Consider the following 57,671-nt stretch of genomic DNA (forward strand, 5'->3'; position numbering starts at 1 on the left):
CGCGCACGTTTCAAGTCATCATCGGGCTTTCGTTGCTCTCTTACGCCGTCAATCTCTTCATCGTGGCCATGGGACGGGTGCGGACGGGAGCGCCGGTGCTGATCGCAAAAGAGATCGGGGATGCAACGAAACATGCTGATCCGCTACCACAGGCGCTCGTACTGACTGCAATCGTCATCAGTTTTGCAACGACGGCGCTGTTCCTTGTCGTTCTCCTCGCGTCGCGCGGCCTGGCTCGGACCGATCACGTCGACGGTCAGGAGCCTGAAGCGTGAGCGGAATCGCAAATCTGGTCGTTGCGCCCATCGTCCTGCCCCTGCTTGCCGGTGCAGGCATGCTGCTCTTGAATGGAGAGCGGCACCGCAACATCGTGGCTGCGGTTAACGTCGCCACGACGGTTGCACTCGTTTGTGTCGCGGTGATCTTGCTCGGAATGTCTGATTCGGGTCACCCCGAAATCAGGGAAGTCTATCGCCTGGGCGATTGGCCTGCGCCGTTCGGAATTGTCCTCGTTCTCGATCGGCTCTCCGGGCTCATGCTGCTCCTGACCAGCATCCTGGCGCTGGCGTCGCTCGTGTTCTCTCTCGCCCGTTGGCACCGGACAGGCGCGCATTTCCATCCGCTCTTTCAGTTTCTGTTGATGGGCCTCAATGGTGCCTTCCTGACCGGCGATCTCTTCAACCTGTTTGTCTTCTTCGAGTTGTTGCTGGCCGCTTCGTACGGACTTCTGCTGCATGGTTCCGGTCTCGCACGGGTGAAGGCTGGGTTGCACTACATCGTCATGAATCTGGTCGCGTCGCTATTGTTCCTGATCGGGGTCAGCCTGATCTATGGCGTCACCGGGACGCTCAATATGGCGGACCTCTCGGCGCGGATACCTGCAATCGCTGCGGAGAGCCGCGGTTTGCTCGAAGCAGGCGCCGGCATGCTGGCGGTGGCCTTCCTGCTCAAGGCCGGCATGTGGCCCCTGTGTTTCTGGCTGCCGACGGCCTACGCAGCCGCGAGTCCACCGGTGGCGTCGATCTTTGCGATCATGACCAAGGTCGGCGTGTATATCATCCTGCGTCTATCGCTGTTGCTTTTTGGTGAGGGCAGTGGCGCGTCAGCGGGCTTCGGCAGTGACTGGTTGTTATGGGGTGGGTTGGCGACGATCGCCTTCGGAGCGATCGGCACATTGGCATCCCAGGACACCGCCCGTCTCGGCGGCTTTTCGGTGCTCGTATCCTCCGGAACCGTGCTGGCAGCCGCGGGGACCGGGCAAGTCAGTGTCACCGGTGGAGCACTGTTTTACCTGGTCAGCTCGACCCTCGGCATCAGCGCGTTCTTCCTTCTGGCCGAACTCATCGAGCGCGGCCGCGAACCCGGAGCTGACGTGATCGCCGTCACGCGAGAAGCTTACGGAGATGACGATGCGGACCATACCGAAGAGGAAGTCGGCACGGCCATTGTGGCCACAATGGGATTGCTTGGCGTCGCCTTTATCGGGTGCGCACTGGTCATCGCCGGGCTGCCGCCGTTGTCGGGGTTCATAGCCAAATTCGCGCTGCTGACGGCGGTGCTTCGCCCCTCAGACATGCATCCGGGCGGTGCCGTTCCTGGCAGTGGATGGGCGCTCCTGTTGGCGCTCCTCGTATCCAGTTTTGCGGCGTTGGTCGCGCTGACCAGAGCAGGTATCCGCTCCTTCTGGGCCTCGCCAGATCGTACCGTGCCGCGTGTGCGCTTGATCGAGATGGCGCCCATCATGTTCCTGTTGATCATTTGCGCGGCCCAGACAGTGCTCGCCGGTCCGGTGATGCGTTTCATGCAGGCAACGGCGCAATCGCTGCACGCGCCGGCGGGCTACATCAGCGACGTCCTGGAGATCAGCGCCCAAGGCAGCCGAAAGGCGGGCGGCAAATGACGCGATTCCTGCCCTTTCCGCGGATGAGCTTCTGTCTGCTCGCATTGTGGCTACTGCTCAATCAGGCAGTCACGATCGGACATGTCCTTCTCGGTTGTGTGATTGCGCTCGTCGGCGGGCGGTTTCTCACCGTGCTGGAGTTACCAAGCACGCGCGTCAGGCGACCCGGCGTCCTTCTACGCCTGTTGGGATTGGTGGCGATCGATATCATCCGCTCCAACTTGGCGGTTGGCCGGATCATTCTCGGTTTTGGGCGCCGACAGCGAAAATCCGGGTTCGTGAACATTCCGCTCGATATGCGCAATCCCTACGGACTGGCGTTGCTGGCTTGCATCATTACCTCGAGCCCTGGAACGCTGTGGGTGAATTTCGATGCACAGAAGGGCTTGTTGATGATCCATGTTCTCGACCTGGTCGATGAAGCCGAGTGGATCCGCACGATCAAGCAGCGCTACGAACGCCATCTGCTGGAGATATTCGAATGAGCCAGCTCTTGCTGATCTACGCGCTTGTCGCCGCGCAGGTACTTCTGGTGTTGGCTATCGGCTGTGGCGCGGTTCGCATCTTTCGGGGGCCGCGAGCACAGGATCGCGTTCTGGGCTTCGACACGCTGTCCGTGAACGCGATGTTGTTGCTTCTGACGTTCGGGATTCGATCCGGCGAAACGCTCTATTTCGAGGCGGCTCTCGCCATGGCCCTCTTCGGTTTTGTCGGTACGGTTGCGCTGGCGAAGTTTCTGCTGCGCGGCGAGGTGATCGAATGAACGGCATCGAACACCTGCCGCCCTGGGCTGCGGCTCTCACGGCACTTCTCCTTCTTGCCGGCGCCGCCGTCACACTGGTCGGTTCGCTGGGCCTTTTGCGGTTCGGCACGTTCTACGAGCGGGTCCACGCGCCGACGCTCGGGACAACGCTGGGCACCGTATTCATTGCAGCTGCTTCAATCGTTTGCTTTTCGGTACTTCAGAGCAGGCCCGTGCTGCACGAAATCCTGATCATCGGGCTTGGCGTGGTAACCACGCCTATTGCCCTGACCGTATTGGTGGGCGCAGCGCGATTTCGCGATACCGCCGAAAAGAGTGCGCAGGTTCGCGGACCAGAGGGCAATTAGCGCGAGACGCGCGATTTCCTGCAGCAGGTTCCTTGACCTGCGAGTCGGTCAATCCAGGCTAAATGTCGCATTTGATTTCCTACATCGCATGCCCACCTCTAAGTGCATGATGCATGATGCTGAGTAGTAAACGGGTTCGCCGAAGTCTTTGCAGATTGGCCGCCTGATCGGAGGCAATCAGACCCGAACTCAGTCCACGTCGCGGCCGCGAGGCTCTAGCTCGCTGCCCCGCAGAGCGATGCACATGCCGCTCGCAAGCGAGCCGCACCGCAAACAGAGGCAGTGATGACTAGAACGCGACGACGCCGGATTTATAGGACCCAGCTGCAGATCCGCCGGTAACCCGGACGATTCATCTCGTCCGGGACGGTACCTCAATAGTTCTGCAACCACAGCCGGGAGTTTCTCATGTCGGTGTTTTTCGCGCTGCTCGTCCTGACCTCATGGGTCATGTTCATCTGGATTTCAGATCCCGATGGCTTCCGCGAGGCATTCGCTCGCCGCCGAGCGCCAATTCCTCACAACCCTAAAAGGTGACGTTGGGAGGTTCGCCTCCGTCACCGCGTACAACAGTTGCTTATGAGCGAGAAATATATCGTGCTCCGCATGTTCGCGGGGCGCGATGCTTGGTTGCTTCTCGGCTCCACATCGTCGGTCCAACTTGGTGGACTAAACGAACGAAGCCGACCGGCGACAGCGTCATAGGCCCTCCGCAAGGCAACCGAATTGCCGCGCTGGTCGAGCTTGCCAAGCCATCAGCCTGGCGGCCGTTCGCAATTATAAGGATTCTGATATGAATATCGTCGCTGCGACAGATTTCTCGACCCGGTCCAATCGCGCTTTGCGGCAGGCCGGCCTGCTGGCGCGCTCCCCTGATGCAAAACTGCACCTTGTTCATGTCGTCGACGAGGATCAGCCAGCGGAGCTGATCCGCATCGAAGAGCGTGAGGCACAGCGGGTGCTGGTTGAGCAGATCGCATCCATGCCGGAGCTGCAAAACGTTCAGTGCTACCCGACTGTGGTCAGGGGCCATCCCTTTGACGGGATATTGCGAGCGGCTGCAGCAGCCGACGCGGATCTCGTTGTAATGGGAGCCCATCGTAAGCAGTTTCTGCGCGACATCTTCACAGGCACCACAATCGAGCGTGTAATTCGCGGAGGAAGGTATCCGGTTCTGATGGTGAACAACGAGGCGCAGCGGCGCTATGAACGCGCTCTGGTGCCGGTTGATATGTCGGATACATCCGCCGATGCAATCCGCGTGGGCCTGTCCACCAGACTTTTGACAGAGGGCGCAACAACGATCCTTCACGCCTTCTCGCCGATGACGAAAGCGCGATTGGTCCGCTCCGGTGCGAGCGCGGCCGTCATCAGCGGATATGTCGATAGCGAGCGTCTAAAGGCAACGGAGGAGCTGACGAAGTTTCTGGTGGCGAACAAGCTCGGCACGCAGCGATGGTCTCTCCAGGTCGCCGAGGGCGGGCCCATGCAGGTCATCACCCGTGCTGTTTCGGAGAGGCAGTCTGACATGCTGGTGATGGGGACGCACGGGCGATCTGGATTGGTTCGGGCGTTGATCGGGAGCGTAACGGAAGAAGTCCTGCGTTCGGTGAGTGTGGACGTTCTCGTTGTTCCTCCGGTCGGCTCTGAACGTACAATGCCAAGCCGGCCGATCATCGCCGAACCGCAGGCGTGACGCGTACCGCGGCTCATCGCTCGCCGGCGAACCCTTCTTTTTTCCGCGAGACCACGGCTCCCGCTCTGTCGGGATGATCGATAGACTAGCGCCGCCGTCGTTCGCTGTCGCGCGCAGCCGGCTTTGCTGCTTGTGGTTTAGTTGAGCCCCGCGTGATCTTCAGCGGATCGCTGGCCGGAAAGGTTTGCTGCAATTGCCGGTCCAATTCCTCGTCGAGTTCCCGCTTCTCCCGCTGCTTCGATGTTTCGTCATGCTTTGGCATTGCTCAATCTCCGCGTTTAGCACTTGGTGACCGGCCGTCCGTGACCGAGGACAGTTGGCGCCAAAGCGAGCGGAATTGAGGATTTGGAATCAGTAAGGATCTCGAAGGAACAGCCCGGTGCTCGGGACACCCGCGGCGCTTAGTCTCGCCTGCTGCGGGGGGAGTGAGGTGCTTCTCCGATCATGGCACCTGCGCTCCGCCAAGAGAAAACCCGCGCAGGAATGCTCCGCGCGGGTGAACTTTCGATGATGCCATTCTGCCAGTGTTTTGCCCGACGAGTCAAAGCCGAACAGCGCGACGGGCAGGGATGTATCGGTCCGGCAAACGCCTATTTGGCGCAACAAAAAAGGCTAATGATTTCAATGCCCTCGCTACTGTGCATGGGGTTGTTTTTCGATTTTTTGTTTTTGCGCCGCCGAGGCGGCACGCCTCAGCGCCGTCCGCGCGGCGCTTCGGCCTTGGCGGGCGGCTCGGTCTGCGGTCCGCAGCTCGCGGCCGCGAGTGAGCCTTGCGCTTGCGGCATCAGGCCGGGCTCGGGGGCGAGCGCCTTCATCACGATCAGGCCAGTGGTGCTGGGGGAATCGATGATCAGGCGATCGGCGGCGGTGATCTCTTCGTCCTCCGGCAGCTCGTTGTGCTGCGGCTCGGTCATCAGGTCGAGCTCGATTACCTTCTTGCCGGCCGAGCGGTCGTTGATGGCGTAATAGGCGATCTCGTTGCGGGTGTAGAACGACACCGAGGTGTAGGCCTGGCTGACGGGGACCGTCAGCTTGATCGGCCCGTTCGACAGATCGTAGCGGCAGATCGCGAGCGCAAAGGCCGGGTCCATGAACGGCATCGGCGAGGTGCTGGGATCGGCGAGCGGAAGCTGCGTGACCGCGTTGAGCTTCGTCATCGGCGTCAGCCGCGAATAGGCGTCCTGGGTCGCGATCCGCGGCAACGCCAGCACGCTGACGAGATGGACCACGAGGCCCAGCACCACGCCGGCAACGATGGTGAACAACAGCCGGATCATGAGCAGCCCGCCGTCGTGATCGTGGGCATCGGCGCGTCGCGCTGGGTGCGGGTGGCAACGCCGACCGGGGTGTCGTAGAGCCGCAGCATCAGCGCGTAACGCTCGATGCCGCCGGTCGGAAGCCAGTTGCCGGCGCGCGAGCGCGAGGCGATGCGGATCTCGAACGAGCCGTCGGACTGCCGCACGATCTCCTGGCTGGTGAAGCCGTAGCGCTGCAGCGAATTCGGGACGAGATGACCCTTGCGGTCGTAGAGCGTCAGCGTCCAGAATCGCGCCGGCGGCGTCACGCCGGAGACCACGACGTCGCAGCGGCCGTCGAGCACCTTCTTCTTGTCGTCGGCGGTTGCGGTGAAGGCGACGCCATCGCCGGTGCCGATCGGCAGTTCGCCGTTGCGCACGATGGTGGCGCGCGAATAGGGATCGACGTCGGCGGTGCCGGTGCGCGGACGCGCGGTCCACGGGCCGATGGTCAGCGCGCCGATCTCGGTGCCGCGCGTCGTCGTCATCCAGGTCGCGCCGACGCCCACCACGGTTGCGAGCAGAAGGGCCGTCAATGTGATCAGGATCAGCCGCACTTGTTTCGATCAGTTCTTGTTTCGATTAGTTCTTGCGCGGGGCGGATGCGTTCGCATTCTCTTCCGCATAATTCTGCGGGAAGGCGAGCGCGCTCGTGGACGATGCCGGCTTGGCTTGTTTGGGATCGGTGGCCGCTGATTTGGTCGCGGTCCGGGCCGCGTCATCCAGCAGCTTCTCGACCCGCACCAACACGTCGGCGCCGCGCTTGGTCAAGACGGGCGGCGGACCGGGCTTGGTCTCCAGCACCTTCGGCGCGGCATTGGCCTGCGCGTTGGCGATCCGCTCGGGCGGCAGCTTCTGGCCCATGCCGATGCCGGCGATTTCCCGCACCTCGACGCCCTGATGCGCCGCGAGCATGATGTCGTGCCAGGTCTGCGCCGGCAGCGAGCCGCCGGTCATGCGGTTGGTCGGCGAATAGTCGTCATTGCCGTACCAGACCGCGCAGGTGAAATTGCCGGTGTAGCCGACGAACCAGGCGTCACGGTAAGCATTGGTCGTGCCGGTCTTGCCCGCGGTGGGAATGCCGTCGAGGGCGGCGCGCCGCGCGGTGCCTTCGCTGACGACGTGGCTCATCATGCCGGCCATGTCGGCAGCCACCGAGGCGGGAATGGCCTGGCGCGGCTTCGGCCCGTCGCGATCCCAACGCCAGACCGGATCGCCGGCGCCGGTGCGCACTTCCAGCACGGAATGCGGCGTCACCGCCTTGCCGCGGTTGGGGAAGGTCGCATACGCCACCGCGTGCTCGAGCACGGTGACTTCGTCCGAGCCGATCGGCAGCGACGGCGTGTCGGGCAGCGGCGCCTTGAGGCCGAAGCGGCGCGCGACCTCGACGATCTTGGCGCGGCCGATCTTGGCCGGGTTCGGCGCCTTCGGCTGCTCCTTCTGGCCGATCGCGATCGACAGCTTGACCGGCACCACGTTGATCGAACGCGTGATCGCCTGCGTCAGCGTCACCGCGCCGGAATAGGAATGGCCATAGTTCTGCGGGCACCAATTGCCGATGCAGACCGGGCCGTCGACCACGATCGAATTCGGCGTGAAGCCGTTGAGGAGCGCGGTGGTGTAGACGTAAGGCTTGAACGACGAGCCCGGCTGGCGGTAGGCGTCGGTGGCGCGGTTGAACTGGCTGGCGCCGTAGTCGCGGCCGCCGACCATGGCGCGGATGCCGCCGTCGAGATCGGAGACGACCGTCGCGGCCTGCGTCGCGTGATAATCGCGGCCGAACTGGCGCAGCTGGTTCTCGACCGCGTCCTCCGCGGCCTTCTGCACATTGGTGTCGATCGCGAGCCGGACCACGAAGACGCGCTCGGTGTAGGATTTCGGGAAGGTGTCGACCAGCTTGCGCATCTCGTCGAAGGCGTAGTCGAGATAGTAATTCGGCGACGCCTCGTAGCGGCGGTCGACCGCGAAGGCGGGATTGCGGCGGGCGCCGAACACCTGGCCCTCGGTCATGAAGCCGGCGTCGACGAGATTGTCGAGCACGACGTTGGCGCGGGCGCGGGCGGCGGGCAGGTTGATGTGGGGCGCGTATTTGGTCGGCGCCTTGAACAGGCCGGCGAGCATCGCGGCTTCGGCGAGCGTCACGTCACGTGCCGATTTGTTGAAGTAGAAATGCGCGGCGCCGTCGACGCCGAAGGTGCCGCCGCCCATATAGGCGCGGTCGAGATACAGCTTGAGGATTTCGTTCTTGGTCAGGCGCCATTCCAGCCAGACCGCGAGGAAGGCTTCGTTGACCTTGCGCTCGATGGTGCGCTCGTTGCTCAGGAACAGGTTCTTGGCGAGCTGCTGGGTGATCGAGGAGCCGCCCTGGCGGACGCCGCCGGCCTGGGCGTTGGTGACGAGCGCGCGCGCGGTGCCGGCGATGTCGATGCCGAAATGCTCGTAGAAGCGGCGGTCCTCGGTCGCGAGCGTCGCCTTGATCAGCACGTCCGGAAAATCTTCCAGCGGGATCGAATCGTTGTGCTTGATGCCGCGGCTGCCGATCGGGTTGCCGTAGCGGTCGAGGAAGGTCACCGCGAGGTCGGACTTCTTCAGCCAGTCCTCGTCCGCGGTCTCGCGGAAGGCGGGGATGGCGAGGGTCAGCATCACAACCAGGCCACCGAGGCCGAGGGTCGCAGCCTCCGACAGCGGCTCGATGAACACCCAGCGCTTCCAACGCCCGACATAGAAGCGGTCCATGAAGGTCGAGTAGCGCTCGTAGAGCTCGCGGATGCCCTTGGCCGAGGAGAACAGCGAGGAGTCGATGCGCGCATCGAGATCCAGGAAGAAATTCCGGATCCGGGCCTTCCAATGCGGTGGTATGATCTGGCGCACCTAGAACCCTTGCGGCTTGGTTCGAAAGCGTTCAAGCACCCGGCCGGGGCGGCATCGAGACGTCTTGCGGGAGTGTTGCGGCAAACCCAAGGCGCCCGGCCAGCGACGGTGGGGACTTGCTGTTCCTTCTAGCCGAGCAGGGCCTATAAACCAATGGTCACGCTTGCGATTTTGAACAACAGGCCTAATTGACCCCGGTTCATTACGGGCCTCACGCGGGCGTTGCTTGCGGCCCCACGGCCGCACGCCCTAGATGGCACCAGCCGTAGCTCTTTCGAACTTTTGTTGAGGCGCATGACCGCAGCTCCCAAACGACCTTCAGGCCAGGAAGGATTCTTCTGGAAAACCAAGACGTTGGAAGAGATGTCGGGGCCCGAATGGGAGAGCCTGTGCGACGGCTGCGGCCGCTGCTGCCTGAACAAGCTCGAGGAAGAGGGCACCGGCGACATCTACTTCACCCATGTCGGCTGCAAGCTGCTCGATGGGGTGACCTGCGGCTGCAAGGACTATGCGAATCGTTCCGACAAGGTTCCGGACTGCGTCCGCCTGACCCCGGCCAATGTCCGCGCCCTGAACTGGCTGCCGCCAAGCTGCGGCTACAAGCTCGTTGCGGAAGGGCGCGACCTCTATTGGTGGCATCCGCTGGTGTCAGGCGATCCCGACACCGTGCATGAGGCCGGGGTCTCCGTACGCGGACGGGTCGAAGGCAGCGAGGTGGAGATTCCGGACGACGAGCTCGAGAACCACATCGTGAAGTGGCCGGCGCAGCTGCCGAAACGAGCCCGCCTGAAGCGACGTCCGAAGGACTGATCCGCCAAGGGGTTTGAAGAGGGGATTCGGATCACGTCTTCGGGAGGGCCGTGGGATGGGATGCACCCATGCGCCGCGGTGCCTGCCTGAGAAGAACTTTGCTGTCTACATTGGACTGCATAGAACGAATCCTTCGCGGCGTTGCGCCGCCTCATGGCTTCCGATCGAGATGAACAAGTTCGAGCGGCAGAGCAGTTCTGCCGACACCCAGACATTGCCCGACGACATCGCCGAGGAATTGTCGCGCCTTCCGAGCGAGGTCTTGAGCGTCGATGACGCTCCTTCGCTCGCGCCGCCGGCGCCATTGTCGCAGGACGAGGTCCGCACCATCGTCATCAGCCTGATGCTGACGATGTTCCTGGCCGCACTCGACCAGACCATCGTCGCGACCGCGCTGCCGACCATCGGACGCCAGTTCCACGATGTCTCCAATCTCTCCTGGGTCATCACAGCCTATTTGCTCGCCTCGACCGCGGTCGCGCCGGTGTTCGGCACGCTCAGCGACATCTACGGCCGGCGCGTGATGATCATTATTTCGCTCAGCCTGTTCGTCGCGGGCTCGGTGCTGTGCGCGATTGCGCCGAACCTGCCGATGCTGATTCTTGCACGCGGTCTCCAGGGGCTGGGTGGCGGCGGCATCATGCCGGTGGTGCAGACCGTGATCTCCGACGTCGTGAGCCCACGCGAGCGCGGCCAGTACCAAGCCTATTTCTCCAGCGTCTGGATGGTCGGCGGCATTCTCGGCCCGGTCATCGGCGGCGTGTTCGCCGAGCATCTGCACTGGTCGATGATCTTCTGGATCAATGTGCCGCTCGCGGCCGCAGCGATTGCGCTGCTGTTGCCGAGGATGAAGAAGATCCCGGTATTCCACCGCAAGCGCAAGGTCGACTGGCTCGGCGGCGTGCTGCTGATGGCCTCCGCCGTCGTCTTCATGCTGGTGCTGACGTGGGGCGGCACGCGCTTTCCGTGGCTCTCGCCGACCGTGCTTGCGATGGTGGGCGGCGCCGTCGCGCTCGCGGTCACCTTCGTGTGGCACGCACGCCGCGCCGACGAGCCGTTCCTGCCGCTGCCGTTGCTCGGAGGATCGGTTGTGCCGTTCGGGCTGACGGCCGGCGGCTGCGCGCTCGGTGCGATCACGGGCCTCACCGTGCAGCTGCCGCTCTATTACGAGGCGGTCTATCACCTCAGCGCCAGCGAAGCGGGTCTTGCGCTGATTCCGCTCGCGGCGGTCTCGACCGTCGGCGCGGCCGTCGCCGGCCGCACCATGGCGCGCGCCAAGCACTACAAGCGGGTCGCCATCGTCGGAACGTCCTGGGCCGCGCTGTGCGGCCTCGCCCTCACGTTGACGACGCTGCCGCTCTGGGCGCTGCTGACGCTGATGGCTGCGTTTGCGCTTGGCCTCGGCACCACCTTTCCGGTCTGCGTGGTCTCGGTGCAGAATTCGGTCGCCCGTCCGCAGGTCGGCACCATCACCGGCGCCTTGAACTTCTTCCGCTCGCTGATGTCCTCGTTCACGGTCGCGGCCTTCGCGGCCATCCTGCTCATTGCACTCGGCGCCGACGTTCCGCTCGCCGGCGAGCATCACGGCGCCGTCAATGCGATCCCAGCCGACGACATGCGGCATGCGTTCCGCTACGTCTTCGGCGCCGCGACGGCGCTGATGGCCGGCGCCGCGCTCTGCCTGATCATGATGGAGGAGCGGCCGCTGGCCGGTCCGTCCACGACGCAACCCGTCGAGATGGCGGAGTAGGGACCGCTAGCCGCGGCCTCCGTCCGGAAAGCTGCTGTTTCGCGGCAATCGAATCGTGAACTCGGTGAACGCGCCGGGCTCCGTCGCGACGTCGATGGTGCCGCCGTGCTGCTTCACCACGATGTCGTGGCTCATCGACAACCCAAGGCCAGTGCCTTCGCCGGCCGGCTTGGTGGTGAAGAACGGATCGAACATCTTTTCCTTCACCTCGTGCGGAATGCCGGTGCCATTGTCGCGGATGCGGATCTCGATGCTGTCGCCCCGGTCGCGTGTCGCGGCGATCACCTCCGGCTCGTAATCGGCGGCGCCGTCATCCGACTTGCGCTTGGCCACCGCGTGGAAGCCGTTCGAGATCAGGTTCAGCAGCACCCGGGTGATCTCCTGCGGAAACACTTCCGCCTGCCCGGCCGCCGGATCGAGCTCGCGCCTCAGCGTCACGTCGAACTGTGGCTTCTCGGCGCGGGCGCCGTGATAGGCCAGGTTGAGGCTCTCCTCGACCAGCGCGTTGATGTCGCTCAGCCGATGCTCGCCGCCGCCCTCGCGGGAATGCAGCAGCATGTTCTTGACGATGGAGTCGGCGCGCCTGCCATGCTGCACGATCTTCGCGAGATTGTCCTTCAGAAGCCCGGTCAGCTCGTCGACCTCGCTGCGGACCTCGTCCGCGAGCGGGACAGGCGCGAGCGCCTCGTTCAGCTCGTCCGTCAGCTCGGCGGAGAGCGATGCAAAATTGTTGACGAAGTTGAGCGGGTTCTTGATCTCGTGCGCGATGCCGGCCGTGAGCTGGCCGAGTGAGGCCAGCTTCTCGGTCTGGACTAGCCGGTCCTGGGCTGCGCGCAAATCGTCGAGCGATTTGGCGAGGTCCCTGGTGCGATCCTGCACCTCGTTGAACAGGCGCGTGTTCTCGATGGCGATCACGGCCTGGTCGGCAAAGGTCTTGAGCAGGGCGATCGCCTTGTCCGGGAAGGGACCGGCCTCCGGACGCGTCACGCCGATGGTGCCGATCGCGACGCCGTCGCGCAGCATCGGGATCACCAGGATGCTGCGATAACCTCTGGTCCGCGCCAGCTCTCTCATGGCGTCCGTGAGGTCGGGCTCGTTCTGCATGTCGCTGCGGAATGCGAACTCTCCGCTTCTTGCCACCCGGCTGTGAATGCCGGACGCCGACAGCGGCGCCGGGAACGAGCTGAGCAGCTCTTCGTTGCCGGCTTCGTTGTCGGTGCTGAAGGCGGCCAGGTGCAGCAGGCCGTCGATGACGCGCGTGACGGTGGAGGAATGTCCGCCGACCAGGGATTTGGCGCTGTCGGAGATCGCCTGGAACACCGGCGTCACATCCGCCGGCGAGGCCGCGATCACCTTGAGGATGTCGGCGGTCGCGGTCTGCCGTTCCAGCGCCTCCCTCGTGGTATTGAACAGGCTGACATTCTTGATCGCGATCACCGCCTGGTCGGCGAAGGTCTGCAACAGTCGCACATGATGCTCGCCGAACGCGCCGGTCGCGCGCCGCGTGGCGATGATGACGCCGATGGCGTCACCGTCGCTCATCAGGGGCGCGAACAACATGCTGCGGTAACCGCGGGCGCGCGCGATGTCGCGGGCTGCCGGTTCGACCTCGGTGTCGGGCAATTGCGCCGCCGCCCCATCGGCCACGAGCCGGTAGGGCGGGAACTGCGCGAATGGCACCGGGAACGAGGACTGCAGCACGCGATCGCCGGCCGGATCGGTCGGCGTGAACGCCGCAAGGTGCGCGGCGCCGCCGATGTAGCGCAGCACCGCCGTGGAGAAGCCGCCGATCAGCCGGTTGGCGTTGGCGGCGATGGCATCGAACACCGGCTGTACGTCGGACGGCGAAGCGGCCATCACTTTCAAAATGTCGGCGGTGGCGGTCTGACGCTCCAGCGTCTCGCGTGTCTCGTTGAACAGGCGCGCATTCTCGATCGCGATCACCGCCTGGTCGGCGAAGGTCTGGAGCAGCTGCACGAGGTCGGCTGCGAACGCGCCGGGCTCGGCGCGGGTGACGCTGATCATGCCGACTGGCGTCCCCCGGTTCATCAGTGGCATGAACAGCACGCTGCGGAAGCCGCGCAGCCGCGCGAGATTCCGGTTCAGCTCCGGGACCTCCGCGGCTTCGCTATCTGGAAACTGGATCGTCTCGCCGCCACGCACCAGCGCGAAGGTCGGAAAGTCGGCAATCTTGCGCGGGAACGACGCCTTGAGCCCTTCGTCCGCCTCGGGATTGGTTGGTGTGAACGCCACGAGGTGGAGCTCGTCCTCGATGAACTGAAGCACGGTGGCGGAGAAGCCGCCGAGCAAACGCCGGGAGCTTGACGCGATCGCCTCGAAGACCGGCCGGGCATCGGAGGGAGAGGCTGCGATGGTGCGCAGAATCCCGGCGCTGGCGCTCTGACGATCGCGCGCGATCGCGAACTCGCTGCGAAGCTGCGCGTTCTCGGCCGTGGCCGACTGCAACAGGCGCGCGAGTTCCTCGATGTCGTTGGAAGGGGTGGTCATTCGCATTCCGGCTTGATGCCGCGACATGCGCGGCGCCCAGGCGGATTATCACATCTCCTGCGGCCGGAGCCAGCGTCCGCGACAGCGAGTTTGCTGTCGGAATCCAGCCCGCTTCACGTGCCCGGCCGCGACACCTCGGTCTCCTTGCTGGTGATGAACTCCAGCAGCACGGGAACGTCCTCCTGCGTCTTCTGGATGCCGCGCTTGATTGCGGGGATGATGTCCTCAGGTTTCGTCACCCTCTCGCCATAGCCCCCGAAGGCGCGCGCCATCGCGGCGTAGTCGCCGGAAATGTCGGTCGAGCGATATTTCTCGGTCGAGACCGGCATCACCTTCAATTCGATCGCCATCGAAAAATTGTTCAGCAGGATCGACATGATCGGAATGCGCTCGCGCACCGCGGTCTCGAAATCCATGCCGGTGAAGCCGATCGCGGCGTCGCCCCAGACATTGATGCAGAGCTTGTCGGGCTTTGCGAGCTTTGCGCCCATGGCCAGCCCAAGGCCGTAGCCGAGCTGCGTTGTCTTGCCCCAGCCGAGATAGGTGAGGGGCTCGACCGACTTCCAAAACGGCGAGAGCTGGTCGCGGGGGCTGCCGGCATCGTGGGTGATGATCGTGTTGCCGATGTCGACGGTGTGCTGCAGGTCCCACAGCACGCGATAGGGGCTCAAGGGCGCATCATTGCTGGTGAGCTTCGGCATCCATTTCGCCAGCCACTCCTTGTGCGAGGCCGCGATCTCCGCCGCGACCGCCGATGCGTCGCGATCCGCGGTGACGGTCTTACCGATCTCCTCCAGCAGCGCGTCGAGCACGAGCCCGGCATCGCCGACGAGGCCGATCCTGGCTTCCACGTCCTTGTTGAGATGGTTCGGGTCGAGTGTGGAGTGGATGATGGTTTTGCCTTTCGGCATCGCAACGCCGAAGCTTGTTTCAGTGAAGGAGCAGCCGATGCCGAAAATGACATCGGCCTCGGCCAGGAACTTCGGCACCGCGCGCGGCACCGCAAGGCCGCCAGAGCCAAGCGAGAGCGGATGCGTCTCCGGGAAGGACGATTTGCCTCCAAGGCTGGTGGTGACGGGAATGGCGAGCCGTTCGGCCAGCCGTTTCAGTTGCGGCCAGGCCTGCGCGTAATGCACGCCCTGGCCGGCATAGATCACCGCGCGCTTGGCGTTGACGAGCAGGTGGGCGGCCTCCTTCACATGAACAGGGTCCGCCCCATAGCGGGTGCGCAGCACAGGCGTGTAGTTCAGCGGCTCCGGCACCTCCTCGTTCCACATGTCCGCGGGGATCTCGACGATGACAGGCCCGCCGCGGCCGTTCTTCAGCTTGGTGAAGGCGCGGCGAAAAATGTTGGCGACTTCCGCGGCGAGGATGATCGGTTCGGACGATTTCGAAAACGCCTTCATCGCCGCGCTGGAATTGAAGTTCGGCTCGATATGCGCAAGCCGGCGCTGATAGCCCATCGGCAGCACCAGCACGGGAACGGATTCGCCGTAGCATTGCGCGACACCGCCCATCGCATTCTCAGCACCGGGGCCATGCTGCATGCAGAACGCGCCGATCGAGCGTCCCGATGTCACCCGCGAGATCGCATCCGCCATGTGGATGCCGACGCGCTCCTGCCGCACCATCACCGGCCTGATATCGGCCTTGGCCGCATGCTCGATCAGATGGTTGACCGGATAGCCGCAGAGGATCTCGATCCCCTCGCGCTTCATGATTTCCGCAATCGCAGTGCCGAGCTTCATGGCGTCTCTCTCCCTGGCGAGGCCGGTTGATCCGGCTGATTAGGGGAGAGAGGATCAGGAAATTGGCGGAGGGTAAAGCACGGCGCGATGCCCGAGCAGGTAGGGTCAGCCATGCAGGACGGCCGTGCCGCCCCTTCTGTCAGGTCGATGCTTGACGCAGGTCAAGCCGGCCGCCGGTCGTCGCATGGCATGATGGCCGCGGTGGTGATGATGATGACACACCACATCTTTCCATGAATTCCCGGGGACCCGGATGAGCTTCCAATATCTGTTGTTTGATCGCTGGCGATGCAGGGGCTGACCGCGTCCGAAGCGTTGGCCCGGCTCAAGGCCGAAGGCTTCAATGAGTTGCCTCCGACGGGCGGGCGCACGATCGGGGGCCTCATCCTCGACGTTCTGCGTGAGCCCATGCTGCTGTTGCTGCTGGCCGGCGGGGTGATCTATTTTGTCCTGGGCGATCTCGGCGAGGCCTTGCTGCTCCTCGTCCTTGCGTCGATCTCGATTGTCATCACCATCGTGCAGGAAGCGCGCACCGAACGCGTGCTCGAATCGTTGCGGGATCTGACCAGTCCCCGCGCGCTTGTGATCCGCGCAGGCGAACGCATCCGTATTCCCGGCCGCGAGGTCGTTCGCGGCGACCTGATTGTGCTCTCCGAGGGGGACCGCGTGGCGGCCGACGCCAGCGTCGTTCAATGCGACGATCTGCTGCTGGATGAATCGCTGCTGACGGGGGAGTCCGTTCCGGTCCGAAAGCAGGCAAGTCCCGCTCTCGAACAGCCGCGCACGCCGCATGCCGGCGGTGACGACCAGCCGTTTGTGTTCTCCGGCACGCTGGTGGTGCGGGGCAGCGGCGTGGCCGAAGTCCTGTCGACCGGAATCCGGAGCGAGATCGGCAAGATCGGACAATCGCTCAGTGCCTTGGTGACGGAAACGCCACGCCTGCAGCAGCAGACCACGCGCCTGGTGACGATGTTTGCCATTGCCAGCGCCTTCGTCATCGCGTTGACCGTACTCCTCTACGGAATCTACCGCGGCGGCTGGCTGGAGGGCGTGCTGGCAGGCATCGCGCTTGGCATGTCGATGCTTCCCGAGGAGTTTCCCGTCGTGCTGACGGTGTTCCTCGCCATGGGCGCCTGGCGCATCTCACAGGCTCGCGTGTTGACGCGGCGCGCCTCGGCGATCGAATCGCTGGGCGCAGCAACCGTGCTCTGCACGGACAAAACGGGCACGTTGACGGAGAACCGCATGACGGTCGCGCGCCTGGTGCTGCCCGGCGGCACGCAATACACGCCTGGCGCCGCGGCGCGCCCTGAACCTGGGTTCGATCCGCTGATCGAAACCGGGGTTCTGGCCTGCGTTCCGGAGCCGTTCGATCCCATGGAAAAAGCGTTGCATTCGCTCGGACCCGGCACAGGGACCGGCCGACAGCTCGTGCAGAGCTACGGGTTGCGTCACGACCTCCTCGCGATGTCGAACGTATGGCGGGGAAGCGGTGACGAATGCGTTGTCGCAGCAAAGGGGGCACCGGAAGCGATCGGCTCGCTGTGCGCAATGAGCGCGGAAGAGCTGTCTGAATTGCGGGCACGTGTCGATGCTCTCGCTCGGGAAGGGCTTCGCGTGCTTGGCGTGGCGCGAGCGGCTTGCGCGGAGACGTCTCTTCCCGAGACACAACGCGGCTTTGCTTTCCGCTTCTGCGGCCTGACCGGTTTTGCGGATCCACTGCGGCCGCAAGTCGAGGGCGCCGTTGCCGAATGCCGCTCTGCAGGCATTCGTGTCGTCATGATCACTGGCGACTATCCGGCGACCGCATCTGCGATCGCGACGCGGGCGGGCCTCGATCCCCGGCGCGTCCTGACCGGAGCGGATGTCGAAAGCATGACCGATGCCGAACTCGCCCGGGCGGCGCGCGAACAAACCGTCTTTGCCCGAATTGCGCCGGCTCAGAAACTGCGCATCGTCAATGTGCTCAAGGGCGCCGGCGAAATCGTCGCCATGACGGGCGACGGCGTCAACGACGCGCCCTCGCTGAAGGCTGCCCATATCGGCATTGCCATGGGCGGGCGCGGCACCGACGTGGCGCGCGAAGCGTCTTCGATCGTTCTGCTCGACGACGATTTCGGCTCGATCGTGAAGGCGATTCGGCTCGGCCGCCGGATCTATGACAACCTTCGCAAGGCGATGAGCTTTATCCTCGCGGTGCATGTTCCGATTGCGGGGCTTGCGCTGTTGCCGCTGCTGACCGGGATGCCGCTGCTGTTCGGGCCGGTCCACATTGCGTTTCTCGAAATGATCATCGATCCCGTCTGCTCACTGGTTTTCGAGGCCGAGACCGAAGAGCGCGACGTGATGCGGCGGCCGCCACGCGCGCCGGACGAGCCGCTGCTGCCAAGGTCCCTGCTGGTCTGGTCGGCGCTGCAGGGCGGTCTTGCGCTGGCCCTGACCGGCGGCATGATGGTGATGGCGAATAGCTACGGCATGCCGGAGAAGGAGGTGCGGGCGCTGACGTTCTTCTCGCTGGTGCTGGTGATCGTGAGCCTGATCTTCGTCAACCGCTCGTTCTCGACATCGCTTGTCGAAGCCTTCACCAGGCCGAACCGGACACTGGCCGTCATTGTCGTGTTCGTGACCGCCGTGCTCGCCCTGAGCCTTGCTTGGCCGCCTGCTGCGGAGCTGTTTCGGTTCGGCCCGCTGCATGCCGACGATCTCGCCGTCACGGTGGCGGCGGCGGTGGCTTCCCTGGTGTTGCTGGAACTGTCGAAATACCCGTTGCGCCATCGCTGGCCTGCCAGAGCCCCTAGCCCGCACGAAAGTTTGCCCTGACAACGGCAGACAAACGTCTATTTGCAGTTCTTGCAGATCGTCAGCTTTCTCTTCAACAAGTCGTCTTCCTGATCGACCGATGACCGGCTGGCGCTATCCGGATTGGACCTGGAGCCCTTTGCTGCGCGTGACCTCACGGGCGGCATCTCCTGACTTGACGTATCGTTGTCGTCGCTGACGCCTGCGCTGAAGCCATCGTAATCGGCGGCCGGATCAGGCGCGGGCGAGGCATTGGGCGGAGCAATTGAAACCGGGGGCCTGATCGAAGTCTGTCCTGTCGCGCCGTCGTGCGGCCATGTGCCGGCAAACATGAGTCCGAGAGCCAAGAGCGCCGCGCTTCTCATTCGCATCCTTCAATCAGCTCTGGTTCATCGATTGGCAGGTTGGCTCATCGAGCCACGGTATGCCGAAGACTATCAGGACTCGCATTGCCGTCAAAGCGCCGTAGCGCATCCTCGTCATTGCTTCGTCGCAAGGACTCCCCGCAGTGACGCGATTGGGCAGGGGGCTTTGTCGCCAAACGTCATCGTGTCCGGCTATTCGTCCCAGCGTCCAGCTATCCATTCTCCTGCAGCGCCCGCCGCAGCCTTCGGATGATGACGCCGCGGGCGCGGTCGTCGGCGGCGGCTGCGACGCGGTCGTTGATGTCGAGCATGAGTTCCGACATCTCGTTGTGCCAGTCGAGACGGGTTACGGCTTCCGGCGTCAGCCTGCGTCGATGGTCGACATCGAGCACGCGCGGATCGGGGGTCGAGAGCTCATAGACGTCGTCCAGCATCGGCTGATAAATCTTCCCCGCCGGAAGGATACGTTCGGCGACGCGCTCGGCAAGACCCGCAATCGCGTTCTCTTCGCCATGGATCAGGAACAGGCCGCGCGCGATCGGACGGCGCGCAGCGATCCAGCGGGCGATGCCGGCGCCGTCGGCATGTCCGGAATATTCGTCGATCATCCGGATCCGCGCCGCGACCCGGATCTCCTCGCCCTGGATCCGCACCGCCTTGGTGCCGTTCTGGAGGAACCGGCCGAGCGTGCCGTTGGCCTGGAAGCCGGTGAGCAGCACGGTCGCATGCGCGTTCCACAGCCAGTGCTTCAGATGATGGCGGATACGGCCGGCATCGCACATGCCGCTGGCCGCGATGATGATGTGAAAGCCGGAGAGCCGCATGATCGCCTTGCTCTCGGCCACCGTCTCGGTGAACTTGAGATGCGGCGAGTTAAGCAGACGGTTGGCATCGACGGTCTGATCGAGGCTCGTCGCGTTCTGCCGGAACACCTCGGTTGCATGGATCGCGAGCGGAGAATCCAGGAAGATCGGCTCTGCCGGAATCTCGCCGCGCTCCATCAGATCGACAAGGTCGACGATCAGTTCCTGGGTGCGCTCGACTGCGAAGGCAGGGATGAGCAGGGCGCCCTTGGCGGCCGCGGCATCGCGGACCTCGGTCGCAAGATGCTGCCGGCGCTGCTCCGGCGTCGTGACGGCACGCACGCGGTCGCCATAGGTTGACTCGGACATGACGTAGTCGAGGTCCGACGGCGCCTGCGGATCGGGCTGGAGCAGCTTAGCCTCGGGGCCGACGTCGCCGGAGAGCAGCACGCGCAATGGGCGCGTTGCACCCGCATCGGCAAATTCGAGCTCGATCGAGGCGGACCCGAGCAGATGGCCCGCGTTCCAGTAGCGCGCGCGAACGCCGGATATCACGTCGATCCAGCGTTCATAGTCGACGGGACGGAACGATTGCAGCGTTGCGAGCGCGTCTGCTTGCGTGTAGATCGGCTCGACCTCCTTCCGGCCACGCGCCGCGTTGCGCCGGTTGAGTTGTGCAACTTCGGACTCCTGGATGTTGCCGGCGTCGGGTAGCATCCAGGAGCAGAGGTCGATCGTGCCCCGCGTCGCCAGGATCGGCCCGCCAAATCCCTCGCGGACGAGCTTTGGCAGCAATCCGCTGTGGTCGATATGGGCGTGCGTGAGAAGCACCGCATCGATATCGGCGGGCCGGAAGGGAAACCCGCTGTAGTTGAGCTCCTTGAGCGTCTTCTGCCCCTGGAACAGACCGCAATCGACCAGGAAGCGGCCAGAGGCGGTCTGGAAAAGATAGCTCGAGCCAGTCACGGTGCGGGCGGCGCCGCAAAATCGAACGGTGATGCTCATGTTGTCGTCTCCGGCAAAGGTGTCTGGCTCAGTTCGGACCGCAGGGCGGCCGCGAGAGTCTCGTCGAGCGCGATCGCGTTGGTCGGATGCGGCACGCTGTCGGTCGAGCGGATGGAGCGGATGCCGGCGTCGCTGAACGCCGCGACCATTTCGGGCGGAAAGAGGGCATGCGTCACGATTGCGTCTATGCCGGTCGCACCTGCGGCCTCGAGCGCCTTCGCCGCAACCATCAGTGTGGCTCCGGAAGAGATGATGTCGTCAACCAGCAGCGCCGGGCGACCGGAGAGCAGGCCGGGATCGGCAAACTCGATTTGCACGGAACGATCGCCGTGACGCATCTTCCGGGCAACGGTATGCTGCAATTGGAGCCGCCGGGCGAGATCGCTCACCCATGGCTCGGATTCGGAATCGGGGCCGATCACGACGGTGGCCGGATCGACTCCAGTCTTTGCGAGGGTGTCCGCAATCGCCGGCATAGCGGACAGATTTTCCGCCTCGATGCCTGGAAACACGAGCTCGATCTTGGCCGTGCGGTGCAAGTGCGCGTCGACCGTGACGACACGATCGACGATTCCTGCAAGGAGCCGGCCGACGGCGTGCTGGCTGATCGCTTCGCCGGGATGAAACGCCGCGTCCTGCCGCATGTAACACAGATACGGCGCCACCAGGACCAAGCGCTTTGCGCCCGCGCGTCGCAGTGCTTCACAGGCCAGCAGCAAGGCGATGAGCTTCTCGTTGGGCTGGTCCAGCGCGGCGTAGAGGATAACCGTGTCCGCGAGCGGGCCGATCGTGATACGCAGTTCGCCGTCTGGGAAATGGTGAAGATCAATGTCCTCGCAGGCAAGCCCGAGCTTCGTCGCCAGCCGCGCTGCCGCACCCGTGGCCGAGGGCAGGCTCTGGAACCCGATCGTGCTCACGGCGCGGTCCCGCCTTGGAGGGTATCCCGATCTTTGATGGCGTACCCGGCGTCGGCAGCGGTCGCAGTCGCCGCGAGATCGTACTCCGGCTGGTCGAAGGTGTAGACGCGGTAGAGCGGCTCGCCCTGCTCGACCCGGTCGCCGATCTTCTTGAACAGCCGAATGCCGGCGCCCTTGTCGAGCGGCGCGCCGGCGGTGCGTGCCAGGCGATTGAGTCGCAGGCAGTCGATCTCGGTGACGACGCCGTCGTGCGCGGCCTTGATGTCAAACGAGAGATGGCCGAGCTCGGTGCTGCAATTCGAGGGGCCCTGGGCGTCGATGATCCTCTGCATCTGCTTCAGCGCCGCTCCGTTATCGAGCAGCTCGCGGGCCCGCGCATAGCCTGCGCCGCCGCGCAGCTTCGGATCGTGTTCCAGAAGATGGGCAGCGAGGCGCAATGATTTCTCGCGCAGGTCGCGCGGGGCATCCGGGTCATTGCCGAGCACGGCCATCACGTCGTTGGCCTCGAGCACCGGCCCGATGCCGTTGCCGATCGGCTGGCGGCCGTCGGTTGTGATCACTTCGACCGTGCGACCGAAGCGGTCGCCGACGAATTCGAACATTTTTCGCAGGCGCATCGCTTCGACGGCGCTGGTGACCTTCGCCGTCGGTCCGACAGGAATGTCGATCAACAGGTGCGTCGAGCCAGCCGCGATCTTCTTGGACATGATGGATGCGACCATCTGCTCGCGGGTATCGAGACTGAGCGGGCGTTCGACCGAGATCAGGACGTCGTCGGCGGGCGATAAATTCACGTGTCCGCCCCAGATCAGGCATCCATTGCAGGTCGAGACGATCGCCTTCATCTCCTCGACCCCGACATTCACCCGCGCCAGCACCTCCATCGTGTCGGCGGTCCCAGCCGGCGAGGTGATGGCGCGCGAGGACGTCTTGGGGATCGGCAGGCCGTGCGCGGCGACGATGGGTACGACGACCATCGAGGTGCGATTGCCGGGAATGCCGCCGATGCAATGCTTGTCGACGACGATCGGGTCCGGCCACACCAGTTGCGTGCCGGCCTCGGCCATCGCAGCGGTAAGAGACAGGAGTTCATCACTCGTGATGAAGCTCGCCGAGCCGATCAGGAATGCGGCGATCTCCATGTCGGAGTAGCGGTAATGTGCGAGATCATCGATGATCGCGCCGATTTCGGCGCGACTCAGCGTTCGTCCGCGAATTTTGGCGCGCACCGCCTCCAGGCTCTCCGGAGGGGAGGCGGGCGTGACCATGACCAGCGTGCCGGCGGCTTGCGCGAAACGCCGGAACGCAGGCTCGGAGAGGCCGATCTCGTCGGGGGCGGCCAGTGCGTCGTCGTCAGTGATCAAGAGCGTCGCGAGCAGCACCTTGCCGTCGAGACGAAGCTCGACCCGACTGAACCCGCGAAAGATGTCCGCACGCAGCGCCTTCGACCGCCTGGAAATGACGACGACGTTCTCGCGGCCGGTATCGAGATTGACACGGCGGATCTTGAGTTGGGGACGTGAGAGGTCTGGATGCATGAAGGGGCCGGCAGGAAGGCGGGGGCTCCATGTTTACCGGCCGCTGTATTCATGCACTTGACGCAGATCATGTCCGACGCCCTGGCCGGGCATCGAGCTCGGGTCGCCTCGCGGTGACGAGCAGCAGGCGGGCTGCAGACTGCGATCTCGAACGCACGCCAGGAATATGGTTCATAAATGGTAATCGTCCGCCGCGCACTCCTCAGTCGCCGTGAACGTCAAAGAGGAATTTAACGCTTGGGCCCTAACTTGCGCTCGCCATGAGTGACCAGGCCGTCCACAGCGAGGTTCAACCGTTTTCGGCGCGTGCGGCGCTCCCCTGGCTGGTGAGCCTTGGCGTCTATGTCCTGCTGCTGATCCTTGGACCGCGGCTGCTCAATGATCCCGATAGCTATTCCCACATCGAGGTCGGGCGCTGGATCATCGCGCACGGCACGCTGCCGGCGAGCGACCCATTTTCTTTTTCGAGGCACGGCGCCCCCTGGATCACCTTCGAATGGCTCTCGGAGATCATCTACGCCGGAGCCTACGCGCTTGCCGGCTGGCAGGGCGTCCTGGTCCTCGCCGCCGCGGCGATAGCGCTCGCCTTTGGCCTGTTCACGTTCTTCCTGCTGCGCGAGCTTTCGCCGGCCCAGACGCTGCTCATGGTGATCGTGGCCGTGATCCTGTTGGCGCCGCATATGCTGGCGCGGCCACATGTGCTGGTGCTGCCGCTGATGGTGACCTGGGCGGCTGCCCTGGTACGCTCCATGGATCGTGGAGGGCCCCCGCCGTACTGGGCTCTTCCGCTGCTGGTCGTGTGGGCCAATCTGCACGGCAGTGTGGTGCTGGCGCTTGGACTGATCGGCCCTGCGGGGCTCGAGGCGCTGCTGCGCGAGAAGCGCAGCGAATGGCCACGCGTATTCCTGCGTTGGCTCCCATTCACCGCGCTCGCGGTCGCGGCGTCCTGCCTGACACCCCACGGGCCGGAACCGCTGCTGATGCCGCTGACCACGCTCGGCCTCGGCCCCGCGCTCGGTTGGATCGCGGAATGGCGGCCGCAGGATTTCAGCCACATAGGTATCTTCGAGTTGCTGCTGCTGGCCGGCATCTTCGCGCTCTCGCGTGGCGTGACGCTGCCGGTCGTGCGGGCCTTGGTCGTGATCGGCTTGCTGCATTTCGCCCTGGCCCAGATCCGCAATGCGGATCTGCTGGCCATGCTGGCGCCGCTCTATCTGGCGGCTCCGCTGGGGCGGACGTTCGGCGGACGGATTGCGGAGGATGCTGCGGGCTCGTCGCGCGGTCTGAACCTGGCCGCGCTCGGTGTATTGATCGTGGTGAGCGGGGCGACGCTGGCCCGTGATATACGGCCGGCTCCGGCCATTACCCCCCAGGCTGCCATCGCTGAAGCCACGCTCGCCACGGCGGGGCCTGTGCTCAACGATTATTCCTTCGGTGGCTATTTGATCTTTGCCGGCATTCCCACCTTTATCGACGGTCGCGGTGAACTGTACGGGGGAGCGTTCATCAACCGCTACAATCGCGCCCTGGCGCTGGTCGATCTCGGCGACTTTCTCAAGTTGCTCGACGAATACAACATCGCCGCGACGCTGCTCGCGCCGGGGACGCCGGCGATAGCGATGCTGGACCGGCTGCCCCAATGGCAGCGCGTCTACAGCGACGACGTGGCGGTCGTGCACAAGCGGCGAGATATGCCGCAAAGATAGATCAAGCGGTCCCGTAGGCGGCGTATTGGCCGCCGAGCGGCACGCCGCTCAGGGTCGCTTCGAAGCGCCGCGCCGGCTTGGTGTTCCAGGGCAGCAGCAGGAAATGGCGCGCACCGATCTCGCGCAAGCCGCCGGCAGCCATCAATTTTTGGGTTGTGCCGGCCCCGAGCAAGATGGCGTCCCGGTCGAACTCACAACGCGCGACGGCAAGGCGGGTCAGCGGGTTGTATGGATTGTGCTCGATGACGCAGACGAGTCCACCGGGGCGGGTCACGCGCCGCATCTCCGCGATGAATTGCGCCCATTCGGTCGGCACGACGTGGTGCAGCACGCAGACGGCCGTGACCAGATCGAAGCTGGCATCGTCGAATGGAAAGGTGCGGCCGTCAAACTCACGGTAGTCGACCCTGCCATTATCGGCGCGTGCCTGCGCTAGGCTGGCCGACGAAACGTCGATACCGCTCAAGCGGCCGACCATCCCGTGCAGCAGCGGATGAAGGCTGCCGACGCCGCAGCCGACGTCCAGCATGTCGGGCCTCTCCGTGTCGAGCCGCTGCGCGATCAGATTGCCCAGCAGATCGGCCTTGGCGCGCATGAAGAAATGATGCGGCAAACCGGAGAAGGCGATCGAGGATTGGACCACGTCACGGTAGTTGTCGTGATAACCGTCGAAGAGCTCGGTCATGCGCTGGGTCACTCGTTGACGGCGTGGATCGCGGGCGCGGCCGCCGCCTCGTTGCCGTCGAAGCCGGCGCGCGTCTGCACCACGTAGAGCGGGCGACGTTTCACCTCGGAATGGATGCGGCCGACGTAAAGCCCCACGATGCCCGTCATCAGCATGTTCATTCCACACAGCAGGGACACGACGACGATCGTCGAGGACCAGCCGGTCACAAGATGACTGTCGTTGCTGAGCCACAACAGGATCACCCAGCCGCCATAGAGCAGGGCCAGACCCGAGACCGTCAATCCGCACCAGATTGCGAGCCGCAAGGGCAAATCGGAAAAGCCAAGCGCGGCGTTCATCGCGAGCCGCACCATCTTGAACAGCGGATATTTGGTCTCGCCCGCTGCACGCTCGAGGCGGTGAAAGGTGACCTCGGCCTGCCGGAAGCCGAGCCAGGCGATCATGCCGCGTACGAAGCGGTCCTGCTCCGGCATCTGCCGAAGCGCGTCGAGCACCTTTCGATCGATCAGGCGGAAGTCGCCGACATCGGCGGGGATGCCGACCGAGGACATTCTGCCGAGAAGCCGGTAGAACAGATGCGCGGTTGCGCGCTTGAATCGGCTTTCGCCGTCGCGCGAGAGGCGGCGGGCATGGACGATGTCGTTGCCTTCCTGCCATTTTGCGATCAATTGCTCGATCACTTCGGGCGGATCCTGCAAGTCGGCATCCATGACGATGATCGCTTCACCCTGCGCGACGTCCATGCCGGCGGTGATGGCGATCTGATGCCCGAAATTTCGCGACAGGCCGATATAGCGAAAGCGCGGGTCTCGCGTGGCGAGCGCCTGTAGCACGATCGAGCTGGAATCACTGCTGCCGTCGTCTACGAAGATTGCTTCTGCCGGCCCGTCGAGCCGGGACAAGACCAGGTCGAGCCTGCGCAGCAGCACCGGCAACACGGCTTCCTCGTTGAACACGGGGATGACGAGGCTGTAGCGGATCGACTGGAAATTGGCCGCCATGCGAGAGAGTCCAACTCGTTGCAGGAGCGGAAGTCTATGCCGGCGGTGGTTAAGGTCGCCTTGCCACAACCATTAAGGATATGGGGCACCGGGGCTGGCTTCGAAAAGGCGGTGCGAATGGTGATGCCCGATTAACCACGCTGGGCAGCCGCGGCTTTGGCCCAGGACTTGCGACTTAGGACTTGCGGTGGATTTTGTAGAGAACAAATCGCTCCGAAGTATCCAGCGATTCCAGCAGATACGGCAGCGGGTTTGGGGCCTGCGGCCCGAGGACGTAGAGATAGTCGTAATCCTGGTGCCAGGTGCGAACGAACGGCGGAACGCCAGCCGGCGGCCGGCTTGCCGCAATCGCGGCAAGCACGCCGAGCGGCACCGGGCCCCCGTAGGGAATGGCAAGACGGCGTACGTCCTCGCGGGCTCGCACGGGCTGCTTGCCCGCTTCCGTGAAGAGATTGGGCACGAACGCGCTGGCATAGTGCACGGCGAGCGTCGGCGCATAGTACATCGGATATGAGGTGAGGTCGGCGAAGGGCGGGTCTCCATTGTCGTCCGTGCTGGCGACGAGGATGCGCGAGCCGCGATCGATCTTGTGGAACGACTGGATGATGGCCGCATAGTCGGTGCGGTAAGGCAACCACACTGCGAGCACGACGGCGAGATTGATCAGTATGACGCCACTGATCGCTGCGAGCGCTGCCATTCTCCATGCCCGGCTGGGCAGCGTCAGCGAGCAGAAAGCCGGCAGGATCAGAGCCGCAGCGGGGATCACGCGCAGGTCGACGAACGAGGTTCCGAACAGCTTCGAGGGAATGACGACGTAGAGCAGCGCGAAGCCGATCGCGAGCCAGATTCCGGCTGCTTCGAGCTTGAGGACGCCGCGTCTTGCGGCGAAGAACAGCGAGATCATCAGCGTAAGCCCGGTCGCCGCCGCGACCGTCAAATTGTAGCCGTTCATGATGCGCAACGGCCAGATCGGCTTGAATCCGAGAAACCAGCTCGTTCCTTCGCTTCCGATCGATCCCGCCGTCATGCGCATGATCCCAAACAGGGCAAGCGCCGGTATGGCCAACGCGGCGAGCCGCGCGGCGGCGACACCGTACGATATTCGCCCATGGCGGATGCGCGAGAGCTCGTAAAGGCCGAGCGTCGCGCCGTAGATGCCGAGGGAGAAGAAATGCGCCGCAAACAGCGCAGCGACGAAGGCCATGTTGACGACGAAACGCAGTGGCCATGGGCGTTCGGCGAGCATCAGGTAGACGGCGATCCCGCAGAGAGCGAGGCCCAGTCCGAACTCGAAATTCACGAAGCCCCAGCTGAACGGCAGACAGTAAAGGAACGCGAGCGCCGCAAAGCCGGCGAGATGGACCCGTCCCTTCCGGGCCCATTCGAGCAAGAGCGCGCCCCCGACGATCAGCAATTGACTCAGGAGCAGAAACAGCCGCGTGGCGTTCTCGACGCCGATCAGCCGCGCCATTTGCGGGACCAGCAGATCCATTCCAAGGTTGGGATAGAATGCCCAGACCACCTCGTAATGCGGATTGGCGTTGGGAGTGCCGTTCTGGCTCAGAATATACATCCGGGCGAGGTGATTGGGATAGTCGACCATCGCGGGGATAGGGGTCAGCAGCACCGGAAGAAACGACACGGTCGCCAGGACAGCAAGAACGGTGATCGCTAGCGATCGGTCCGAGCCAAGACGAGCCCGGATTGTCGAGGTCGGCTTCTCGGAAGGAATCATGTCATCGGGCCGCTGGAGTTCGAGCTTACGCTCTACGACGGCGCAGCCGCCGGACACAACGCCATAATGCGAACTTCGCGAAAATCAAGCTGGGGTCGCCGCCGCATCGGAAGGAGGAGCCCGTCATCCAGCGCGCTGCACGCGGACTCGTGCCGATGAGATTGCGGCGCGCCGGCTATGCCGGCTACTTCACCGCCGCGCTGATCGAGTTGAATTTGCCGCTCAGGAGTGCGCCGCCGGTGTTGTTCACAGCCGTGATGATCGCGAGCGCGATGCCGGTGGCGATCAGACAATACTCGATGGCGGTGGCACCATTTTCGTCGGCAAGAAATGACTTGAGCAAAGTCATCGTCAACTCCTGTTCATCCGTCCAACGTAGGCTGGTGCCGTTTTCGGAATGGTAAATTGATTCACTAATCTTTCGGGGCGCGTCAAAACGCAGGTAGATGGTCCTCACCTGCCGTTTGATATGGTGTCATCGATTGACTTAAGGTTTCGTCACCCAATTCGGACGCATTTGGCGATATCGTCATCCCGTCTCAGGACGAGATCTGGCGTTCCGGCGCGGCCTTGTCGGGGCGTTTCAGCACCGTTGCCAAGCGTCCGACGAGATAGCTCACCACCCACGGCTGCGCCCGCGCGGACCTGCCGGCGAGGCGTTCTTCCTCGGCCGTGTCGTTGACGATGCCGATGTAGTTCTTTCTGGCGTCCTGCTGCTGCACGAGCCTGCAAATCCCGGGTTCGATCGAGGCGCGACCATGCTGCGTGAAGCGGGAACCGTCGGTTAATTTTGTCTTCCGTACGATTACGTATCGTTTCGTCCCCGCGCGGCAGGCGGGTGCAGAAATCGATGGTCAGCTTAACGGATTGTTGAGCCTGTTAGGGTGCCGGGCTCACTCGCGCCGACCATCCGCATTCAGCGCCCGCAACACGGCGATGCGGGCGAACATCATCCAGCCGCCGCCGGTCTCGGCCGCGTTGATCAGGGTTTCGATCGCGGTCTGCCAGTGGCTCGCATGCTGCGTATCCTCGGGCAGCCGCATGATGTAATCGGCAGCTTCTTGCAGCGTCCGCAGCTTGCGCCCGCCACGTAACGAAATGGGGTCGTCGAACGCGGTCGACCAGGGCATGTCAGGTCGGCCGATCGACGAGGGGAGGCATCACGGCTTCGTCGCTGTGCGATGCTTCTAGCCGGCCTTCTTCGCCCGCGCCGGCGCGCGCACTGGCTTGTCGGCCTTCTTGGGAGCGGCTTTCGCAGCAGCGTCCTTGCCGCCCTTGCCGGCGATCGGCAGCAGCATCTCGCGCTGGCCTTCGACGCGCTTCTTCGGCTTCTTGCCCTTGACGGCGTCTTTGGTCACGTCCTTGGTCACCTTCGCCGCGGGGCTTGCGTCCTTCTCGTTCGCGATGCTCTTCTTCAGCGCGTCCATGAGATTGATGACGTTGCCGCCTGTCTTGGGCGCGGCCTTCGCGGCGATGGGCGCACCGCTGCGCTTCTTGTTGATGAGGTCGATCAGCGCGCTCTCGTAATGGTCCTCGAACAGCTCGGGCTCGAACGCGCCGGACTTCTTCTCGACGATGTGCTTTGCGAGGTCGAGCATGTCCTTGGTCAGCTTCACGTCCTGGATGTCGTCGAAATAGTCTTTCTCGCCGCGCACCTCATAGGGGTAGCGCAGCAGCGTCCCCATCAGGCCGCTCCCGAGCGACTCCAGCGCGATGATGTGCTCGCGGTTGGTCAGCACCACGCGGCCGATCGCGACCTTGTCCATGCTCCGGATCGTCTCGCGGATCACCGCAAAGGCGTCGTGGCCGACCTTGCCATCGGGCACGAGATAATAGGGGCGGATCAGATAGCGGCTGTCGATGTCGGTCTTCGGTACGAATTCGTCGATCTCGATCGTGTGGGTGGACTCCAGCGCGATGTCGTCGAGCTCGTCCTTGGTGACCTCGATATAGGTGTCGGTGTCGACCTTGTAGCCCTTGACGATGTCCTCCGAGGTCACCTCGTCACCGGTCTGGGCGTCGACCTTGAGGTACTTGATCCGGTGGCCGGTTTTGCGGTTGATCTGGTTGAACGAGACCTTCTCGGTATCCGAAGTGGCCGGATAGAGCGCGACCGGGCAGGTCACGAGCGACAAACGCAGAAAACCCTTCCAATTGGCGCGGGGGGCCATGGGCTACTCCAAACGCAACGGGGACAGAAGACGAAGATACCATCGGGGAACAACGAATCATAGCAAGGCGGATCGGTGAATCTTGCAACTGCGTTAACCGGCCACCCGGCGCGCGGTTGCAACCTGATCGGGCCGCAAAGGCCGGAACATCATATCCCATCATGCGTTGGCACGAGACATTCCGCCGCGAGGAGTCGCGGCCATCGACGACAGCCAGAATTGAGGTCACCATGGCAACCACGCGAGACCAACGTCAGATCGTGGAAACTCCGACCGAGGCGCGCCAGGGCGAGCCTGGGCCGTCGGTGGCGGCGCTGCTCGCCATATCCACCGGGCTCGCAATCCTGATCCTCGCGGTCATCTGGTTCGTGTTCTTCCGGACCTGATCGGGCAGATCGACCGGACGGTTCGCACCTTCCGACTCGCCGCGTAACGCGGCACATTGCGCCCGCCACGCCGCCGGTTCGTCCGGTGGCCTGGCGGGCGCAACGCGTTTAGCGCGAACAGGTCGGATATGACCAAAAAGTAACGCGGCCGGTTCCCCGTGTTCATATTCAGTTCACGCCGGAATTGCTCATCTGTGCGGGTGTTCATGCGGCCTAATTCTGGAGAGAAGCGTGCGCCTGCTCGTCGTTGAGGACGACCCCGATCTCAATCGCCAGCTCACCAAGGCGCTGACCGACGCCGGCTATGTCGTCGATCGCGCCTTCGACGGGGAGGAGGGGCATTATCTCGGTGACAACGAGCCCTACGACGCCGTGGTGCTCGACATCGGCCTGCCGAAGAAGGACGGCATCTCGGTGCTGGAAGCCTGGCGGCGCAACGGCCGCACCATGCCGGTCCTGATCCTCACCGCGCGCGACCGCTGGAGCGACAAGGTCCAGGGCTTCGATGCCGGCGCCGACGACTATGTCGCAAAGCCGTTCCACCTGGAGGAGGTGCTGGCGCGCATCCGCGCGCTGCTGCGCCGCTCCACCGGCCACGCCCAGAGCGAGCTGAGCTGCGGCCCCGTCACGCTCGATACCAGGACCGGCCGGGTCAGCGTATCAGGCAATCCCATCAAGATGACGTCGCACGAATATCGGCTTCTGGCCTACCTGATGCATCATTCGGGGCGCGTCGTGTCCCGCACCGAGCTGGTCGAGCATCTCTACGACCAGGACTTCGACCGCGACTCCAACACCATCGAGGTCTTCGTCGGCCGCATCCGCAAGAAGCTCGACGTCGACATCATCCAGACTGTCCGTGGCCTCGGCTATCTCCTGACGCCGCCGACCCCCGGCACTTGAAGCGTGGTGTCTCGAACGATCTTGTCTAGACGTATCTTGGCTTGACGGGCGGCTCGGCAGGGGCCTTGTTCGGGTCATGAGTTCCGATGCCATGCCACCCCGCGCCTCCGGGATCATTCCGATGCCCGCCAGCTCGCTCGCGAACCGCCTGTTCCTGTCGGCGACCGCGTGGCTCGTGGTGATCCTGGCCATCACCGGCGTGGTGCTGTCGTCGGTCTACAAGAACGCCACGGAGCGCGCCTTCGACCGCCGGCTCAATCTCTATCTCCGCACACTGATCGCCGAGGTCGCCACCCCCGACGAGCCGCCGGACCGCCAGTTCCAGTCGCTCGGCGAGCCTCTGTTCGAGCTGCCGCTGTCCGGCTGGTACTGGCAGATCACGCGGACCGACACCGAAAAGCCGGAGGTGCGCTCGTCGCGCTCGCTCTGGGACAAGAAGCTGCCGAAGCTGGAAGAGCAGGGCACCGAGCTTACCGCCGCCGGCATCCGGATCGCTTATGTCGACGGTCCCGAGGGACAGAACCTGCGCATGGTGGAGCGACCGGTCGATCTCGGCGCAGACGGCAAATTTCTTGTCAGTGTCGCCGGCGACGACACCGAGATTTTCGACGAGACGCGCAGTTTCGACTACTACCTTGGCGGCACCTTCACCGCGCTCGGCATCGTGTTGCTGCTGACGACCGTGTTCCAGGTCCGCTTCGGTCTCGCGCCGCTCAAGCGCATCTCCGAATCCATCGCCGACATCCGGTCCGGGCGGGCCGAGCGGCTCGAGGGCGAGTTCCCGGTCGAGATCGCGCCGCTAGCGCGCGAGACCAACGCGCTGATCGACGCCAATCGCGAGATCGTCGAGCGCGCCCGCACCCATGTCGGCAACCTCGCCCACGCCATCAAGACGCCGCTCTCGGTCATCGTGAACGAGGCCGGCGCGCATGCCGCCGATCCGTTCGCGGCCAAGGTGATGGAGCAGGCAGACGTGATGCGCGACCAGGTCGCCCATCATCTCGAGCGCGCGCGCATCGCCGCGCGGGTCTCGGTCGTCGCGACGGTGACGGAGGTTGCACCGGCCATCGAGGCATTGCGGCGGACCATGGAGAAGATCCACCGCGGCCGCGGCATCGTGGTCGAGGCCGAGGCCGATCCGTCGGCGAAATTTCGCGGCGAGCGGCAGGATTTGGAGGAGATGGTTGGCAATCTCGTCGACAACGCCTGCAAATGGGCGGCCTCGCGGGTCTTCATCGAAGTTCTGGTGGAGGTGGCGCATCAGGCGAGCGCCGGTCCGCGGCTGCATATCATCGTCGACGACGACGGCCGCGGCCTGTCGGAGGCCGAGCGTACTCAGGTCTCACGGCGCGGCCAACGGCTCGACGAGTCCAAGCCCGGATCGGGGCTGGGGCTGTCGATCGTGACCGAGCTCGCTGCGCTCTACGGCGGCAGCGTCTCACTCGGCCGTGCGCCGACCGGGGGCTTGCGGGCGGAGCTGGTCCTCCCCGGGGTATAATCCCTTGTTCCGACGCGACTATTGGACTTGCAGCAGCATACCCATCGGGACGAAACCAGGTATTCGGAGCGACTTCCTAAACGGCTTCTTAAGTGGGCTCACCTATGATCGAGCAGGACGGAACCCACGTCCGCCAATTTATCGTTCATTACCCGGGCGCATGAGCCAGACATCGATCGAGCGGCTGAGGGACTATCTCGCACAGCTCCCGCCGCAGGCGCAGGCGCTGCTGATGCGGGAGTTCGAGCGCGCGCTCGAGCGCGGCCAGGACACGGCCGTGGCGACCCTCGTGCTCGACCAGCTGCGCAAGATCGTCCGTAAGACCGAAGCCGACGCCGCCCCACCGCCGCGTACGGACGATCTGTCGCGGCTGCTGTTCCAGGTGCTGGAACCATTCCTGGTCGAAGCGGGTGCCCCGATCCGGGCCGGGCAGATCCGCCGCTCTTCGCTGGCTCCGATCTGGCAATGGCTCGGCCGCGACGGTGCTCCGGCCAAGCTGAGCGAATTCGAGGCGGCGCTGGCACGCATGCCGGCCGACAGCGCAGGGCAAGTCGAAGCGCTGGCCTCGAAGCTCCAGGCGGTTGCCGCGGATGCCATCTTCGAGCTGACGGGGCCGGGCGGGGGTGACAAATCGCGTGCGCTCGCCCGCGTCGGTCCGCCCAACGTGATCGAGGATCTCTATTCGACCGGGGCGGTCCTCGCGGTCCGCGAGGCTATCGCCACCCTGAACGAGAAGCTGCCGCGCTCTTTGCGCGCCTTCAGCGACGCCCAGATCGCCTCCGTGACTGCCGCGCTCAACATTCCCGTCCTCCAGACGCCGCAGATGCTGCCTTTCGCGCTTTCCATCGTCATGCAGCGGATGACCGCGCCGTGGCAGATCATCCGCCTCGCCATCAAGATTGCCGCGTCCGACGACGAGATCCGTGTCGCGGCAACGCCCTATGGCGTCGCCGTCACGATGGCGCTGCATGATCTGTCCTGCGTGGCCGCCATCCTGCGCATGGACATCAAGCGCGGCCATTTCGACAATGTCGCCGGCAATCTCAAGACGCTGCACGACGGCGTCCGGGGCCTGCGTACCGAGCTCGACCTGCGCAACGATTCCGCCTGGGGCAAGCAGTTGACGTCGATCCGGGCCGACATCTCCAACGCGCTGCAATCCGAGATCGACAGTGTGCCTGGCCGCGTCCGCCGCATCCTGCGCCAGCGTGCCGAGAAGGACATTCCGCCGGGCGCGCGGATCGACAGCACCGAGGTCGAGGAAACCGTGGCGCTGATCGATTTCGTCGCGACCTGCCGCAACTATGCGAGCGAGCTTGCGATCAACGAGGTGACACTGCGCACCTATTCCGACCTCCAGCAATATGTCGAGCGTTCAACCGAGCAGTTGGTGCAGTCGCTACGCGGGGCCGATCACAAGGTCCGCACCTATCGGCAGCAGCAGGTGCAGGCCGCGATCCGCTTCTGCCAGGTGCTGTTCGGCGATGATTATGCCTCGCTGATGAGCCGCGCCGCGGAGAACGCGGCCACGGGCGAGCGCAAATCGTCGCGCGCGAGCTGATCCAGGCGCATATTTCAGCAGTCACAATTTCAGGTTGACGGTACCCATGTCGGGCCCTACGGTTGCCGTGCAAATTTTTGATATTTCTATCTGTGGGCGCATGAAATCCGTTATCAGTTCCATCGAAATCGAGAATCGCGTCGTCGTTGCCAAATATCAAAGGCTGATGGTCGGCGCGAAAGTGGTGCTGGTCGAGAAGGCAAGCGGTCGGCAGCTTCCTGAGACGGTGACCAGGGTTGCATCGCCCGTTCCGGTCGGGGCGTTGCGCATCAGATTGCCCGACGCTATCGAGCCGGGAACATACTTCCTGAAGGCCTTCAACGGGCATGGCGAGGACGCCGCTCAAAGCGCGGACTTCGAGATCGGCTAAGCCGTTGGATTTTCACCATTTCGGGACTGTGCGCGGTCGCGCCGAATTGACAATTGTCAATTGCCGCATCGTCCGGCCGTGGTGTAAAGCCACCTGTGGGCGCGGCTTGCGCGCTGCCGGAAGCTTGCCAGATGACGCTATGGTTCGTGTTCGCGCTGATGACGGTCGCGGCGATCTTCGCCGTGCTTCTGCCGCTCGGCCGTAGCGGACGCGCGCAAAATCAGGGCAGCGAGGTCGCGGTCTACAAGGACCAACTCGCCGAGATCGAGCGTGATCTTGACGCAGGGCTGATCGCAGCGCCCGAAGCTGAGGCCGCGCGCGTCGAGGTCAGCCGCAGGCTGCTCGCCGCAGCCGGCAGCGAGCCCGCAACGGCGCCGAAATCCAGCCTCAAATGGCGCCGCGCGGCGGCCGTGCTGGCGCTTGCCGGCCTGCCGCTGGTTGCGATCAGTGTCTATGTGCCGCTCGGCTCGCCCAGGCTTCAGGACTTTCCACTGGCGCAGCGGGAGCGCGGATCCGGGTCCGGCATGGCGCAGTCGCTCGAGAATCTGGTCGTCCAGGTCGAGCAACATCTGGAAAAGAATCCGACCGACGGGCGCGGCTGGAACGTGATCGCGCCCGTGCTGGAACGGCTTGGCCGCTTCGACGACGCCGTGCGCGCCTATCGCAACTCGCTCACCTACAATGGCGAGAGCGCAGAGCGCCGGTCCGATCTCGGCGAAGCGATCTCGGCCGCCGCCGGTGGCGTCGTGACCGCCGAAGCCAAGACCGAGTTCGAGCGCGCGCGCTCGCTCAGCGCCGACGACCCCAAGGCGAACTATTTTCTCGGCCTCGCCGCCGAGCAGGACGGCCGCAAGGACGACGCCGCCAATATCTGGCGCGCGCTGCTGGCGAAAGCGCCGGCGGATGCGCCGTGGCGCCCTCTGGTGCAGACCTCGCTCGCGCGGGTCGGCGGCGGTGGCGCTACGATGCCGGCGCTGTCGGATGAGACCCTCGCAGCTTCCAAGGACATGAAAGAGGGCGATCGCAATGCGATGGTTCGCGGCATGGTCGAACGGCTCGCCACGCGCCTCAAGCAGAACGGCGACGACGTCGAGGGTTGGCTGCGCCTGGTGCGCGCTTATCTCGTGATGGGTGATCGCGACAAGGCGGTGGGGGCATCGACCGATGCCCGCCAGGCGGTTGCCAACGATGCAGCGCGGTTGCGCCAGCTCGATGAAGGCCTCAAGACGCTCGGGCTCGACGGATGACCATGTCAGGACGAGACGGGCAGGGAATGGATACGCCATGACGCGCAAGCAGCGACGTATGACCATCATCGGCGGCTCGCTTGCCGTGCTCGCGCTTGCGGCCGCGCTGGTGCTCAACGCGCTGCGCGACTCCATCGTGTTCTTCTCGACGCCGACCATGGTCGCCGAGAAGCACGTCGCGCCCGGCAAGCGGTTTCGCCTCGGCGGCCTGGTGCAGCCCGGCTCGCTCCAGCGCGGCGACAATCTCGCGGTGACCTTCGAGGTCGCCGACGGCGGCGCAAAGCTTCCGGTCGCCTTCAAGGGCATTTTGCCTGATCTGTTCCGCGAAGGGCAGGGCGTCGTCGCCGAAGGCGCGCTCGACGCCGATGGCGTGTTCAAGGCCGACACCGTGCTCGCCAAGCACGACGAAACCTACATGCCCAAGGACGTCGCCGATGCCCTGAAGAAGCAGGGGCACTGGAAGGATGACTACGGCGCCAAAGCTTACGATGGCGTCAAGCCTTCCGATGGCGTCAAGCCCGCGGCCACGACCGCGCAGGGCAATTCGCAGGGAGCAGTGCGGTGATTGCGGAGTCAGGACATTACGCGCTGGTGCTGGCGCTCGGACTGGCACTGATCCAGTCCATCGTGCCCCTGATCGGCGCGCGGCTGCGCGATGATGCGCTGATGAATGTGGCGCGCTCCACTGCGCTGGCGCAGCTCTTGTTCGTCGGTGCGTCGTTCATCGCGTTGGTGATGCTGCACGTAGAGTCAGATTTCTCCGTCGTCAACGTCTACGAGAATTCCCACTCCATGAAGCCGCTGCTCTACAAGATCACCGGGGTGTGGGGAAACCATGAAGGCTCGATGCTCTTGTGGGTGTCGATCCTCGCGCTGTTCGGCGGATTGGTCGCGGCCTTCGGCAACAATCTGCCGCTGTCGCTGCGCGCGCATGTGCTGGCCGTACAGGCGTGGATCGCCAGCGCCTTCTATCTCTTCATCCTGGTGACGTCCAATCCGTTCCTGCGCATCGCCAACCCGCCGATCGAGGGACGCGATCTCAATCCGGTGCTGCAGGACATCGGTCTCGCCGTGCATCCGCCAATGCTCTATCTCGGCTATGTCGGCTTCTCGATCTCGTTCTCCTTCGCGATCGCGGCGTTGCTGGAGGGGCGAATCGATGCCGCATGGGCGCGCTGGGTGCGGCCGTGGACGCTGGTCGCCTGGATCTTCCTGACCCTCGGTATCGCCATGGGGTCGTACTGGGCCTATTACGAACTGGGTTGGGGCGGCTGGTGGTTCTGGGACCCGGTCGAGAACGCTTCGCTGATGCCGTGGCTTGCCGGCACCGCGCTGCTGCATTCGGCCCTGGTAATGGAGAAGCGCAACGCGCTGAAGGTCTGGACCATCCTCTTGTCGATCCTGACCTTCTCGCTGTCGCTGCTCGGCACCTTCCTGGTGCGCTCGGGGGTCATCACCTCGGTGCATGCCTTCGCGACCGATCCAACCCGCGGCGTGTTCATTCTCCTGATTCTCTGCCTGTTCATCGGGGGCAGCCTGTCGCTGTTCGCGGGGCGCGCGACCTCGTTGAAGCAAGGCGGCCTGTTTGCGCCGATCTCGCGCGAGGGTGCGCTGGTGCTGAACAATTTGCTGCTCACGGTCGCCTGTGCGGTGGTGCTGTTCGGCACGCTCTATCCGCTGGCGATGGAGATGCTCGCCGATTTCAAGATGTCGGTCGGTGCTCCCTTCTACAATCTCACCTTTGCTCCGCTGTTCACGCTGCTGCTGCTCGCCGTGCCGTTCGGGCCGTTACTGGCATGGAAGCGGGGCGATCTGCTCGGCGTGACGCAACGCCTGCTGGCGGCTGGCGTTGCCGGGCTTGTCGTCGCCGCTATGGTCGGGGGCTGGGCGCGCGGTGGCAGCGCGCTGGCGCCGCTCGCGATCGGGCTTGGCGTCTTCGTGATCGCCGGTGCCGTCACTGACATCGTCGAGCGCACCGGCCTCGTGCGGCTACCGTTCGCAACGGCGCTGCACCGGGCCCGCGGCCTGCCGCGCTCCGCCTGGGGCTCCGCGTTTGCGCATGCCGGCCTCGGCATCGCCCTGATCGGGATCGTCTGCGAGACCACCTGGAACAGCGAATATATCGCGACGATGAAGCAGAACGACGTCGCCCATGTCGCCGGCTATGACGTCAAGCTGGACGGCCTGTTTCAGCGCCAAGGGCCAAACTTCCACGAGATGATCGCCGAATTCAACGTCAGCAGTGACGGCGAGAAGCTCAGCGTGATGACGCCGTCCAAGCGCAGCTTCACCACTCGCGGCTCATCGACCACCGAGGCCGCCCTGCTGACGCGCGGCGCCAGCCAGCTCTACGTCTCGCTCGGCGACGCCACTGCCGAGGGCGCCATTGCCGTGCGCATCTATCACAAGCCGCTGGTGCTGCTGATCTGGTGGGGACCGGTGCTGATGGCGTTCGGCGGCGTGCTGTCGCTGTCGGACCGGCGCCTCCGGGTGGGCGCGCCGAAACCGGCGCGGGCCAAGCAGCGCCTGCAGCCGGCGGAGTGATCCAATGCGTCGGATGATGGCCGCGTTCGTCGCGCTGATGCTGCTGGCCTTGCCCGCGGCGCATGCCGTGCAGCCCGACGAGATCATGTCGGATTCGGTGAAGGAGTCGCGTGCACGCGACTTGTCGCGCGAGCTGCGCTGCATGGTCTGCCAGAACCAGTCGATCGACGATTCCGATGCGCCGCTGGCGCGCGATTTGCGGCTCCTGGTGCGCGAGCGTATCGCGGCCGGCGACAGCAATTCGCAAGTGCTCGATTTCCTGGTCGCGCGCTACGGCGAGTTCGTGCTGCTCAAGCCGCGCTTCGAGCGCCAGAACATGCTGCTGTGGCTGCTCGCGCCGCTGCTGCTGCTTGGCGGCGGCCTGGCGCTATGGCTGCAAATCCGCCGGCGCTCGCGAAATGGTGCAGATCTACCGGCTCCGCCGCTCACGCCCGACGAGGAAGCGCGGCTCGCCGCATTGATGGCGGATGAAGCCAAGTCTTAAGCTGCTTCAAGCCTTTGGCTAATTCAAATTGTCCTGGTTACGCAATGATACGTAGCTGCTTGCCACAGCATGTTTCATGCTCTGTTGACCTTTGTCTGAAAGCTTGTCGCGAGATTCGATTCCAGACTTTGAGTCCTCAATTATGTTCGCGAACAGCAATCTGACGATCCGCTTCCTGGTCGGCGCCGTCGTCGCTGCATTATTGTTCCTGCTGGGCATCGGAGGCGGCACTGGCTTCGGCGCGGTGCTCTATCTCAACAACGAGATCACCAGCCTGTCGTCGGACTTCGCCGCGCTGAGTGGTCCCGCGCACGACCACGCGATGCAGATTTACCAGCAGGCGCAGACCGCGTTCTCCTATTTTCTCGTCGCTTGCGGCGTGATTGCCGTTGTCGCCATCGCAATCTGCCTCATCACCTGGTTTGCCGTGCGCAACGGCATCCTGAATCCGCTGGCGGCGATCGTTCATGCCATGCGCGAGGTCGCCGACCAGAAGTTCGAGACGTCGGTTCCGGGTCTCGGCGGCACCAACGAGATCGGCCTGCTCGCCGGTGCATTGGAGGTGTTCAAGACCAATGGTGTGGAGCGGCGCCGCCTCGCCGAGCAGCAGCTCCACGAAGCGCAGCACCAGGCCGAGCGATCGAAATTCCTGGACGCGCGGATCAAGCGCTTCAACGATCTCGTCGCCAGCGTCGTGGACAGCGTGGCATCGTCGGCCGTGCATCTCGAGAGCAACGCCGAGACGTTGTCGCGGACGGCCAACGACACCAGCACCAAGGCCAATGCCGTGGCAAGCGCGGCGAGCCAGGCCAGCGGCAGCGTGCAGACGGTCGCGGGCTCGGCGGAGGAGATGACGAGTTCGATCGGCACGATCAGCCGCCGCGTCACGGACGCGACCCAGCGCGCCGAGGGCGCGGCGACGCAGGTCGAGAAGAGCCGCGACACCATCCACACGCTGTCGGATGCTGCCGAAAAGATCGGCGAGGTCGTGCAGCTGGTGCAGGCGATCGCGTCACAGACCAATTTGCTCGCGCTCAACGCCACCATCGAGGCGGCACGGGCTGGCGAAGCCGGCAAAGGATTTGCCGTGGTCGCCTCCGAGGTGAAGAATCTAGCGCACCAGACCAGCAAGGCGACGGAGGAGATCACGTCCCACGTCGCCAGCATCCAGGACATCACCGCACAGACGCGCGGCGCGATTGACGGCGTCTCGCAGACCTTGTCGGAAATCTCGTCCATCATGTCCGGCATCGAGATCGACACCGCCCAGCAGCGCACCGCCACGCAGGAGATCACGCGTAGCGCCCAGGACGCCGCGCGCGGCACGCTCGACGTCTCCAATCACATCGTCCAGATCACCTCGACGTCCGCCGAGACCGGCCGAATGGCCGCCGAGGCGCGGGATTCCGCGGTCGATCTGTCGCAGCAGGCCGAGACTTTGAAACGCGAGGTCGACGAATTCATCGTCAGTGTGAGGGCGAGCTGAGAGCCTTGAAAAGGGCCTGTCCGCGCCACCGCCGGAACCAGATTAAGTTCCTGTAAGACCAGGACTTTCGAGCTGCGATAAACTGCCGCATCCGCATCCGCGTTCATTACAAAAGTTTAACCCCGCCGCCAGCGCACGGTAAGGCGGCAGCCCCCATCTTCAGGTCCGTAAGGTGCCGCCGTCAGGTACCAAATGGATTTCAAGGCCCTGGAGATCTCTGCATGACCGACCGTTCCGACCTCTCGAAACTCCCGTCCTACCAGCAGCCCCGCCGGTCCGTTTTCTCGGCCCGCAAGATCGCGCTGATGGCATCGGTCGTCGCCGGCCTCGGCGCCGCCGTCTACGGCTTCGGCCCGTCGACCTCGCCGGCCGACCTGTTCTCGAGCCCGGCGCATGCACAGGTCAACAACGAGGTCCGCAAGGTTGAACGCCCGATCGGCTTTGCCGACATTGTCGAGCGCGTGAAACCGTCGGTGATCTCGGTGAAGGTCAACATGAAGGAGAAGACCGCGAGCAACGATAGCGGCGACGATGAGTCGTCGCCGTTCCAGCCGGGCTCGCCAATGGAGCGGTTCTTCCGCCGCTTCGGCGGTCCGGATGGCATCCCGGGCCTGAAGGGTGGTGGAGGTCGTGGCCGCGTCGTGCAGGGCCAGGGCTCCGGCTTCTTCATCTCTGCTGATGGCTTTGCCGTGACCAACAACCACGTGGTCGACGGCGCCGACAAGGTCGAGGTCACGACCGACGACGGCAAGACCTACACCGCCAAGGTGATCGGCACCGACCAGCGCACCGACCTCGCCTTGATCAAGGTCGAGGGCAGCTCGAGCTTCCCGTTCGCGAAGCTTGCCGACGGCAAGCCGCGGATCGGCGACTGGGTGCTCGCGGTCGGCAATCCGTTCGGGCTGGGCGGCACCGTGACCGCGGGCATCGTCTCGGCCAGCGGCCGCGACATCGGCAACGGCCCCTACGACGATTTCATCCAGATCGACGCGCCCGTGAACAAGGGCAATTCCGGCGGTCCGGCCTTCGACACCAACGGTGAGGTGATGGGCGTCAACACCGCGATCTACTCGCCTTCCGGCGGCAGCGTCGGCATCGCGTTCTCGATTCCTGCGAGCACCGTGAAGAGCGTGGTGGCGCAGCTCAAGGACAAGGGCTCGGTCAGCCGCGGCTGGATCGGCGTGCAGATTCAGCCGGTGACATCCGACATCGCCGACAGCCTTGGCATGAAGAAGGCCGAAGGCGCGCTGGTTGCCGAGCCGCAGGCGAATGGTCCGGCGGCCAAGGCCGGCATCGAGTCCGGTGACGTGATCACGTCGGTTAACGGCGAATCGGTCAAGGACGCGCGCGAGCTCGCCCGTACTATTGGCGGCTTGGCGCCTGGCGCGACCGTGAAGCTCAACGTGCTGCACAAGGGCCAGGACAAGGTGGTGAACCTCACCCTCGGCCAGCTGCCGAACACGATGGAGGCCAAGGCCGACATCGACAAGGACAGCGGCAAGGGCGCGAGCCGCGGCACCGACGTGCCCAAGCTCGGCATGACCGTGGCGCCCGCCGATTCCGTGGCCGGTGCCGGCAAGGAAGGCGTCGTGATCACCGAAGTCGATCCGAAGAGCGCTGCGGCCGAACGCGGCTTCAAGGAAGGCGACGTGATTCTCGAAGTCGGCGGCAAGAGCGTAAGCACCGCCGGCGAAGTCCGCGACGCCATCAACACGGCGCGGACCGACAACAAGAACAGCGTCCTGATGCGGGTGAAGAGCGGCGGCCAGTCGCGCTTCGTCGCCGTGCCCATCGCCAAGGGTTGAGCAAGGGCCAGGCCTCAGGAGGCCCACGAGATGAAGGGTGTCGCCGGCATCAGTCGCCCCCGCCGACGGCGCCCTTCGGGGGAGCAGCGCAACGTTTGCTTCCCCTGGCTACCTTCCGGTGGAATACGCCCCCCTCCGTCGGAAGGCCTAGGGCGGTGAAGTCCCCCCAGCTTCACCGCCCGCCTTTTTCTCCATGCCAGAGTCTCTCACTCGGCTTGCATGCGATTGCCGCTCGCGCCATGTTTAGAGAAGGTTCACTCCCTTGACCGTTGCCGAACGCACGATGCGCCTCCTCATCATCGAAGACGACCGCGAATCCGCCGACTACCTCGTGAAGGCGTTTCGCGAGGTCGGCCACATTGCCGACCACGCCGCCGACGGCGAGGAAGGCCTCGCCATGGCCGAGAACGGCGATTACGACGTGCTGGTGGTCGACCGCATGCTGCCCAAGCGCGACGGCCTGTCGGTGATCGGCGCGCTCCGCGACAAGGACGATTCGACGCCGGTGTTGATTCTCTCGGCGCTCGGCCAGGTCGACGACCGCATCAAGGGTCTGCGCGCCGGCGGCGACGACTATCTGCCAAAACCCTATTCCTTCGCCGAGCTATTGGCCCGGGTCGAGGTGCTGTCGCGCCGCCGCGGCGGTCCGGCCGAGGACACGCTGTACCGCGTCGGCGATCTCGAGCTCGACCGGCTCTCCCACCGCGTCGCGCGGGGCAAGGACGAGCTGACGCTGCAGCCGCGCGAATTCCGCCTGCTCGAATATTTGATGAAGCATGCAGGCCAGGTGGTGACCCGCACCATGCTGCTGGAGAACGTGTGGGACTATCATTTCGATCCGCAGACCAACGTGATCGACGTGCACATTTCGCGGCTGCGTTCCAAGATCGACAAGGGTTTTGAGCGGCCGCTGCTGCACACGATCCGCGGCGCGGGATACATGATCCGTGACGGCATTCGGTAAACTCGTCCGCACCACGGCATTCCGGCTGACGCTGGTCTATTTGCTGTTGTTCGCGATGTTCGCGGCCTCGCTGCTGGCCTATTTCGCCTGGAATACGCGGCGGCTGATCACCGAGGAGATCACGCAGACGGTCAATGCCGAGACGTCGGAGATCAACGAGATCTACGGCCGCCGGGGCTTGCGCGCTCTCGTGCTCGCGATCGAGTACCGCGCGCTGCGGCCGGGCGCTAACCTCTATCTGGTGACGACGCCGACGGGCCAGTCGATCGCCGGCAACGTCGGCTCGCTCGCGCCCGGCGTGATGGCGACGCGCGGCTGGTCCGAGACCGCCTACCGGCGGATCGAGGATGCCGATGATCGGGACCATCTTGCGCTCGTCCGCGTCACCGAATTGGAAAACGGCTTCCGGCTTCTGATCGGACGCGATCTGGCCGAGCGGCGACGGCTGTTCGGCATCGTGGCGAAGGCCGCGCAATGGTCGATCCTGATCGTCGTGGTGCTCGGCCTTGGCGGCGGCATCTTCGTGGCGCGCAGGGTGCTCAGGCGCATCGACGCGATGAGCGGCACCGCCCATCGCATCATGACCGGCGATCTCAGCGAACGCCTGCCGGTGGGGCGCAGCGGTGACGAGCTCGATCGCCTGGCCGAAAACCTCAACGCCATGCTGGAGCGGATCGAGGCGTTGATGGCGGGGCTGAAGGAGGTCTCCGACAACATCGCCCATGACCTCAAGACGCCGCTGACGCGCCTGCGCAACCGTGCCGAGGAGGCGCTGGCGAAATCCGGCGGCGAGGCCGACTACCGCGCCGCGCTGGAGCGGACCATCGAGGAATCCGACGGGCTGATCCGCACCTTTAACGCCCTGCTGATGATCGCGCGCGCCGAGTCCGGGCAGGCGCGCGGCAACATGGATGATTTCGACGCGGCTGATGTCGCCAACGGCATTCACGAGCTCTACGAGCCGCTGGCCGAAGACGACGGCATGACCTTGAAGGTCAGGTGCGAGCCGACGCCGGTTCACGCCAACCGCGAATTGATCAGCCAGGCCCTCGCCAATCTTGTCGAGAATGCGATCAAATACGGCAAGCCGGCCGCGCAGCCGGCGGGAACTGTGGTCAGCATGGAGGGCAGGCAGATCACGATCGAATCGAGGCGCGAGGGCGATCAGGTCCTGCTCAGCGTCACCGATCGCGGTCCCGGCATCCCCGAAGCCGACCGCAAGCATGTCGTGGAACGATTCGTGCGGCTGGAAGCCAGCCGCACGCTGCCTGGATCCGGCCTCGGCCTCAGTCTCGCCTCCGCGGTCGCGACATTGCATGGCGGTGAGTTGAGGCTGGGTGACGCCCAGCCCGGGCTTGTCGCCACGCTAGTGCTGCCGGCGCGCGCGGGGGCCGGCGACAGGGTTGCTCCGCCAATGCCGGATGTGCCACAGAAGGTGGCATGAACCATTCCGCGCCGGGAAACGCGGACAAGCATGGTGAGAGACTTGCCGCACGCTTCGCGGAGGCTCCCCATATTGCCGCTTCCGTCACCGACCAAGGACGTTTTGAAAGCTGGCTGGCCGAGCTCGAGCCCGCGCAATTCACTCGTCTTGAAGCGCTGCTGGCTCACCGCTTCGCGCGGGACATCCTGGCCGGCATTGCGGAATTCTCGCCTTATCTGTTTGAGCTGGTGCGCGCTGATCCGCAGCGTCTGATCCGGCTGCTGGAATGCGATCCGGATGCGCATCTCGCCACGCTGGTCGCGGAGGCGAGCGGCGCCGTGCTCGCGGCATCCGACGAAGCCGAGGTGATGCGGCTGCTGCGCCGCATGAAGGCGGAGGCCGCGCTCCTGATCGCACTGTGCGACATCGGCGGGGTCTGGCCGGTGATGCGGGTGACCGCAGCGCTCACCGATGTCGCAGTGTCCTCGGTGCGGGCGGCGCTTCAATACCTGCTGCGGCAGGAAGCCGCGCGCGGCAGGCTCTCGCCGCCCAATCCCGAGGCGCCGGAGGAGGGCTGCGGGCTGATCGTGCTTGCGATGGGCAAGATGGGCGCAGGCGAGCTGAACTATTCCAGCGACATCGATCTCATCGTGTTTTTCGATCCCGACAATACGACGCTGGCCGCGGACATCGAACCCCAGCCATTCTTCGTGAGGGTGACGCAGGGGATGGCACGCATTCTCCAGCAGCGCACCTATGACGGTTACGTCTTCCGCGTCGATCTGCGCCTGCGTCCCGATCCATCCTCGACGCAGGTGGCGATTTCGCGCGAGGCCGCGCTGAATTATTACGAGCGGGAAGGGCGCACCTGGGAGCGCGCCGCGATGATCAAGGCGCGCGCCTGCGCCGGCGATCCCAGGGCGGGCGAGGCGCTGCTCGCGGAGATCGCGCCCTTCGTCTGGCGCAAGCATCTCGACTTCGCCGCGCTTGCCGACGTTCACGACATGAAGCGGCAGATGCAGACCTATCGCGGCCAGAGCGAGGTCGCGGTCGAAGGCCATAACGTGAAGGTCGGGCGCGGCGGAATCCGCGAGATCGAGTTCTTCGCCCAGACCCAGCAATTGATCGCCGGCGGCCGGCATCCCGAACTGCGCGTGCGGCCGACACTCGCCGCGCTCGGCGTGCTTGCTTCCAGCAACTGGATCACGATTGCGGCGCGTGACGAGCTGACCACGGCGTACCAATTCCTGCGCCGGGTCGAGCATCGCCTCCAGATGATCGCCGACGAGCAGACCCATACGCTGCCCGAGGACAAGGAGGCGGTCGAGCGTTTCGCCTGGTTCTTCGGCTATCCGGATCGCGAGGCCTTTGCCCGAGACCTCTTGCGCCAGCTCGAGATCGTTCAGGGCCACTACGAAAAACTGTTCGAGGGCGACGATCCGACCGGGACGGCCAAGCTGCCCGCGCTCGACTACAGCGCGGGTCCCGACGATCCGCGGCTGCTTCAGTATCTGGCCACGCTCGGCTTCAAGAAGCCTGCCGCCGTCGCGCAGACCGTGCGTGACTGGATCACCGGCGAGTACCGCGTGTTCCGCGTCGAGGCGACGCGAAACGCATTCGTCGAATTCGTGCCGGCCCTGATCGACGGTCTCGCTCATGCCGAGGAGCCGGATCGGGCCGTCGTGGCGTTCGACCATTTCCTTGGAGCGCTTCAGCGCGGCGGCCGGCTGATCACGCTGCTCGGCCAGAACCGCGATCTCGTTGCGCTCGTGGCCCTGGTGCTGGGCGCGGCGCCCCGGCTCGGCGAGATGCTGGCGCGGCAGCCGCAGCTCATGGACGGCCTGATCGATCCGCGCTTCTTCGGCGCCATGCCCGACCGGCAGGAATTGTCAGGGCGGCTCGCGAGCACGGTGCAGGATGCCGGCTCTTACGAAGAGTTCCTCGACCGCCTGCGCCTGTTCGGGCAGGAGAGCCTGTTCCTGATCGGCACGCGCATTCTCTCCGGCACGGTCTCGGCACAGCAGGCGAGCACGGCCTTTGCCGACGTCGCCGAGGGCATCGTGCATACCGTGCATGGTCTCGTCGCCGACCGCTTCGCCGCCCAGCATGGCCGGATCAAGGGGCAGGAGAGCGCAATCATCGCGATGGGCCGGCTCGGCAGCCGGGAGATGACCGCGTCGTCCGATCTCGACCTGATCCTGCTTTACGATTTCGACAGCGACAATCCGGACTCCGACGGTGCGAAGTCACTGCAAGGTGCGCACTACTTCGCCCGCTTCACCCAGCGCCTGATCAGCGCGTTCACGACGCGCACCAATTACGGGGTTCTTTACGAAATCGACATGCGGCTGCGCCCCTCGGGGCGGGCCGGCCCTGTGGCCTCGAGCCTCGTCTCGTTCGCGGACTACCAGGCCAACGAGGCCTGGACCTGGGAGCACATGGCGCTGACGCGGGCGCGCGTCGTGTCGGCTTCGCCCGAATTCCGGGAGCGGATCGAGCGCGTGATCCGCGATGTCCTGACCCGTCGCCGCGATCGCGCAATCACCGCCAACGACGTTGCCGACATGCGGCGTGCGATTGCCCAGGAGAAGGGCGAGGCCGATTGCTGGGATCTCAAATATGCCGCCGGCGGCATGGTCGACATCGACTTCATCGCGCAATATCTCCAGCTCGTGCATGCGCACGAGAAACCGGAAATTCTCGACGTCGGCACCACGCAGGTGCTGGACAATGCATGCAGGCTCGGCGTGCTCGCGCAATCGGAGACCGAGATATTGCGTGCCGCGGCGCGGCTCTATCACGACCTGACGCAGATCCTGCGGCTCTGCGTCAGCGACCGGTTCAAGCCGGAAACCGCCGGCACCGACCTCTTGCGCGTGATGGCACGCGCCGGCGACGCGCCGCATTTCTCCTCGCTGGAGGCGCGCGTGAAGGAGACGCAGAGCGAGGTGCGTCGTGTCTTCAGGGCGCTGCTGGAAGGGACGTCGTCGGCTTCAGCGAGGTGAGCGCCTCCCGCACGTTCGGCTCCAGGCCCGCGCCGCCGGCATCGAGATGGGCGAAGATCGCGCGCTTCATCCGCGGATCCCAGAACTTCTTGATGTGGTCGGCGATGCCCGGCACGGCCTTGTCGTGGCCCTGGCTCCGGAAGAACGTGCCGATCTGGTTGGCCATGTAGATCAGGCGGTCAGGCGACATCGGCAACCTCCGTGGCATGACGGGCGACAACCCGGCCGCCATGCGAAAACACTTCGAACCCGTCCTGCCGGGCAATGGCAATCAGCGTGATGCCGGCGGCCGCCGCGGTGCGCACCGCGAGCGCGGTCGGCGCAGAGACTGCGACCATCACCGGCGCGCCGATGGCGGCAGTCTTCTGCACCATCTCGACCGAGACGCGGCTCGTCAGCAGCACGATGCCGTCGCTGGCAGCCGTGCGGCTGCGCGCCAGCGAACCGGCGAGCTTGTCGAGCGCGTTGTGGCGGCCGACATCCTCGCGCAGCGCGACGATACCGCAGGCAGGCGACCAGAACGCGGCGGCATGAACGGCGCGGGTTTGCAAATTGATCGATTGCAGCGGTGCGATGGCCTGCATCGCCGCCATGACCTGCTCGAGCGTAAACGTCTGTCCCTGCGGCACGACGGCCGCAGGCCGCACCGCCTCGGCAATCGAGTCGATGCCGCAGAGGCCGCAGCCGGTCGGACCGGCGATGTGGCGGCGGCGCTCGCTGATGCGCGCGGCATTTTCCGGTGCCAGCCACATGCGCAGCTCGATGCCGTCGTCGAGGCGGACGATTTCGAGCGACTTGACGTCATCGACGGATTTGATGATGCCTTCGTCCAGGCTGAAGCCGACCGCGAAATCTTCGAGGTTCTGCGGCGTCCCCATCATGACGGCATAGGTACCGCCATTGTAGGTCAGCGCCAGCGGCGTCTCCTCCGGGATCAGCCGTGCGCCTTCGGACGCGACACCGTCGCGCCAGATCTCGCGGTCGATGGCCTGGACCGGCACGTGCATGCCGCTACTCCGCGGCCTCGGCCGGCGCGATGCGGCGGGAATGCCGCGCCTGCGCGTCGTAGGCCTTCTGCCAGTCGGACGGGCCGTTCGACGGCGAGATCTGCACCGCCGTGACCTTGTATTCGGGGCAGTTGGTCGCCCAATCCGAATAGTCGGTCGTGATGACGTTGGCCTGCGTGTCCGGATGGTGGAACGTGGTGTAGACGACGCCCGGCGCGACGCGATCGGTGATCTCCGCACGCAACGTGGTCTCGCCGGCGCGGCTCTTCAGCCTCACCCAGTCCCCGTCGCGCACGCCGCGCTGTTCGGCATCATGCGGATGGATCTCCAGCCGGTCCTCGGCATGCCAGACCACGTTCTCGGTGCGCCGGGTCTGCGCGCCGACATTGTACTGGCTGAGGATGCGGCCCGTGGTGAGCAGCAGCGGATAGCGCGGGCCGGTGCGTTCGTCGGTCGCGACATATTCGGTGACGACGAACTTGCCCTTGCCGCGGACGAAGCCGTCGATATGCATCACCGGCGTGCCCTCGGGCGCCTTGTCGTTGCAGGGCCATTGCACTGAGCCGAGCTCGTCCAGCTTGGCATAGGAGACGCCGGCGAAGGTCGGGGTCAGCGCCGCGATCTCGTCCATGATCTCGGAAGGATGGCTGTAGCTCATCTCGAAGCCCATGGCCTTGGCGAGGCCGATGGTGACCTCCCAGTCGGCGAGGCCGTTCTTCGGCGTCATCACTTTGCGGACGCGCTGGATGCGGCGCTCGGCGTTGGTGAAGGTGCCGTCCTTCTCCAGGAAGCTGGAGCCAGGCAGGAACACATGGGCGTAGTTCGCGGTCTCGTTCAGGAAGAGGTCGTGGACGATGACGCATTCCATCGCCGATAGTGCTGCTACCACATGCTTGGTGTTGGGATCGGATTGCAGGATGTCCTCGCCCTGCACGTAGATCCCCATGAACGTGCCTTCGACCGCGGCGTCGAACATGTTGGGAATGCGCAGGCCCGGCTCGGGATTGAGCTTGACGTTCCACAGCGCCTCGAACTGGTCCCGCACGGCGTCGCCCGAGATGTGGCGATAGCCGGGCAGCTCGTGCGGGAACGAGCCCATGTCGCAGGAGCCCTGCACGTTGTTCTGGCCGCGCAGCGGGTTCACGCCGACGCCGGGGCGACCAATATTGCCCGTGGCCATCGCGAGGTTGGCGATCGCGATCACGGTGGTCGAACCTTGGCTGTGTTCCGTGACGCCGAGACCGTAATAGATCGCGCCGTTGCCGCCGGTGGCGTAGAGGCGGGCGGCCTCGCGCAGATCCTTCGGATCGACGCCGGTGAGGATAGCGGTTGCCTCCGGGCTGTTGTTCGGCTGGGCGACGAACGCCGCCCATTCCTCGAACTCGCTCCAGTCGCAGCGTTCGCGCACGAAGGTTTCGTCGACGAGACCTTCGGTGACGATCACATGCGCCAGTGCCGTTATCACCGCAACGTTGGTGCCGGGCATCAGCGGCAGGTGCAGCGCCTTCACATGCGGCGATTCCACCATCTCGGTACGGCGCGGATCGATCACGATCAGCTTGGCGCCCTGGCGCAGCCGCTTCTTCAGACGGGAGGCGAACACCGGATGGGCCGAAGCGGGGTTGGCGCCAATGATGACGACGACGTCGGTGTCCTCGACCGAGTCGAAATCCTGCGTGCCGGCAGAGGTGCCGAACGTGGTCGAGAGGCCATAACCGGTCGGGGAGTGGCAGACGCGGGCGCAGGTGTCGACGTTGTTGTTGCCGAAGCCGGCGCGGATCAGCTTCTGCACCAGATAGGTCTCTTCATTGGTGCAGCGGGACGATGTGATGCCACCGATGGCGTCGCGGCCGTATTTCTTCTGGATGCCGCGCATCCTGTCGGCGGCAAACGAGAAGGCCTCGTCCCACGACACTTCGCGCCAGGGATCCTCGATCCGCTCGCGGATCATCGGGTTGAGGATGCGTTCCCGGTGGTTGGTGTACCCCCAGGCGAAGCGGCCCTTGACGCAGGAATGGCCGCGATTGGCCTTGCCGTCCTTGTACGGCACCATGCGGACGACTTCCTCGCCGCGCATCTCGGCCTTGAAGGCGCAGCCGACGCCGCAATAGGCGCAGGTGGTGACGACCGAGTGTTCTGGCTGGCCGATCTCGATCACGGATTTCTCGGTCAGCGTCGCAGTCGGGCAGGCCTGCACGCAGGCGCCGCAGGAGACGCATTCGGAGCCGAGGAAGCTCTCGCTCATGCCGGGCGACACGCGGCTGTCGAAGCCGCGGCCGGAGATCGTGAGCGCGAAGGTGCCTTGCACCTCCTCGCAGGCGCGGACGCAGCGCGAGCAGACGATGCACTTGGAGGGATCGTAGGTGAAGTACGGGTTGGACTCGTCCTTCGGCATCCAGGCGGCGTTGATCTCGCCATTGGACTTGCCAGGTGTCCTGGCGAAGACGTGGTTCTCGCCCTCATAACCGTAGCGCACGTCGCGCAGGCCCACGGCGCCGGCCATGTCCTGCAACTCGCAATCACCGTTGGCACCGCAGGTGAGGCAGTCGAGCGGATGGTCTGAGATGTAGAGCTCCATCACGCCCTTGCGCAGCTTCTTCAGCCGTTCGCTCTGGGTGTGCACAATCAGACCGGACATGACAGGCGTGGTGCAGGAGGCCGGCGTTCCGGCGCGGCCCTCGATTTCGACGACGCAAAGGCGGCACGAGCCGAACGCATCGACCATGTCAGTCGCACAGAGTTTCGGGATCTGGTGGCCGGCATCCATCGCCGCCCGCATGATCGAGGTGCCCTCGGGCACCGTGACCTGGTTGCCGTCGATGGTCAGTGTCACCATCGTTTCCGATTTCGAGCGCGGCGTACCGAAGTCGATTTCTTCGATCAGAGACATTGTCGTTCTCCTATTCCGCGGCCTGAAGCGTGCTCGGGGCCGGGACGAAATCCTCCCGGAAATGCTTCAATGCGCTGAGCACGGGGTAGGGCGTGAAGCCGCCGAGCGCGCAGAGCGAGCCGAATTTCATGGTGTTGCAGAGGTCTTCGACGAGAGCGAGGTTTTCACTCACGCGCTCGCCCTTGATGATCTTCTCGATGGTCTCGACGCCGCGGGTCGAGCCGATCCGGCACGGCGTGCACTTGCCGCAGGATTCGATGGCGCAGAATTCCATGGCGAAACGCGCCTGCTTGCGCATGTCGACACTGTCGTCGAACACGACGATGCCGCCATGGCCGATCAGGCCGTCGCGCGCGGCGAAGGCCTCGTAGTCGAACGGCGTATCGAACAGCGCGCGCGGGAAGTAGGCGCCCAAGGGACCTCCGACCTGCACCGCGCGGATCGGGCGGCCCGTGAACGTGCCGCCGCCGATGTCCTCGACGAGCTCGCCGAGCGTGACGCCGAACGCCGTCTCGAACAGCCCGCCGTGGCGGATGTTGCCGGCGAGCTGGATCGGCATCGTACCGCGCGAGCGGCCAATGCCGAAATCGGCATAGGCCTTGGCGCCTTCGGCCATGATGAAGGGGATGGCGGCGAACGACAGCACGTTGTTGATGACGGTCGGCTTGCCGAACAGGCCGTGATGGGCGGGCAGTGGCGGCTTCGCGCGCACGAGGCCGCGGCGGCCTTCGAGGCTTTCCAGCAGCGAGGTCTCTTCGCCGCAAACGTAAGCGCCGGCGCCGACCCGTACTTCGAGATCGAAGCTGTGTGCGGAGCCGCCGATGTTTGCGCCGAGATAGCCGTCGCGTTGCGCCGCCACGATGGCTGCATTCATCGCCTCGACCGCGTGCGGATACTCGCTGCGGATGTAGATGTAGCCCTTGGTCGCGCCGACGGTGATGCCGGCAGTCGTCATGCCCTCGATGACGAGGAAGGGATCGCCTTCCATGATCATGCGGTCGGCGAAGGTGCCGCTGTCGCCTTCGTCGGCGTTGCAGACGATGAACTTGCGGTCGGCCTTCGCCTGCGCGACGGTCTTCCACTTGATGCCGGTCGGGAAGCCCGCGCCGCCGCGGCCGCGCAGGCCAGACGCCGTCACCTCATTGAGGATCGCTTCCGAGCCGAGCGACAGTGCGCGTTCAAGGCCCTTGTAGCCGCCATGGGCGCGGTAGTCGTCGAGCGAGCGCGGGTCGATCACGCCGCAGCGCGCGAAGGTGAGGCGGGTCTGGCGCTTGAGCCAGGGGATCTCGTCGGTGGCCCCGAGCCGCAGCAGATGCGGCGCGTTGCTCGCGAGCGCGTCGAGCAGGGAGGGCACATCGGTCTCGGTCACAGGGCCGAACGCGATCCGGCCCTGCGGCGTCGCGACTTCGACCAGCGGCTCGAGCCAGTACAGGCCGCGCGAGCCGGTCCTGACGATCCCGACGGCAATGCCACGCTTGGCTGCAGCCTGCTCCAGCGCCAGCGCGACCTCGTCGGCGCCGACCGCAAGCGCGCCCGCGTCGCGAGAGACATATAGACGGATGCTCATCGCTGCGCCTCCGCAACGAGCGCATCGATACGCTTTTCATCGAGTCGGCCGATGAGCCGGCCGTCGAGCATCGCGGATGGCGCGGTCGCGCACAATCCGAGGCAGTAGATCGGCTCCAGCGTGACGCGATCATCGGCCGTGGTGCCGCCCAGCAACACGCCGAGCTTCGCCTCGGCACGCATCGCCAGCGCATCGCCCCCCGCCGCCTGACAGGCCTCCGCGCGGCAGAGCTTCAGCACATGGCGGCCGGCCGGCTTGTGGCGGAAGTCATGATAGAACGTGAACACGCCATGCACTTCGGCGCGGGACAGATTGAGCGCCTGCGCCACCATGGGAATGGCTGCCGCCGGCACGTAGCCGAACGCCTCCTGGAGCGCGTGCAGGATCACCAGCGTCGCGCCTTCCTGCTCGCTGTGTTCGGCGATGATCTCGGCGCCGCGCGTTTCGTCCCAAGGCTCAAAAACCGCTGTCATTCTTCGTTCTCAACCGGAGCGTCTGCTCAGCGCAAACTATTTGGAATCATTCGAAGATCAATAAAGCTGTCTCATGCTGCGATTGCGGATTCCGATCGATTTGTGATGGCAATCATTCGATTTGAAATTGCGATTGGACCCGTCCGCGGGCGGTTTTTGCGTGTTGAACGGGGTGGGGCATGCTAGCTTGCATGCCACCACACAATCCGAGGGGATGAGCGTTTGCTCGACAAGCTTGAACTGTTGCTGGCGCTGGCGAAGGAGCGGCATTTCGGACGCGCGGCGGAGGTCTGCGGCGTGACGCAACCGACGATGTCGACCGGGCTGAAGCAACTCGAGGAGATCCTCGGCGTGATGCTGGTCCAGCGCGGCTCCCGCTTCCAGGGTTTTACGCCGGAAGGCGAGCGGGCGCTCGATTGGGCGCGGCGGATCGTTGGTGATGCCCGTGCGATGCGTGACGAGATCAACGGCCTGAAGCATCAACTCTCCGGCGAGATACGCATTGCCGCAATCCCCACCGTGCTCGGCATGGTCGCCGCGCTGACGACGCCGTTCCGCGCCAGGCATCCCGAGGTGCGTTTCCGCATCCAGTCGACCACGTCATCCGAGGTGTTGGGGTTGCTCGAGAACCTCGAAGTTGATGCGGGGCTGACCTATATCGAGAACGAGCCGATCGGCAAGGTGCGCACCATCCCGCTCTACAGCGAGAGCTATCGTCTGCTCACCGCGCCGGATGGAATGTTCGGCGATCGCGAGACGGTGACGTGGCAGGAGGTCGGACAGGTGCCGCTGTGCCTGCTGACGCCCGACATGCAGAACCGCCGCATCATCGACCGCGCGTTACGTTCGGTCGGCGCCGAGGCGACGCCGACCTTGACCTCGAATTCGCTGCTCGTGCTGTTCACGCATGTGAAGACGGGGCGCTGGGCCAGCGTGATGCCGGCCAAGCTCGCCGAGACGCTCGGCCTGTCCGATACGGTGCGCTCGATCCCGATCACCGATCCCGATGTCAATTACAGCATCGGCATGGTGATCCCGCAGCGTGATCCGATGACGCCGTTGATCGCGGCGCTGGTCAATGTCGCGCGGGAAGTGGCGCCGTCGCTGCAATCGTAGCCATCAGGCCGCGGCCGATATTCCTGACGCCGACTTGATCGCGTTGCGGGGCAGGGTGACGCGCACGACGGTGCCTACCTCCAGTTTGGAGCGCAGCCGCATCGAGCCGCCATGAAGCTGCGCCAGCGAGCGGGCGATCGCCAGCCCCAGTCCCGAGCCGTGATAGGTCTTGGTGAGCTGGCTCTCGACCTGCTCGAACGGGCGGCCGAGCCGCGCCAGTGAATGCGGCGCGATGCCGATGCCGGTGTCGGCGATCATCAGCACGATCCTGTCGTCGAGCTGTCGGCTGCGCACCACGATGCGTCCGCCGTCGGGCGTGAATTTCACGGCGTTGGAGAGCAGATTGACGATGATCTGCTTGGTGGCGCGGCGGTCGGCGACGACGGAGATGGATTTCGCGATGTCGGCGTCGAGCGTCAGGTGCTTGTCCTGCGCGCGGCCGGTGACGACCCGCAAAGATTCCGCCAGCGTCTGCGCCAGGTCGAGCTCTTCCATATCGAGCTTCATGCGGCCGGCTTCGATCTTGGACATGTCGAGGATGTCGTTGATGACTTCGAGCAGGTAATGCCCGCTGGTCAGGATGTCGTGGCAGTATTCCTGGTACTTCTCCGAGCCGAGCTCGCCGAACATGCCCGAGCCCATGATCTCGGAGAAGCCGATGATCGCGTTCAGCGGCGTGCGCAGCTCGTGGCTCATATTGGCGAGGAATTTCGACTTGGTCTGGTTGGCCTCCTCGGCGCGAGTCTTCTCGCGCTGATATTTCTCGGCGAGATCGGCGAGTTCGCCTGCCTGGCGCTCCAGGGCTGCCTGCGAGCGCTTGAGATCGATGACGGTGGCGCGCAGGCGTAGATCGTTGTCGACCAGCTTCTGTTCGTGCTCTTTGATGCGGGTGATGTCGGTGCCGACCGAGACGTAGCCGCCGTCTTTGGTGCGGCGCTCGCTGATGTGCAGCCAGCTGCCGTCGTCGAGCTGCGCCTCGAAGGTGCGCGCGCCCGGGCCCTGGCTCGCCGTCTCGTTGTGCCGGGTGCGGACCTCCGGCATGCGGCCGACCTCGAGCACGGTCTCGTAGGAGGTGCCGGGGATGACGGCGGAGTCGGGCAGCTTGTGCAGGCGCTGGAAGTGCGAATTGCAGAGCACCAGGCGGTCGCTCGCGTCCCACAGCACGAAGGCTTCGGGAATGGTCTCGATCGCGTCGCGCAGGCGCAAATCGGCTTCCACCGTCCGCTCGGCCAGGCTCTTCTGCTCAGTGATGTCGACGGCGATCCCGATCAGGTGCACGCTGGAGTCGGTCGCGCCGCTGGTCTTTTCGCAGCGGACGCGCAGCCAGATCCAGTGGCCGTCGACATGCTGCATGCGGAAGGTCTGGTCGATGTGGTCGATCTTCTCGGAGATGAGCTGGTCGGCGATCTCGAACAGGTCGATGTCGTCGGACTTCACCAGCGCGTTGACCTCGCCGAAGGTGAGGAGCTCGTTGCGGCCGTCGAGGCCGAGCATGGAAAACATCGACTGTGACCAGAAGATGCGGCCGCGTGACAGGTCCCAGTCCCACAGCCCGCAGCGGCCGCGGTTGAGCGCGGTGTCGATCCGGCCGCGCACGGCGTCGTTGATCAAATCGCCCTCGCGGGCACGGGTGGACTGCCAGTGGAAGGCGAAGCCGAGGATCAGGACCACGAAGCCGGTGGTGGCCGACAGCGTCACCGACAGCGCGGCGTCCGAGCCCCAGATCGGCTCGTTGCGCTCCTGGATCACGGTGACGAAGCCGGGCAGCGACTTGATCTGCCGCGAGGTCGCCATCGCGGCGTTGCCGTTCGGCAGCGTCATGTCGGAGATGTTGCCGTCCCGCGGCGGCGCCGCCAGCAGCTGCGCCGTCGTGATTGCGTCGAGCAGGCGGTCGTTGCCCGAGGGATCGCTATCGACCGGGATGCGGGCGAGGATGCGGCGGTCGAGTCCAGCCGAGGTGACGATGACGTGGCGGCCCGAAGCGGTGCCCCAGGATGGAATGAGGTCAGGCAGCAGCGCCGGCAGGCTTTCGATGTTCTTCAGCCGCTCCTGGCGCGCGGAGGTGAGGCGGTCGATGCGCTCGGCGAGCAGGTCAGCGAGCGCCGAGATGTCGTGGCGGATGACCAGGCGCTTCTGGCGCGTCTGGTCGACGACCTGCACGAACGCACCGAGGCAGATCGTGATCAGGAACGCGATGATGAGCGTCGGCACGGCACGGCGCAGCGCAGGCTCCGCGATCAGGAGCCGATGATAGGCAGGTCTCGCGATCGATTGCGCCAATCCTTTGATCGAATCGGATTGGACGCACGCGTTCGCGGCGTCTGCACGCGACATGCCTAAAGCCCCCTGGAACCTGCTTGCAACTTGATTTTGGAAGCAGCCCCACATCGCTTCCGAATCATGGTCGATTTGAATCCAGATTTCGCGGGCTGTCGAGAGTCAACGAATCGTTAACGCGAATTTATTCTTATCCAACGCGCAGTTTGTGCGTCGCGCGTCCGCAAACTTACGTGCGCGGCGAGT

At 64.8% G+C, this 57,671-nt stretch carries 47 protein-coding genes and 1 pseudogene (1 of these 48 running past the window's edge); 26 read left to right on the forward strand and 22 right to left on the reverse strand.

Features of this window, described 5'->3' with window-relative positions; genetic code table 11:
- From BRA1417_RS0117860 to BRA1417_RS40560, 7 genes are all read left to right on the forward strand, one after another.
- Positions 1-275: the 3' portion of a Na+/H+ antiporter subunit C gene (locus BRA1417_RS0117860; RefSeq protein ID WP_027516945.1), read on the forward strand. Its footprint begins 67 nt before the window's first position; only the last 275 of its 342 coding nucleotides appear in the window; the start codon falls outside the window, past its left edge; it ends in the stop codon at positions 273-275.
- Positions 272-1,900: a monovalent cation/H+ antiporter subunit D gene (locus BRA1417_RS0117865; RefSeq protein ID WP_027516946.1), complete on the forward strand. Its 1,629-nt coding sequence runs from the start codon at positions 272-274 to the stop codon at positions 1,898-1,900. Before BRA1417_RS0117860 ends, BRA1417_RS0117865 begins: the two co-directional genes overlap by 4 nt.
- The gene (locus BRA1417_RS0117870) at positions 1,897-2,385 is read left to right on the forward strand and encodes a Na+/H+ antiporter subunit E (RefSeq protein WP_027516947.1); all 489 of its coding nucleotides are present in this window, start codon (positions 1,897-1,899) and stop codon (positions 2,383-2,385) included. The genes BRA1417_RS0117865 and BRA1417_RS0117870 overlap by 4 nt, the downstream gene beginning before the upstream one ends.
- A complete protein-coding gene (locus BRA1417_RS0117875) occupies positions 2,382-2,663 on the forward strand; it encodes a K+/H+ antiporter subunit F (RefSeq protein WP_027516948.1) in 282 nt (93 codons plus the stop codon). Before BRA1417_RS0117870 ends, BRA1417_RS0117875 begins: the two co-directional genes overlap by 4 nt.
- Positions 2,660-3,010: a monovalent cation/H(+) antiporter subunit G gene (gene mnhG, locus BRA1417_RS0117880; protein WP_027516949.1), complete on the forward strand. Its 351-nt coding sequence runs from the start codon at positions 2,660-2,662 to the stop codon at positions 3,008-3,010. The genes BRA1417_RS0117875 and mnhG overlap by 4 nt, the downstream gene beginning before the upstream one ends.
- Positions 3,011-3,418: 408 nt before the next feature.
- Entirely contained in the window at positions 3,419-3,547 is a 129-nt protein-coding gene (locus BRA1417_RS46020; protein ID WP_256379172.1) for a hypothetical protein, read from the forward strand.
- Positions 3,548-3,803: 256 nt separating this feature from the next.
- Complete coding sequence (locus BRA1417_RS40560) at positions 3,804-4,706, forward strand: universal stress protein (RefSeq protein WP_051448352.1); 903 nt, start codon at positions 3,804-3,806, stop codon at positions 4,704-4,706.
- A gap of 85 nt (positions 4,707-4,791) precedes the next feature.
- Here the strand turns inward: BRA1417_RS40560 and BRA1417_RS44815 are convergent, their stop codons facing one another.
- The 4 genes from BRA1417_RS44815 to BRA1417_RS0117900 all read right to left on the reverse strand — a co-directional run bounded on the left by BRA1417_RS44815 (position 4,792) and on the right by BRA1417_RS0117900 (position 8,872).
- On the reverse strand, positions 4,792-4,968 hold the full coding sequence (locus BRA1417_RS44815; protein ID WP_018458535.1) for a hypothetical protein: 177 nt from the start codon (positions 4,966-4,968) through the stop codon (positions 4,792-4,794).
- Between the two features lie 430 nt (positions 4,969-5,398).
- A complete protein-coding gene (locus BRA1417_RS0117890; RefSeq protein ID WP_027516950.1) occupies positions 5,399-5,983 on the reverse strand; it encodes a DUF1254 domain-containing protein in 585 nt (194 codons plus the stop codon).
- Positions 5,980-6,558, reverse strand: a complete 579-nt coding sequence (locus tag BRA1417_RS0117895; RefSeq protein ID WP_007593444.1) for a DUF1214 domain-containing protein — start codon at positions 6,556-6,558, stop codon at positions 5,980-5,982. Before BRA1417_RS0117895 ends, BRA1417_RS0117890 begins: the two co-directional genes overlap by 4 nt.
- A 25-nt stretch (positions 6,559-6,583) precedes the next feature.
- Positions 6,584-8,872: a transglycosylase domain-containing protein gene (locus BRA1417_RS0117900; protein WP_027516951.1), complete on the reverse strand. Its 2,289-nt coding sequence runs from the start codon at positions 8,870-8,872 to the stop codon at positions 6,584-6,586.
- 294 nt (positions 8,873-9,166) lie between these two features.
- Between BRA1417_RS0117900 and BRA1417_RS0117905 the strand changes: the two genes are divergently transcribed.
- Together BRA1417_RS0117905 and BRA1417_RS0117910 are read left to right on the forward strand one after the other, a co-directional pair.
- Complete coding sequence (locus BRA1417_RS0117905; protein WP_027516952.1) at positions 9,167-9,682, forward strand: YcgN family cysteine cluster protein; 516 nt, start codon at positions 9,167-9,169, stop codon at positions 9,680-9,682.
- A 169-nt stretch (positions 9,683-9,851) separates the two neighbouring features.
- The gene (locus BRA1417_RS0117910) at positions 9,852-11,432 is read left to right on the forward strand and encodes an MDR family MFS transporter (protein WP_027516953.1); all 1,581 of its coding nucleotides are present in this window, start codon (positions 9,852-9,854) and stop codon (positions 11,430-11,432) included.
- Positions 11,433-11,438: 6 nt separating this feature from the next.
- Here BRA1417_RS0117910 and BRA1417_RS0117915 read toward each other — a convergent pair whose 3' ends face one another.
- Together BRA1417_RS0117915 and BRA1417_RS0117920 are read right to left on the reverse strand one after the other, a co-directional pair.
- Positions 11,439-13,940 carry a GAF domain-containing protein gene (locus BRA1417_RS0117915; protein ID WP_027516954.1) on the reverse strand — a complete coding sequence of 834 codons (2,502 nt, stop codon included), beginning with the start codon at positions 13,938-13,940 and terminating at the stop codon, positions 11,439-11,441.
- 113 nt (positions 13,941-14,053) lie between these two features.
- Positions 14,054-15,691: pseudogene (locus BRA1417_RS0117920) on the reverse strand (thiamine pyrophosphate-requiring protein); the annotation flags it as partial.
- A gap of 285 nt (positions 15,692-15,976) precedes the next feature.
- Between BRA1417_RS0117920 and BRA1417_RS40565 the strand changes: the two are divergent.
- Positions 15,977-18,508: a cation-translocating P-type ATPase gene (locus BRA1417_RS40565; RefSeq protein ID WP_035968623.1), complete on the forward strand. Its 2,532-nt coding sequence runs from the start codon at positions 15,977-15,979 to the stop codon at positions 18,506-18,508.
- Between the two features lie 556 nt (positions 18,509-19,064).
- Here the strand turns inward: BRA1417_RS40565 and BRA1417_RS0117940 are convergent.
- From BRA1417_RS0117940 to BRA1417_RS0117950, 3 genes are read right to left on the reverse strand one after another with little or no spacing between them, the layout of a single operon-like run.
- Positions 19,065-20,660 (reverse strand): MBL fold metallo-hydrolase, encoded by a 1,596-nt coding sequence (locus BRA1417_RS0117940; protein ID WP_027516957.1) that lies wholly within the window; start codon positions 20,658-20,660, stop codon positions 19,065-19,067.
- Complete coding sequence (locus BRA1417_RS0117945; RefSeq protein ID WP_027516958.1) at positions 20,657-21,577, reverse strand: ribose-phosphate diphosphokinase; 921 nt, start codon at positions 21,575-21,577, stop codon at positions 20,657-20,659. Before BRA1417_RS0117945 ends, BRA1417_RS0117940 begins: the two co-directional genes overlap by 4 nt.
- A complete protein-coding gene (locus BRA1417_RS0117950) occupies positions 21,574-23,115 on the reverse strand; it encodes a thymidine phosphorylase family protein (protein WP_027516959.1) in 1,542 nt (513 codons plus the stop codon). The genes BRA1417_RS0117945 and BRA1417_RS0117950 overlap by 4 nt, the downstream gene beginning before the upstream one ends.
- Before the next feature lie 260 nt (positions 23,116-23,375).
- Between BRA1417_RS0117950 and BRA1417_RS0117955 the strand changes: the two genes are divergently transcribed.
- Positions 23,376-24,821, forward strand: coding sequence for a hypothetical protein (locus tag BRA1417_RS0117955; RefSeq protein ID WP_027516960.1), 1,446 nt, complete (start codon positions 23,376-23,378; stop codon positions 24,819-24,821).
- 1 nt (position 24,822) lies between these two features.
- Here the strand turns inward: BRA1417_RS0117955 and BRA1417_RS0117960 are convergent, their stop codons facing one another.
- The 7 genes from BRA1417_RS0117960 to BRA1417_RS0117990 form a co-directional block, all read right to left on the reverse strand.
- Positions 24,823-25,506, reverse strand: coding sequence for a class I SAM-dependent methyltransferase (locus tag BRA1417_RS0117960; RefSeq protein ID WP_027516961.1), 684 nt, complete (start codon positions 25,504-25,506; stop codon positions 24,823-24,825).
- Between the two features lie 8 nt (positions 25,507-25,514).
- A complete protein-coding gene (locus BRA1417_RS0117965; protein ID WP_027516962.1) occupies positions 25,515-26,510 on the reverse strand; it encodes a glycosyltransferase family 2 protein in 996 nt (331 codons plus the stop codon).
- 175 nt (positions 26,511-26,685) lie between these two features.
- Positions 26,686-28,248, reverse strand: coding sequence for a hypothetical protein (locus BRA1417_RS0117970; protein ID WP_035969419.1), 1,563 nt, complete (start codon positions 28,246-28,248; stop codon positions 26,686-26,688).
- Positions 28,249-28,432: 184 nt separating this feature from the next.
- The gene (locus tag BRA1417_RS0117975; RefSeq protein WP_027516964.1) at positions 28,433-28,597 is read right to left on the reverse strand and encodes a Flp family type IVb pilin; all 165 of its coding nucleotides are present in this window, start codon (positions 28,595-28,597) and stop codon (positions 28,433-28,435) included.
- Between the two features lie 190 nt (positions 28,598-28,787).
- On the reverse strand, positions 28,788-28,970 hold the full coding sequence (locus BRA1417_RS0117980; RefSeq protein ID WP_027516965.1) for a hypothetical protein: 183 nt from the start codon (positions 28,968-28,970) through the stop codon (positions 28,788-28,790).
- 171 nt (positions 28,971-29,141) lie between these two features.
- Positions 29,142-29,378, reverse strand: coding sequence for a hypothetical protein (locus BRA1417_RS0117985; RefSeq protein WP_027516966.1), 237 nt, complete (start codon positions 29,376-29,378; stop codon positions 29,142-29,144).
- A 57-nt stretch (positions 29,379-29,435) separates the two neighbouring features.
- A complete protein-coding gene (locus tag BRA1417_RS0117990; RefSeq protein WP_027516967.1) occupies positions 29,436-30,419 on the reverse strand; it encodes a Ku protein in 984 nt (327 codons plus the stop codon).
- Positions 30,420-30,649: 230 nt separating this feature from the next.
- Here BRA1417_RS0117990 and BRA1417_RS44820 point away from each other — a divergent pair, with 230 nt between their 5' ends.
- From BRA1417_RS44820 to BRA1417_RS0118060, 14 genes are all read left to right on the forward strand, one after another.
- Positions 30,650-30,805, forward strand: a complete 156-nt coding sequence (locus BRA1417_RS44820; RefSeq protein WP_007593402.1) for a hypothetical protein — start codon at positions 30,650-30,652, stop codon at positions 30,803-30,805.
- A 231-nt stretch (positions 30,806-31,036) separates the two neighbouring features.
- Complete coding sequence (locus BRA1417_RS0118000; RefSeq protein WP_027516968.1) at positions 31,037-31,708, forward strand: response regulator transcription factor; 672 nt, start codon at positions 31,037-31,039, stop codon at positions 31,706-31,708.
- A 121-nt stretch (positions 31,709-31,829) separates the two neighbouring features.
- A complete protein-coding gene (locus tag BRA1417_RS0118005) occupies positions 31,830-33,206 on the forward strand; it encodes a sensor histidine kinase (RefSeq protein WP_027516969.1) in 1,377 nt (458 codons plus the stop codon).
- A 160-nt stretch (positions 33,207-33,366) separates the two neighbouring features.
- Entirely contained in the window at positions 33,367-34,767 is a 1,401-nt protein-coding gene (locus BRA1417_RS0118010; RefSeq protein WP_027516970.1) for a hypothetical protein, read from the forward strand.
- Positions 34,768-34,867: 100 nt separating this feature from the next.
- Positions 34,868-35,137 carry a hypothetical protein gene (locus tag BRA1417_RS0118015; protein ID WP_007593394.1) on the forward strand — a complete coding sequence of 90 codons (270 nt, stop codon included), beginning with the start codon at positions 34,868-34,870 and terminating at the stop codon, positions 35,135-35,137.
- Positions 35,138-35,268: 131 nt separating this feature from the next.
- Positions 35,269-36,384: a c-type cytochrome biogenesis protein CcmI gene (gene ccmI, locus BRA1417_RS0118020; protein WP_027516971.1), complete on the forward strand. Its 1,116-nt coding sequence runs from the start codon at positions 35,269-35,271 to the stop codon at positions 36,382-36,384.
- Positions 36,385-36,421: 37 nt separating this feature from the next.
- Positions 36,422-36,949 carry a cytochrome c maturation protein CcmE gene (gene ccmE / locus BRA1417_RS0118025; protein WP_027516972.1) on the forward strand — a complete coding sequence of 176 codons (528 nt, stop codon included), beginning with the start codon at positions 36,422-36,424 and terminating at the stop codon, positions 36,947-36,949.
- Positions 36,946-38,928 carry a heme lyase CcmF/NrfE family subunit gene (locus BRA1417_RS0118030; RefSeq protein ID WP_027516973.1) on the forward strand — a complete coding sequence of 661 codons (1,983 nt, stop codon included), beginning with the start codon at positions 36,946-36,948 and terminating at the stop codon, positions 38,926-38,928. Before ccmE ends, BRA1417_RS0118030 begins: the two co-directional genes overlap by 4 nt.
- A gap of 4 nt (positions 38,929-38,932) precedes the next feature.
- Complete coding sequence (locus tag BRA1417_RS0118035) at positions 38,933-39,412, forward strand: cytochrome c-type biogenesis protein (RefSeq protein WP_027516974.1); 480 nt, start codon at positions 38,933-38,935, stop codon at positions 39,410-39,412.
- Between the two features lie 142 nt (positions 39,413-39,554).
- Positions 39,555-40,898, forward strand: coding sequence for a methyl-accepting chemotaxis protein (locus tag BRA1417_RS0118040; protein ID WP_027516975.1), 1,344 nt, complete (start codon positions 39,555-39,557; stop codon positions 40,896-40,898).
- 221 nt (positions 40,899-41,119) lie between these two features.
- The gene (locus BRA1417_RS0118045) at positions 41,120-42,703 is read left to right on the forward strand and encodes a Do family serine endopeptidase (RefSeq protein ID WP_027516976.1); all 1,584 of its coding nucleotides are present in this window, start codon (positions 41,120-41,122) and stop codon (positions 42,701-42,703) included.
- A gap of 283 nt (positions 42,704-42,986) precedes the next feature.
- Entirely contained in the window at positions 42,987-43,667 is a 681-nt protein-coding gene (locus BRA1417_RS0118050) for a response regulator transcription factor (RefSeq protein WP_035969420.1), read from the forward strand.
- Positions 43,651-45,111 (forward strand): ATP-binding protein, encoded by a 1,461-nt coding sequence (locus tag BRA1417_RS0118055; RefSeq protein WP_027516977.1) that lies wholly within the window; start codon positions 43,651-43,653, stop codon positions 45,109-45,111. The genes BRA1417_RS0118050 and BRA1417_RS0118055 overlap by 17 nt, the downstream gene beginning before the upstream one ends.
- Entirely contained in the window at positions 45,108-48,095 is a 2,988-nt protein-coding gene (locus tag BRA1417_RS0118060) for a bifunctional [glutamine synthetase] adenylyltransferase/[glutamine synthetase]-adenylyl-L-tyrosine phosphorylase (protein WP_027516978.1), read from the forward strand. Before BRA1417_RS0118055 ends, BRA1417_RS0118060 begins: the two co-directional genes overlap by 4 nt.
- Here BRA1417_RS0118060 and BRA1417_RS0118065 read toward each other — a convergent pair.
- From BRA1417_RS0118065 to BRA1417_RS0118085, 5 genes are read right to left on the reverse strand one after another with little or no spacing between them, the layout of a single operon-like run.
- Positions 48,052-48,285, reverse strand: coding sequence for a formate dehydrogenase subunit delta (locus BRA1417_RS0118065; RefSeq protein ID WP_027516979.1), 234 nt, complete (start codon positions 48,283-48,285; stop codon positions 48,052-48,054). The genes BRA1417_RS0118060 and BRA1417_RS0118065 overlap by 44 nt on opposite strands.
- Positions 48,275-49,102, reverse strand: coding sequence for a formate dehydrogenase accessory sulfurtransferase FdhD (fdhD, locus tag BRA1417_RS0118070; protein WP_027516980.1), 828 nt, complete (start codon positions 49,100-49,102; stop codon positions 48,275-48,277). The genes BRA1417_RS0118065 and fdhD overlap by 11 nt, the downstream gene beginning before the upstream one ends.
- A 4-nt stretch (positions 49,103-49,106) precedes the next feature.
- Positions 49,107-51,992, reverse strand: coding sequence for a formate dehydrogenase subunit alpha (fdhF, locus tag BRA1417_RS0118075; RefSeq protein WP_027516981.1), 2,886 nt, complete (start codon positions 51,990-51,992; stop codon positions 49,107-49,109).
- 10 nt (positions 51,993-52,002) lie between these two features.
- Entirely contained in the window at positions 52,003-53,559 is a 1,557-nt protein-coding gene (locus BRA1417_RS0118080; RefSeq protein ID WP_027516982.1) for an NADH-quinone oxidoreductase subunit NuoF, read from the reverse strand.
- A complete protein-coding gene (locus tag BRA1417_RS0118085; RefSeq protein ID WP_027516983.1) occupies positions 53,556-54,032 on the reverse strand; it encodes a formate dehydrogenase subunit gamma in 477 nt (158 codons plus the stop codon). The genes BRA1417_RS0118080 and BRA1417_RS0118085 overlap by 4 nt, the downstream gene beginning before the upstream one ends.
- 222 nt (positions 54,033-54,254) lie before the next feature.
- On the opposite strand from BRA1417_RS0118085, the gene BRA1417_RS0118090 reads away from it, so the two are divergent.
- Positions 54,255-55,148 carry a LysR family transcriptional regulator gene (locus tag BRA1417_RS0118090; RefSeq protein WP_027516984.1) on the forward strand — a complete coding sequence of 298 codons (894 nt, stop codon included), beginning with the start codon at positions 54,255-54,257 and terminating at the stop codon, positions 55,146-55,148.
- Between the two features lie 3 nt (positions 55,149-55,151).
- On the opposite strand, the gene BRA1417_RS0118095 is transcribed toward BRA1417_RS0118090, so the two are convergent.
- Positions 55,152-57,482, reverse strand: a complete 2,331-nt coding sequence (locus BRA1417_RS0118095) for a PAS domain-containing sensor histidine kinase (RefSeq protein ID WP_027516985.1) — start codon at positions 57,480-57,482, stop codon at positions 55,152-55,154.
- Positions 57,483-57,671: the final 189 nt, after the last annotated feature.

The organism is Bradyrhizobium sp. WSM1417, from assembly GCF_000515415.1.
Classification (GTDB): Bacteria; Pseudomonadota; Alphaproteobacteria; order Rhizobiales; family Xanthobacteraceae; genus Bradyrhizobium.

Excerpts from the sequence above, each read along its gene's own strand:
- BRA1417_RS0117940 (WP_027516957.1), bottom strand. The coding sequence starts at position 20,660 with ATGAGCATCACCGTTCGATTTTGCGGCGCCGCCCGCACCGTGACTGGC.
- BRA1417_RS0117975 (WP_027516964.1), bottom strand. The coding sequence starts at position 28,597 with ATGACTTTGCTCAAGTCATTTCTTGCCGACGAAAATGGTGCCACCGCC.
- BRA1417_RS0117875 (WP_027516948.1), top strand. The coding sequence starts at position 2,382 with ATGAGCCAGCTCTTGCTGATCTACGCGCTTGTCGCCGCGCAGGTACTT.
- BRA1417_RS0117990 (WP_027516967.1), bottom strand. The coding sequence starts at position 30,419 with ATGGCCCCCCGCGCCAATTGGAAGGGTTTTCTGCGTTTGTCGCTCGTG.
- BRA1417_RS0117965 (WP_027516962.1), bottom strand. The coding sequence starts at position 26,510 with ATGGCGGCCAATTTCCAGTCGATCCGCTACAGCCTCGTCATCCCCGTG.
- BRA1417_RS0117950 (WP_027516959.1), bottom strand. The coding sequence starts at position 23,115 with ATGCATCCAGACCTCTCACGTCCCCAACTCAAGATCCGCCGTGTCAAT.
- BRA1417_RS0117870 (WP_027516947.1), top strand. The coding sequence starts at position 1,897 with ATGACGCGATTCCTGCCCTTTCCGCGGATGAGCTTCTGTCTGCTCGCA.
- ccmI (WP_027516971.1), top strand. The coding sequence starts at position 35,269 with ATGACGCTATGGTTCGTGTTCGCGCTGATGACGGTCGCGGCGATCTTC.
- BRA1417_RS0118050 (WP_035969420.1), top strand. The coding sequence starts at position 42,987 with ATGCGCCTCCTCATCATCGAAGACGACCGCGAATCCGCCGACTACCTC.
- ccmE (WP_027516972.1), top strand. The coding sequence starts at position 36,422 with ATGACGCGCAAGCAGCGACGTATGACCATCATCGGCGGCTCGCTTGCC.
- BRA1417_RS40565 (WP_035968623.1), top strand. The coding sequence starts at position 15,977 with ATGCAGGGGCTGACCGCGTCCGAAGCGTTGGCCCGGCTCAAGGCCGAA.
- BRA1417_RS0117905 (WP_027516952.1), top strand. The coding sequence starts at position 9,167 with ATGACCGCAGCTCCCAAACGACCTTCAGGCCAGGAAGGATTCTTCTGG.
- BRA1417_RS46020 (WP_256379172.1), top strand. The coding sequence starts at position 3,419 with ATGTCGGTGTTTTTCGCGCTGCTCGTCCTGACCTCATGGGTCATGTTC.
- BRA1417_RS0117970 (WP_035969419.1), bottom strand. The coding sequence starts at position 28,248 with ATGATTCCTTCCGAGAAGCCGACCTCGACAATCCGGGCTCGTCTTGGC.
- BRA1417_RS40560 (WP_051448352.1), top strand. The coding sequence starts at position 3,804 with ATGAATATCGTCGCTGCGACAGATTTCTCGACCCGGTCCAATCGCGCT.
- BRA1417_RS0117960 (WP_027516961.1), bottom strand. The coding sequence starts at position 25,506 with ATGACCGAGCTCTTCGACGGTTATCACGACAACTACCGTGACGTGGTC.
- BRA1417_RS0118035 (WP_027516974.1), top strand. The coding sequence starts at position 38,933 with ATGCGTCGGATGATGGCCGCGTTCGTCGCGCTGATGCTGCTGGCCTTG.
- BRA1417_RS0118015 (WP_007593394.1), top strand. The coding sequence starts at position 34,868 with ATGAAATCCGTTATCAGTTCCATCGAAATCGAGAATCGCGTCGTCGTT.
- BRA1417_RS44815 (WP_018458535.1), bottom strand. The coding sequence starts at position 4,968 with ATGCCAAAGCATGACGAAACATCGAAGCAGCGGGAGAAGCGGGAACTC.
- fdhD (WP_027516980.1), bottom strand. The coding sequence starts at position 49,102 with ATGCACGTGCCGGTCCAGGCCATCGACCGCGAGATCTGGCGCGACGGT.
- BRA1417_RS0117915 (WP_027516954.1), bottom strand. The coding sequence starts at position 13,940 with ATGACCACCCCTTCCAACGACATCGAGGAACTCGCGCGCCTGTTGCAG.
- BRA1417_RS0117910 (WP_027516953.1), top strand. The coding sequence starts at position 9,852 with ATGAACAAGTTCGAGCGGCAGAGCAGTTCTGCCGACACCCAGACATTG.
- BRA1417_RS0117955 (WP_027516960.1), top strand. The coding sequence starts at position 23,376 with ATGAGTGACCAGGCCGTCCACAGCGAGGTTCAACCGTTTTCGGCGCGT.
- fdhF (WP_027516981.1), bottom strand. The coding sequence starts at position 51,992 with ATGTCTCTGATCGAAGAAATCGACTTCGGTACGCCGCGCTCGAAATCG.
- BRA1417_RS0118060 (WP_027516978.1), top strand. The coding sequence starts at position 45,108 with ATGAACCATTCCGCGCCGGGAAACGCGGACAAGCATGGTGAGAGACTT.
- BRA1417_RS0118040 (WP_027516975.1), top strand. The coding sequence starts at position 39,555 with ATGTTCGCGAACAGCAATCTGACGATCCGCTTCCTGGTCGGCGCCGTC.
- BRA1417_RS0117890 (WP_027516950.1), bottom strand. The coding sequence starts at position 5,983 with ATGATCCGGCTGTTGTTCACCATCGTTGCCGGCGTGGTGCTGGGCCTC.
- BRA1417_RS0118085 (WP_027516983.1), bottom strand. The coding sequence starts at position 54,032 with ATGACAGCGGTTTTTGAGCCTTGGGACGAAACGCGCGGCGCCGAGATC.
- BRA1417_RS0118045 (WP_027516976.1), top strand. The coding sequence starts at position 41,120 with ATGACCGACCGTTCCGACCTCTCGAAACTCCCGTCCTACCAGCAGCCC.
- BRA1417_RS0118095 (WP_027516985.1), bottom strand. The coding sequence starts at position 57,482 with ATGTCGCGTGCAGACGCCGCGAACGCGTGCGTCCAATCCGATTCGATC.
- BRA1417_RS0118080 (WP_027516982.1), bottom strand. The coding sequence starts at position 53,559 with ATGAGCATCCGTCTATATGTCTCTCGCGACGCGGGCGCGCTTGCGGTC.
- BRA1417_RS0117985 (WP_027516966.1), bottom strand. The coding sequence starts at position 29,378 with ATGCCCTGGTCGACCGCGTTCGACGACCCCATTTCGTTACGTGGCGGG.
- mnhG (WP_027516949.1), top strand. The coding sequence starts at position 2,660 with ATGAACGGCATCGAACACCTGCCGCCCTGGGCTGCGGCTCTCACGGCA.
- BRA1417_RS0118010 (WP_027516970.1), top strand. The coding sequence starts at position 33,367 with ATGAGCCAGACATCGATCGAGCGGCTGAGGGACTATCTCGCACAGCTC.
- BRA1417_RS0118005 (WP_027516969.1), top strand. The coding sequence starts at position 31,830 with ATGCCCGCCAGCTCGCTCGCGAACCGCCTGTTCCTGTCGGCGACCGCG.
- BRA1417_RS44820 (WP_007593402.1), top strand. The coding sequence starts at position 30,650 with ATGGCAACCACGCGAGACCAACGTCAGATCGTGGAAACTCCGACCGAG.
- BRA1417_RS0118065 (WP_027516979.1), bottom strand. The coding sequence starts at position 48,285 with ATGTCGCCTGACCGCCTGATCTACATGGCCAACCAGATCGGCACGTTC.